The 57,239-nt window shown below is 60.4% G+C and carries 54 protein-coding genes (1 of these 54 running past the window's edge); 11 read left to right on the top strand and 43 right to left on the bottom strand.

Annotation, left to right across the window (positions count from 1 at the left end; all coding sequences use genetic code 11):
- The 4 genes from BV911_RS12025 to BV911_RS12010 all read left to right on the top strand — a co-directional run.
- Positions 1-673: the 3' portion of a Gfo/Idh/MocA family protein gene (locus BV911_RS12025; protein WP_086053861.1), read on the top strand. 479 nt of this gene lie to the left of the window's left edge; only the last 673 of its 1,152 coding nucleotides appear in the window; its start codon lies off the left edge, out of view; it ends in the stop codon at positions 671-673.
- Between the two features lie 3 nt (positions 674-676).
- The gene (locus tag BV911_RS12020) at positions 677-1,834 is read left to right on the top strand and encodes a dihydrodipicolinate synthase family protein (protein ID WP_086053860.1); all 1,158 of its coding nucleotides are present in this window, start codon (positions 677-679) and stop codon (positions 1,832-1,834) included.
- A 3-nt stretch (positions 1,835-1,837) separates the two neighbouring features.
- Positions 1,838-2,659: a sugar phosphate isomerase/epimerase gene (locus BV911_RS12015; RefSeq protein ID WP_086053859.1), complete on the top strand. Its 822-nt coding sequence runs from the start codon at positions 1,838-1,840 to the stop codon at positions 2,657-2,659.
- A gap of 96 nt (positions 2,660-2,755) precedes the next feature.
- Positions 2,756-3,928 (top strand): sialidase family protein, encoded by a 1,173-nt coding sequence (locus BV911_RS12010; RefSeq protein ID WP_086053858.1) that lies wholly within the window; start codon positions 2,756-2,758, stop codon positions 3,926-3,928.
- A 37-nt stretch (positions 3,929-3,965) separates the two neighbouring features.
- On the opposite strand, the gene BV911_RS12005 is transcribed toward BV911_RS12010, so the two are convergent.
- The 12 genes from BV911_RS12005 to BV911_RS11950 form a co-directional block, all read right to left on the bottom strand.
- On the bottom strand, positions 3,966-4,898 hold the full coding sequence (locus tag BV911_RS12005; RefSeq protein ID WP_086053857.1) for an ABC transporter permease: 933 nt from the start codon (positions 4,896-4,898) through the stop codon (positions 3,966-3,968).
- The gene (locus tag BV911_RS12000) at positions 4,895-5,836 is read right to left on the bottom strand and encodes an ABC transporter permease (RefSeq protein WP_086053856.1); all 942 of its coding nucleotides are present in this window, start codon (positions 5,834-5,836) and stop codon (positions 4,895-4,897) included. Before BV911_RS12000 ends, BV911_RS12005 begins: the two co-directional genes overlap by 4 nt.
- Positions 5,833-7,293 carry a sugar ABC transporter ATP-binding protein gene (locus tag BV911_RS11995; RefSeq protein ID WP_086053855.1) on the bottom strand — a complete coding sequence of 487 codons (1,461 nt, stop codon included), beginning with the start codon at positions 7,291-7,293 and terminating at the stop codon, positions 5,833-5,835. The genes BV911_RS12000 and BV911_RS11995 overlap by 4 nt, the downstream gene beginning before the upstream one ends.
- Positions 7,294-7,299: 6 nt before the next feature.
- Positions 7,300-8,313 carry an ABC transporter substrate-binding protein gene (locus tag BV911_RS11990; protein WP_086053854.1) on the bottom strand — a complete coding sequence of 338 codons (1,014 nt, stop codon included), beginning with the start codon at positions 8,311-8,313 and terminating at the stop codon, positions 7,300-7,302.
- Between the two features lie 141 nt (positions 8,314-8,454).
- Positions 8,455-9,216, bottom strand: a complete 762-nt coding sequence (locus BV911_RS11985; protein WP_086053853.1) for an aspartate/glutamate racemase family protein — start codon at positions 9,214-9,216, stop codon at positions 8,455-8,457.
- 77 nt (positions 9,217-9,293) lie between these two features.
- Positions 9,294-10,043 carry an aspartate/glutamate racemase family protein gene (locus BV911_RS11980; protein WP_086053852.1) on the bottom strand — a complete coding sequence of 250 codons (750 nt, stop codon included), beginning with the start codon at positions 10,041-10,043 and terminating at the stop codon, positions 9,294-9,296.
- 1 nt (position 10,044) lies between these two features.
- The gene (locus BV911_RS11975; protein ID WP_086053851.1) at positions 10,045-11,406 is read right to left on the bottom strand and encodes an amidase; all 1,362 of its coding nucleotides are present in this window, start codon (positions 11,404-11,406) and stop codon (positions 10,045-10,047) included.
- Entirely contained in the window at positions 11,403-12,290 is an 888-nt protein-coding gene (locus BV911_RS11970) for a polysaccharide deacetylase family protein (protein WP_086053850.1), read from the bottom strand. The genes BV911_RS11975 and BV911_RS11970 overlap by 4 nt, the downstream gene beginning before the upstream one ends.
- Complete coding sequence (locus BV911_RS11965; protein ID WP_086053849.1) at positions 12,287-13,084, bottom strand: ABC transporter permease; 798 nt, start codon at positions 13,082-13,084, stop codon at positions 12,287-12,289. Before BV911_RS11965 ends, BV911_RS11970 begins: the two co-directional genes overlap by 4 nt.
- Positions 13,081-13,911, bottom strand: coding sequence for an ABC transporter permease (locus BV911_RS11960; protein ID WP_086053848.1), 831 nt, complete (start codon positions 13,909-13,911; stop codon positions 13,081-13,083). The genes BV911_RS11965 and BV911_RS11960 overlap by 4 nt, the downstream gene beginning before the upstream one ends.
- Positions 13,908-15,020, bottom strand: coding sequence for an ABC transporter ATP-binding protein (locus tag BV911_RS11955; protein WP_240512228.1), 1,113 nt, complete (start codon positions 15,018-15,020; stop codon positions 13,908-13,910). Before BV911_RS11955 ends, BV911_RS11960 begins: the two co-directional genes overlap by 4 nt.
- A gap of 4 nt (positions 15,021-15,024) precedes the next feature.
- On the bottom strand, positions 15,025-16,077 hold the full coding sequence (locus BV911_RS11950; protein ID WP_086053847.1) for an extracellular solute-binding protein: 1,053 nt from the start codon (positions 16,075-16,077) through the stop codon (positions 15,025-15,027).
- 255 nt (positions 16,078-16,332) lie between these two features.
- Here BV911_RS11950 and BV911_RS11945 point away from each other — a divergent pair, with 255 nt between their 5' ends.
- The gene (locus BV911_RS11945) at positions 16,333-17,592 is read left to right on the top strand and encodes an amidohydrolase family protein (RefSeq protein ID WP_240512227.1); all 1,260 of its coding nucleotides are present in this window, start codon (positions 16,333-16,335) and stop codon (positions 17,590-17,592) included.
- 4 nt (positions 17,593-17,596) lie between these two features.
- On the opposite strand, the gene BV911_RS11940 is transcribed toward BV911_RS11945, so the two are convergent.
- From BV911_RS11940 to uraD, 5 genes are all read right to left on the bottom strand, one after another.
- Complete coding sequence (locus BV911_RS11940) at positions 17,597-18,319, bottom strand: GntR family transcriptional regulator (RefSeq protein ID WP_086053846.1); 723 nt, start codon at positions 18,317-18,319, stop codon at positions 17,597-17,599.
- 181 nt (positions 18,320-18,500) lie between these two features.
- Positions 18,501-19,781, bottom strand: a complete 1,281-nt coding sequence (locus BV911_RS11935) for a TRAP transporter large permease (RefSeq protein ID WP_086053845.1) — start codon at positions 19,779-19,781, stop codon at positions 18,501-18,503.
- Entirely contained in the window at positions 19,778-20,248 is a 471-nt protein-coding gene (locus tag BV911_RS11930; protein WP_168184055.1) for a TRAP transporter small permease, read from the bottom strand. Before BV911_RS11930 ends, BV911_RS11935 begins: the two co-directional genes overlap by 4 nt.
- A gap of 34 nt (positions 20,249-20,282) precedes the next feature.
- Positions 20,283-21,272, bottom strand: coding sequence for a TRAP transporter substrate-binding protein (locus BV911_RS11925; protein ID WP_086053843.1), 990 nt, complete (start codon positions 21,270-21,272; stop codon positions 20,283-20,285).
- Positions 21,273-21,285: 13 nt separating this feature from the next.
- Entirely contained in the window at positions 21,286-21,843 is a 558-nt protein-coding gene (uraD, locus tag BV911_RS11920; protein WP_086053842.1) for a 2-oxo-4-hydroxy-4-carboxy-5-ureidoimidazoline decarboxylase, read from the bottom strand.
- 112 nt (positions 21,844-21,955) lie between these two features.
- Here uraD and BV911_RS11915 point away from each other — a divergent pair, with 112 nt between their 5' ends.
- A complete protein-coding gene (locus BV911_RS11915; protein ID WP_086053841.1) occupies positions 21,956-22,906 on the top strand; it encodes a LysR family transcriptional regulator in 951 nt (316 codons plus the stop codon).
- Positions 22,907-23,159: 253 nt separating this feature from the next.
- Here BV911_RS11915 and fahA read toward each other — a convergent pair whose 3' ends face one another.
- From fahA to BV911_RS11875, 8 genes are all read right to left on the bottom strand, one after another.
- On the bottom strand, positions 23,160-24,401 hold the full coding sequence (gene fahA, locus BV911_RS11910) for a fumarylacetoacetase (protein WP_086053840.1): 1,242 nt from the start codon (positions 24,399-24,401) through the stop codon (positions 23,160-23,162).
- 1 nt (position 24,402) lies between these two features.
- Positions 24,403-25,044 carry a maleylacetoacetate isomerase gene (gene maiA, locus BV911_RS11905; protein WP_168184056.1) on the bottom strand — a complete coding sequence of 214 codons (642 nt, stop codon included), beginning with the start codon at positions 25,042-25,044 and terminating at the stop codon, positions 24,403-24,405.
- A 16-nt stretch (positions 25,045-25,060) separates the two neighbouring features.
- On the bottom strand, positions 25,061-25,717 hold the full coding sequence (locus BV911_RS11900; RefSeq protein ID WP_168184054.1) for a GntR family transcriptional regulator: 657 nt from the start codon (positions 25,715-25,717) through the stop codon (positions 25,061-25,063).
- Entirely contained in the window at positions 25,714-26,778 is a 1,065-nt protein-coding gene (locus BV911_RS11895) for an ABC transporter ATP-binding protein (RefSeq protein WP_086053875.1), read from the bottom strand. The genes BV911_RS11900 and BV911_RS11895 overlap by 4 nt, the downstream gene beginning before the upstream one ends.
- Entirely contained in the window at positions 26,775-27,857 is a 1,083-nt protein-coding gene (locus BV911_RS11890) for an ABC transporter ATP-binding protein (RefSeq protein ID WP_086053837.1), read from the bottom strand. Before BV911_RS11890 ends, BV911_RS11895 begins: the two co-directional genes overlap by 4 nt.
- A gap of 1 nt (position 27,858) precedes the next feature.
- Positions 27,859-28,764, bottom strand: a complete 906-nt coding sequence (locus BV911_RS11885; RefSeq protein WP_168184053.1) for an ABC transporter permease — start codon at positions 28,762-28,764, stop codon at positions 27,859-27,861.
- A 7-nt stretch (positions 28,765-28,771) separates the two neighbouring features.
- Positions 28,772-29,737, bottom strand: a complete 966-nt coding sequence (locus BV911_RS11880) for an ABC transporter permease (protein WP_086053835.1) — start codon at positions 29,735-29,737, stop codon at positions 28,772-28,774.
- A gap of 76 nt (positions 29,738-29,813) precedes the next feature.
- Entirely contained in the window at positions 29,814-31,331 is a 1,518-nt protein-coding gene (locus BV911_RS11875) for an ABC transporter substrate-binding protein (RefSeq protein WP_168184052.1), read from the bottom strand.
- A 613-nt stretch (positions 31,332-31,944) separates the two neighbouring features.
- On the opposite strand from BV911_RS11875, the gene BV911_RS11865 reads away from it, so the two are divergent.
- Complete coding sequence (locus BV911_RS11865; RefSeq protein ID WP_086053874.1) at positions 31,945-32,409, top strand: Lrp/AsnC family transcriptional regulator; 465 nt, start codon at positions 31,945-31,947, stop codon at positions 32,407-32,409.
- Between the two features lie 10 nt (positions 32,410-32,419).
- Here BV911_RS11865 and speB read toward each other — a convergent pair whose 3' ends face one another.
- The 4 genes from speB to speA all read right to left on the bottom strand — a co-directional run bounded on the left by speB (position 32,420) and on the right by speA (position 37,736).
- Positions 32,420-33,271: an agmatinase gene (gene speB, locus BV911_RS11860; protein WP_086053832.1), complete on the bottom strand. Its 852-nt coding sequence runs from the start codon at positions 33,269-33,271 to the stop codon at positions 32,420-32,422.
- Between the two features lie 12 nt (positions 33,272-33,283).
- On the bottom strand, positions 33,284-34,474 hold the full coding sequence (locus tag BV911_RS11855) for a carboxynorspermidine decarboxylase (RefSeq protein WP_240512226.1): 1,191 nt from the start codon (positions 34,472-34,474) through the stop codon (positions 33,284-33,286).
- Positions 34,475-34,563: 89 nt separating this feature from the next.
- A complete protein-coding gene (locus BV911_RS11850) occupies positions 34,564-35,775 on the bottom strand; it encodes a saccharopine dehydrogenase family protein (protein ID WP_086053830.1) in 1,212 nt (403 codons plus the stop codon).
- A 92-nt stretch (positions 35,776-35,867) separates the two neighbouring features.
- Complete coding sequence (gene speA / locus BV911_RS11845; RefSeq protein WP_086053829.1) at positions 35,868-37,736, bottom strand: biosynthetic arginine decarboxylase; 1,869 nt, start codon at positions 37,734-37,736, stop codon at positions 35,868-35,870.
- 265 nt (positions 37,737-38,001) lie between these two features.
- On the opposite strand from speA, the gene BV911_RS11840 reads away from it, so the two are divergent.
- The gene (locus BV911_RS11840; protein WP_086053828.1) at positions 38,002-40,053 is read left to right on the top strand and encodes a M10 family metallopeptidase; all 2,052 of its coding nucleotides are present in this window, start codon (positions 38,002-38,004) and stop codon (positions 40,051-40,053) included.
- Positions 40,054-40,067: 14 nt separating this feature from the next.
- Here BV911_RS11840 and BV911_RS11835 read toward each other — a convergent pair whose 3' ends face one another.
- From BV911_RS11835 to BV911_RS11795, 9 genes are all read right to left on the bottom strand, one after another.
- Positions 40,068-41,042 (bottom strand): ABC transporter ATP-binding protein, encoded by a 975-nt coding sequence (locus BV911_RS11835; protein WP_086053827.1) that lies wholly within the window; start codon positions 41,040-41,042, stop codon positions 40,068-40,070.
- Entirely contained in the window at positions 41,039-42,016 is a 978-nt protein-coding gene (locus BV911_RS11830; protein ID WP_086053826.1) for an ABC transporter ATP-binding protein, read from the bottom strand. The genes BV911_RS11835 and BV911_RS11830 overlap by 4 nt, the downstream gene beginning before the upstream one ends.
- A gap of 11 nt (positions 42,017-42,027) precedes the next feature.
- Complete coding sequence (locus BV911_RS11825) at positions 42,028-43,335, bottom strand: short-chain fatty acid transporter (protein WP_086053825.1); 1,308 nt, start codon at positions 43,333-43,335, stop codon at positions 42,028-42,030.
- 4 nt (positions 43,336-43,339) lie between these two features.
- Positions 43,340-44,284, bottom strand: coding sequence for an ABC transporter permease subunit (locus BV911_RS11820; protein WP_086053824.1), 945 nt, complete (start codon positions 44,282-44,284; stop codon positions 43,340-43,342).
- On the bottom strand, positions 44,284-45,291 hold the full coding sequence (locus BV911_RS11815; RefSeq protein ID WP_086053823.1) for an ABC transporter permease subunit: 1,008 nt from the start codon (positions 45,289-45,291) through the stop codon (positions 44,284-44,286). Before BV911_RS11815 ends, BV911_RS11820 begins: the two co-directional genes overlap by 1 nt.
- Complete coding sequence (locus BV911_RS11810; protein WP_086053822.1) at positions 45,291-46,388, bottom strand: Xaa-Pro peptidase family protein; 1,098 nt, start codon at positions 46,386-46,388, stop codon at positions 45,291-45,293. Before BV911_RS11810 ends, BV911_RS11815 begins: the two co-directional genes overlap by 1 nt.
- Positions 46,389-46,438: 50 nt before the next feature.
- On the bottom strand, positions 46,439-48,010 hold the full coding sequence (locus tag BV911_RS11805; RefSeq protein WP_371588129.1) for an ABC transporter substrate-binding protein: 1,572 nt from the start codon (positions 48,008-48,010) through the stop codon (positions 46,439-46,441).
- Between the two features lie 343 nt (positions 48,011-48,353).
- Entirely contained in the window at positions 48,354-49,241 is an 888-nt protein-coding gene (locus BV911_RS11800) for a cytochrome c (protein ID WP_086053820.1), read from the bottom strand.
- A 46-nt stretch (positions 49,242-49,287) separates the two neighbouring features.
- Positions 49,288-49,773 carry a cytochrome c gene (locus BV911_RS11795; RefSeq protein ID WP_086053819.1) on the bottom strand — a complete coding sequence of 162 codons (486 nt, stop codon included), beginning with the start codon at positions 49,771-49,773 and terminating at the stop codon, positions 49,288-49,290.
- A gap of 155 nt (positions 49,774-49,928) precedes the next feature.
- On the opposite strand from BV911_RS11795, the gene BV911_RS11790 reads away from it, so the two are divergent.
- Positions 49,929-50,702 carry an ion channel gene (locus BV911_RS11790; RefSeq protein WP_205963852.1) on the top strand — a complete coding sequence of 258 codons (774 nt, stop codon included), beginning with the start codon at positions 49,929-49,931 and terminating at the stop codon, positions 50,700-50,702.
- Between the two features lie 35 nt (positions 50,703-50,737).
- Entirely contained in the window at positions 50,738-51,712 is a 975-nt protein-coding gene (locus BV911_RS11785; RefSeq protein ID WP_086053818.1) for a DUF6635 family protein, read from the top strand.
- Positions 51,713-51,716: 4 nt separating this feature from the next.
- Here the strand turns inward: BV911_RS11785 and BV911_RS11780 are convergent, their stop codons facing one another.
- The 4 genes from BV911_RS11780 to BV911_RS11765 all read right to left on the bottom strand — a co-directional run bounded on the left by BV911_RS11780 (position 51,717) and on the right by BV911_RS11765 (position 55,746).
- Positions 51,717-53,135 (bottom strand): MFS transporter, encoded by a 1,419-nt coding sequence (locus BV911_RS11780; RefSeq protein ID WP_086053817.1) that lies wholly within the window; start codon positions 53,133-53,135, stop codon positions 51,717-51,719.
- Between the two features lie 80 nt (positions 53,136-53,215).
- Entirely contained in the window at positions 53,216-53,323 is a 108-nt protein-coding gene (locus BV911_RS11775; RefSeq protein WP_086053816.1) for a DUF2474 family protein, read from the bottom strand.
- Complete coding sequence (cydB, locus tag BV911_RS11770; protein ID WP_086053815.1) at positions 53,323-54,327, bottom strand: cytochrome d ubiquinol oxidase subunit II; 1,005 nt, start codon at positions 54,325-54,327, stop codon at positions 53,323-53,325. The genes BV911_RS11775 and cydB overlap by 1 nt, the downstream gene beginning before the upstream one ends.
- Before the next feature lie 9 nt (positions 54,328-54,336).
- Entirely contained in the window at positions 54,337-55,746 is a 1,410-nt protein-coding gene (locus BV911_RS11765) for a cytochrome ubiquinol oxidase subunit I (RefSeq protein WP_086053814.1), read from the bottom strand.
- A gap of 289 nt (positions 55,747-56,035) precedes the next feature.
- Between BV911_RS11765 and BV911_RS11760 the strand changes: the two genes are divergently transcribed.
- Positions 56,036-56,794, top strand: a complete 759-nt coding sequence (locus tag BV911_RS11760; protein ID WP_086053813.1) for a hypothetical protein — start codon at positions 56,036-56,038, stop codon at positions 56,792-56,794.
- Between the two features lie 101 nt (positions 56,795-56,895).
- Here BV911_RS11760 and BV911_RS19770 read toward each other — a convergent pair.
- Positions 56,896-57,239: hypothetical protein (locus BV911_RS19770; protein WP_205963851.1), on the bottom strand; the 344-nt coding region annotated here is incomplete at its 5' end.

Below are 57,239 nucleotides of genomic sequence, written 5' to 3'. Positions count from 1 at the left end.
CGGCAAGATCTTGTCGGTAAAGGGCGAATTTGGCTATTGGGTGTTCGAAGGCGACTGGATGCCCGCACAGCGCCCATCGTGGAACTACCGCGCCGAAGATGGCGGCGGCATGGTGTCGGATATGCTGTGCCACTGGCGTTATGTCCTCGACAATGTTGTGGCACCGGTCAAGGCCGTCAGCTGCAAGATTGCCACCCACATCCCCGAGCGTTGGGACGAGCAGGGCAAGGCCTATACCGCCACTGCCGATGACGCCGCCTATGCGACGTTTGAGTTGGAAGGCGACATCACCGCGCATATCAACTCTAGCTGGTGCACCCGGGTTCGGCGCGATGATCTGGTAACATTCCAGATCGACGGCACTCATGGCTCGGCTGTGGCCGGTCTGCACAAGTGCTATAGCCAGCACCGGGTTAACACCCCCAAGCCGGTCTGGAACCCGGATGAGCCGCAGAAGCTGGATTTCTACGCGGGCTGGGACGAAGTGCCGGACAACGCGGTTCTGGACAACGGCTTTAAGGTACAGTGGGAGCAATTCCTGCGTCACGTCGTAGAGGACGGTCCGTGGGCCTATACGCTGCTGGAAGGCGCCAAAGGCGTTCAGCTGGCACAGGCCGGATACCAGTCGGCCCGGGAACGTCGCTGGGTCGACCTGCCCGATCTGGAGGTCTGATCGATGGCGAACCTGCTTCTTCCAAACGCTGATGGCAGCATCGGCACGTTCACGCTGGCCTCTGGCCCGGCCCCGGTTAAAGGCTCGGGCTGGAACCGGACGGCCTATGCGGCGGCCCATGTGGTCGCCGACCCGCTGGCCGATATCGATCCGTGGATCGGCACCGCCGTGGATTGGGACCGGACCCTCGCGTTCCGGGAATATCTATGGAGCTTGGGCTTCGGCGTCGCCGAGGCCATGGACACCGCGCAGCGCGGCATGGGCATGGACTGGGCACTGGCGCTGGAGCTGATCCAACGCTCGACCGCACTGGCCAAGGCCGGCGGACATCTGATCGCCAGCGGGGCCGGGACCGATCATCTGGTCGCGACGCCGGAGACGACGCTGGACGACGTGATCGCGGCCTATGAAATGCAGTGCGAAGCGGTGGAAGCCACCGGCAGCCGGGTGATCCTGATGGCCTCGCGGGCGCTGTGCGCCGTGGCGAAAGGCCCCGAGGATTATGCACTGGTCTATGACCGGGTGCTGTCCGGGTTGTCGCAACCGGCGATCCTGCACTGGCTGGGCGAGATGTTCGATCCGGCGCTGGCAGGGTACTGGGGCAATGCGGACCATCTGACCGCGATGGACACCTGCCTTGAGGTGATCACGGCGAATGCGGCGAAGATCGATGGCATCAAAGTGTCGTTGCTGTCGGCCGAGAAAGAGATCGCCATGCGCCGCCGCCTTCCCGAAGGCGTGCTGATGTATACCGGCGATGACTTTAACTATCCCGATCTGATTGCGGGCGACGCCGAGGGCTATTCCCACGCGCTGCTTGGCATCTTCGATCCGATCGCCGGGGCTGCATCCCGGGCGCTGTCGGCACTGGGGCAGGGCGATGATGCCGCTTATCGCGCCGCTTTTAATCCAACGGTGCCGTTGTCGCGCCATATCTTCAAGGCGCCGACGCGGTTCTACAAAACCGGCGTGGTGTTCATGGCCTATCTCACCGGGCATCAGGACCATTTCACCATGATCGGTGGGCAGGAAAGCACCCGCTCGACCGTGCATCTGGCCGAAATCGTCCGGTTGGCCAGTGATGCTGGTCTGTTCCCAGATGCCGAGCTTGCCGCCGCGCGGGCCCGGGCGGTGTTTGCCGCGCGCGGCGTGGGGAACTAAGCCATGCTGACACCTGAACGACTGTCCCTGAATACCGCGACCGTCAAAAAGCAGTGGGGTCTGCGCGAGTGTGTTGATGGCTGCGTGCGTCACGGGCTGGGGGGCATTGCCCCTTGGCGCGATGTGTTGCACGCGGCTGGCGTGGACGAGGGCGCGAAGATGATCCGCGACAGCGGGCTGGGCGTCTCGGGTCTGTGCCGGGGCGGGTGGTACACCGCCGAGGGCGCGTTGACCGATGCGGTGCTGGACGACAACAAGCGCGCGGTGGACGAAGCTGTGGCCATCGGGGCCGCGTGCCTTGTCATGGTTGTGGGCGGCCTTGCGCCGGGATCGCGCGATATTGCCGGGGCGCGGGCCATCGTCACCGAAGGCTTGGGCCGGACGCTGGACTATGCCCGCAGCGTCGGCATGAAGATCGCGATTGAGCCGTTGCATCCGATGTATGCCGCCGACCGGGCCTGCGTGAACACGCTGGGTCAGACGCTGGATATCTGCGACCAGTTGGGTGACGGCGTCGGTGCTGCGGTTGATGTCTATCACGTCTGGTGGGATCCTGAGATCCTGCCGCAGATTGTGCGGGCCGGGCCAGAGCGGTTGATGGCGTTCCACCTGTGCGACTGGCTGGTGCCGACGCGGGATCTGCTGACCGACCGCGGCATGATGGGCGACGGGGTGATTGACCTGAAAGGCCTGCGTGCAGCTGTCGAAGCATCGGGGTTTGCCGGTTTGAACGAGGTCGAGATTTTCTCGGAACTCGATTGGTGGAAGCGCGACGCTGATGAGGTTCTCGCCACCATCGTCGAACGGGGCCGCACCGCCTGTTAACGTTTCTGGCACCGCTGAAAACACATTTTGGCGGTGCCAGCGCGCCGTGCTACGCTGACCGGACAGGAATGATCGGTCAGAGGAGCGCGGCGCATCATGACGATTTCTGCACTCACCCTTCTTGTCGGGACCACCAAAGGTGCCTTTCTGGTGGCCGGCGACGGTGACCGCAGTGGCTGGGCCGTCCGCGGCCCGTTTTGCGACGGCTGGCCGATCAATCACCTGATTGGCGATCCCGCCACCGGTACGATTTGGGCGGGCGGCGGCAGTGACTGGCATGGCGCTGGTGTCTGGCGATCCGCGGATCACGGCGACACGTGGCACCTGACGCGTCTGACCAAAGGCACCATGGATGACTGGGCCGCCAATGACGTCGATTTCGCCAAATTGATCGGCTGGACCGCAGCCGAGCTGCCCTTTACCGATACGTTCTCTCAGGTGTGGTCGCTGGGCCAATCGGCCGGAACCCTGTATGCGGGCACCAAGCCGGCCTTTTTGCTGGCCAGCACCGATGGCGGCACCCATTGGGATCGGGTAACCGGGTTGACCGACCATCCGTCAGCGGATGATTGGAACCCCGGCGCGGCTGGACTGGTGCTGCATAGCATTGTCGCCGACCCGTCCGACCCCACCAAGCTGTGGGTCGCAATATCGGCAGCGGGGGTCTTTGCCACCGAAGACGGCGGGGCCACGTGGGACCGGCGAAACCGGATGTCCAACGCCGAGGCGCAGGCACCGCATGATCACCCAGCCGCCCCGCGCGACGGCGAAACCGGCCATTGCGTGCACAATCTGGTGCGGGCACCGGGGACGGCTGATCTGCTCTATCAGCAAAACCATCACGGGGTCTGGCGGTCATCTGACGGCGGCCGCAGCTGGGATGACATCACCGCAGGCCTGCCCTCGACCTTCGGCTTTCCCATTCGGGTGCATCCGCGCGACCCCGACACGATCTGGACCCTGCCGCTGAACGGCGATAGCGCCGGGCGGTTTCCCCCCGATGCGGCGGCGGCGGTCTGGCGGTCACGCGATGGCGGGCAAACGTGGCAGGCGCTGCGAGCGGGCCTGCCGCAAGAGAGTTGCTTTTTCACCGTGCTGCGCCAAGCGATGGCCGGAGATACCCGTGATCCTGCCGGGGTGTATTTTGGCACCAATAGCGGCTCGATCTTCGCCAGTTTTGATGAGGGCGATTGCTGGCACGAAATCGCCCGACACTTGCCGACCATCCTTGGGGTTGAGGTGTTGGAACGTGCCGCGACAGGGACCTGACCCGGCGCGTTTCAACCCGGTCAGGTCACCGTCGCGGTCAAGTTCTGCCGCGACGCCCCGAAATGGCGATGACGCCGACGATGATCGCGCCGGTCAGGATCAGGCGGATGCCGGCGCTGAGGCCAAGGGTGTTCAGCATCGTCACCAGCAGGAACATGAACAAGGACGCCCCCCAGAGCCCGGGCAGATTGGCAAAGCCACCCGCGACCGAGGTGCCGCCGATCACCACCACGGCGATGGACATCAGCAAGTATTCCTCGCCCATGTTCAACGCGGCACCGCCGGAAAACCCGGCCAGAAAGAAGCCGCAGATCGCCGCCAGCACCGCGCTGGTCAGATAGGTCAGCAGCCGGGTGCGTTCGACCTTGATCCCGGCCAAGCTGGCGGCGCGTGAATTTTGACCCACCGCCAGCACCGCGCGGCCAAACAGACTGTGATGCAAGATCACGTGCATGATCACCGTCAGGACTAGGACGAGAATCGCCAGTAACGGAACTCCGGCCAGTTTGGCGGTGGCGAAGTCAGCAAGCGGCTCGGGCGGCTTTACCCGCAAGCCGCGATTGTACCAGATCGCAGTGGATTGGAACAAAAAGCTGGATGACAGGGTGGCGATGATGGGCGGAATGCGCAGCAGCCGGATCAGCCCGAAATTCAGCAATCCGATGATGGTGCCGATGGCGATGGCAATCAACAGGCCGGGCAGCAACATGGTGCTGGACCCGCCCATGACCTTCATCGCAACCGTGCTGGCAAGGGTCATACAGGCGGGGATCGACAGGTCGACATTGCCGGGCCCCAGCGTGACCACGAACATTTGGCCGATGGCGACGATCACGAAGAAGGTGCCGAACGAGAGCGCCGCTGACAGCACCTGCGTGCCCGCGCCAAGGCCGGAAATGCCGATGATGACCAAACAGACGGCGAGGGTGCCGATCCACGACCAGATCCAAGGCTTTTGAAGCAGGCTCATGATTTCGCCGCCGTTCGGTTGATGATCACCCGCAAGGCCAAAACCAATATCAAGATCGCGCCCTGTGCGCCGATCTGCCAATCGGGATTAAGCCGGAGGAACGATAGGAACGACCCGGCCAGCGCAAGGGTCACCGCCCCGATCACTGCGCCGATGGGCGAGATACGCCCGCCGGTAAATTCACCGCCGCCAAGGATCACACCCGCGATGGACAACAGGGTATAGCGTAGGGCGATATTAGCATCGGCTGAGGTGGTCAGGCCAACCAGCGCCATGCCTGCCAGCACGCCGAACAGTCCCGCCAGCCCGAACATGATCATCTTGACGCGCAGGATCGACCATCCGGCCCGGGCCACCGATTGCGGATTGCCGCCCGCGCCGCGCAGCACCACCCCGGGGGCCGAGCGCATCAGCGCGATCTGAACAATCCCGCCGAGCACGACAAGGGCGATGATCGGAAATGGGATCAGCGCCGGTTTCAGGGTCATCAGACTGCGGATCCAGTCAGGAGCCTTGCCGCCGGGGGTTGGCAGGATCAGCACCGCGATCCCCATCCAGACAAAGGACATGCCCAGCGTCACCACGATAGAGGGCAGGTTGCGCAGATGGATCAGCGCCCCGAGCCCGGCATAGGCCAAAACACAACCGGCCAGCGCCAGCGCCCCCAATAGCGGCGTGTCATGCAGCCAAGTGGCGGTGATACAGGCGGTCAGGCTGATGAACGCGCCAAGACTGAGGTCCAGATCGTTGACGCAGAGTATGAACATCTGCGCCACGGTGGCCAGCGCGATCGGCACCGCAAGGTTCAGCAGCAGGTTCAGGCCGAAATAGCTCATCGTCCGGGGTTGCAAATAAAAGATCGCCGCCAGAAGCGCGGCCAGCGACACGGCAGGCAACAGCGTGCGCAGCGAATGCGGGGTCAACAAACGTGCGATCATGCGGCAGCAGCCGCGTCAAAGGACGCCCGTAGAATGTTGGCCTCGGTGACTTGATGGCGGGGCAGGCCTGAGACGACCTGACCGCCGCGAAAGACGTAGACAAAATCACAATGCTTCAATTCATCCATTTCCGTGGTGTACCAGACAAAGCTGCGCCCCTGCGCGGCCTCGTCCTTAAGAATGGCGTAAACGTCCTGTTTGGTGCCGATATCGACGCCGCGCATGGGATCGTCCATCAGGACCACCGGCGCGGGCGATCCCAGCGCCCGGGCGAACAGAACCTTTTGCTGGTTGCCCCCCGACAGGGACAAGATCGGGTTCGACAGATCCTCGGTGCGGATGCCGATGCGGGTCTGCCAGTCTTGGGCAAGACCCAGTTCCTTGCGGGCATCAATCAGCCAATGCTGCACCATCTGCCGGATTGAGGCGATTGAGATGTTGCGCCGGATCGACCAGCCGGGAAAGACCCCGTCGGTTTGGCGGTCACCGGCGACAAAAGCGGCCTCGGTGGTGATCTCGGCGTGATTTCGGGTGCCATTGGCGGCTGCGAACAGCGTCAATAGCGCGTCGGTCTGGCCTTGGCCTCCGATCCCCGCCAAGCCGACGATCTCGCCCTTGAAGACTTCCAGCGGAATGCCGTTTTCGCCGGGCAACACGATCACCCGGTCGGTCTGGCGCCGGGCCTGAGCGGTGGGCGTGGCGGCATCCTCTGCCAGAACCGAGCCCATCTCGCGGACCAGCCGGGCGCGGTCAAACGCAGCGGTGGCGTCCTCGGCCACGACCCCGCCATCGCGCATCACGACGATCCGGTCGGCACTGTCCAAAATTTCGCCCAGCATGTGCGAGATCAGGATGACAGAGCCGCCGGTTTCGGTGAACCGTCCGACAAAGCTGAGCAGTTGATCGGCCGAGGCCTTGTCGAGCGACGATGTCGGCTCGTCCAGAATGACCAACCTGACGGGTGTCTGTGTGGCCGAGAAGGCGCGGGCGATTTCCACCATCTGCCGGCGGGCGATGCTAAGCTCGCCAACAATATCGCCCGGGCCAATACCGTGCCCGGGAAAGATCCGGTCTAGCCAAGTCGTGATCAGCGTGGCCGCCTTGCGCCGCCAACCGATCCCGCGGATGGTTGGATGGGTGATCCGGGCGTTTTCCGCGACGCTGAGATTGGGGCAAAGCGACAGTTCCTGATAGACGCAGCGCAACCCATTTTGCTTCGCCGCCGCCACACTATAACGGGCGGCCAAATCCTGATCCCCGAACAGCAGCTCGCCGGTGTCGGGCGACAGAACGCCCGACAAGATATTCATTAAGGTGGATTTGCCCGCGCCGTTATGGCCGACCAGCCCAACGCATTCGCCGGGGGCGACATGAAACGTCACATCGCGCAGGGCCTGAACGGCACCGAAAGACTTTCCGATGCCGTTCAGGCGGACAATGGCAGAGCGATCCGTCATCAGCGCTTACATCGCCTCGTTGATGACCGACTGCGCATCCTCAAGCGAGTATTCGACGTTGGCGACCCCGCCTTCTTGCGTGGTGGCAAGATTGTCTTCCAGCGTGTCTTGGGTGATCGTCAGGAACGGCACCGTCAGATCCTTGGGCACATCCTTGCCGTCGAGAACTTGCTGGGCGACCCAGAAGGCAAGGGTCGAAACCCCGGGCGCAATCGAGACCGACATGGTCTGATAATCGGTCGCGTCCTTCTGTTCTTTCCACCAGGCCAGTTCATCCTGCCGATTGCCCATGACGATAATTGGCATGTCGCGCCCTGCGGCCTTGAACGCTTGCGCCGCGCCGTAGCCATCGCCGCCTTGGGTGACCACGCCTTTGATTTCCGGCAGGCTGGGCAAGATGCCGGCGACGGCCTTCTGCGAGACATCCTGCGCCCAATTGCCGTGAACCGATCCTTTGATGGCAAATTGCGAATTCTCGCTGACCCCTTCATGGATGCCGCCGGAAATCGCGTCATCGACAAAGACCCCGGCCAAGCCGCGAATCTCCAGAAGGTCGCCGCCATCGGGCAGGCGTGTGGCCAAATACTCGACCTGCACTTTGCCCATTTCGTGGAAATCGACCGCGATCCGCCATGCGCAAGGCTCGGTCACGATGCCGTCGAAGGACACCACCACCACGCCCGCGTCGCAGGCTTCCTTGACCGCGCCATTCAGGCCCTCAGGCGAGGCGGCGTTGATCACGATGGCGTCATAGCCTTGCAGGATCAGGTTCTGGATCTGGGCGGCCTGCTCGGTCACCTGATTTTCAGCGGTGGTAAAGGCATCTGCTGCAGCGACGGTGCCGTCGGCTACGGCTTGGCCGGTCACGGTTTCCCAGCTGGTCAACATGGCTTGCCGCCAAGAATTGCCCGCATAGTTGTTCGACAGCGCGATGCGTTTGTCCGCCGTGTCGGCAATGGCCGTTGTGCCCATCAAACAGGCCAGCGCCACACCGGTCAGGGTGATTGTCTTGTTCATCATGGTCTCCTCCCAAAGCTCACCGCGCCGGTTGCCCGGCGTTGGTCATGATGCCGGGCATGGTACGCAGAATTCCGCGCTTGGAAAGTCGAACCATCACAATGCGTCTTATTATTCAGCGCACGGATCTGCCGATCGCAATGATCAATCGCCTGCAATCGGGGTTGACCCGGCAAACACATCGGTCAAGGCAGGGCTCAGGCCCGATGACGATTTGGGTGCAGGGTGCCGGAAAGAGCCCCGTTGCGGTGCCGTCCATCCCGACCGGGCGGCCGTTTCAGCTAGAGCGATGGCAAAGGGGAGGCATGAGAGCAACGGAACCGGCAATTTCGGCGCGATCTTGGCGGCCAGACCGGAAAAGGCAGATCCGCCCAGCAACAACACATCGGCGTTGTCCTGTTCGATCAGAAGCTTCGCCTGATGCATGATTTCCAGTTCTGCGCCCGCCGCATCCGCTGCGACAGAGATACCTGTCATCCGGACATAGCGGGTTGAAATGACGCGGCCCTGCATGTCGTACTCTCTGAGCAGATCGTCGGTCATGCCGCGATCCGCCTCGCCGATGCCGATGATGCCGATCCGCTGGCCGAAAATCGCGGCACTTCGCAATCCGGCTTCGGCCAAGCCAACGACCGGCACGGGCATGACCTCTTTCGCGGCCTCCGTCAGAGTTGCGCAGAACGCCCCGACCACGACCGCATCCACAGTGCCGCGATGATGTGCGAGCAGATCAAGCAGTGCATGCGTGCCGACGGCGATTTCGGCGCGGGTGGCAAGTTGAGGCAAACCGAACGAGGCAGTAGCCCCCAGCAGTTGGCTATCGGCGCGGCAGATGCCGCACGCTTCGGTCAGCATCAGGTCGGTCATATGTGTGCTGGTATTGGGATTGGCGATCAGGATGCGCATGTTTTGTCCTTACAGAAATTCGGTCTGTACCGGGTCAGTAGATTTTTCTGTGAGTGTGCCTCGTCGATGAAAACGTCTCATGCCCTGTCCGCCGCGATTGTGGCTTCCAGATGTCGGCTAAGCCCGACCGACGATTTGCTGGCTGGTTTGGCCGCCCGCGCCGCGAAAGACGATGGCATTGTGATGGAGGCCAGCGCAATCGCCTGCGCGGTTGCTGCCGCGATCGGATCGATCACAATTGCCGGCACCTCATTTGCAATTTCAGCGGCCAGTCCTGCAAGCGGCGCTCCCCCAAGAATGATCACGTCAGCGCGATCCTCAGTCGCGGCTGAGCGAGCCAGCGCAATCAACTCAGCGCGGGTGTCCTTCAGCACGCTGTCGACCAACACCGGGCGCGGGGGGGGCGTGCGAACGCCGGTGCACTTCGCGCCAAGCCCGCTTTCAGCGATGCAGTTCATATACCAAGCGGTCATCAACGGTGAGAACGTCACAATCGAGAACCGCTCGCCCAGCATTGCGGCCGAGTGCATGGCGGCTTCGGCCATTCCGACCACCGGCATGTCGAACAACTCGCGCGCACCTGCAAGGCTGGGGTCTCCGAATGCGGCGATGATCACGGCATCGACGGTGTCGCGATACTCGGCGATCATCTCTAACGCGATTGCTCCGGCAATCTGGGCCTCGGCGCGACTGGCAATATACGGAAATCCGCGCGTGGCGGTAATGGGGATGATCTCTGCACGTGCGCCTGCAACCGTGCGGGCGATACCGGCCATGGTGTCGGTCATGGCCGTGGTCATGTTGGGGTTTACGAGTAGGATGCGCATGTCAGTCTTTCCGCATTCGGGCCGTCAATCCGGCCGCAAGGAACAATTTTTCAAGGGAGAGGGCCGCGCCCAGCAGGGCGTTGTCGTGTCCTTTGGATGCAATAAGTTGCAGGCCCAACGGCAAGCCGTCGTCCGTCGTGCCACAGAGTATCGAAATCGCCGGCACGCCCGCGTGGTTGACCTGCGGCGTAAACGCGGCGTGATCCCGAGGGGACGCCGGATGGCCACCAATCATCGTCGGGCCCAGAAGTCCGACAGGCCATGCGGGGCAGGGGGTCGTGGGCGTGATCAGGATATCGCAGGTCGTCAGAAATGTACGCAGTGTTTGGCCCATAAGCCGCCCTGCATCACGCGCCTGCTGCACCTGAGCGTCGGTCTGCGCCAGCCCCTGTTCGATCTGAGTGCCGAGGTCCGGATCGAACAGGTCCGGCTCTCGCTGCCATCGCGCACCATAGAGATCGGCCAGCCCTGCCCATTGTGCTGGCATCGTCGCGGCGGGCGTGATGCCGTGGGGCCAAAGCGGAGCGGTTTCGCTGATCAGGTGGCCAGAGTCGCGTAAGAGGCGAACAATCTGCGCGAAATTATCGGCGACGCTGTTGTCGAGCGCCGCATCCATGCCAAAACTGGGTGCGCACGCGATCCGAAGCGGGCCGTGGTCGCGTGGCGCGGCACCGCCGAGAACACGGAACATCAAACCGGCATCGTCCACATCACGGGTGATGGGACAGAGGGCCGAGATCCCGTCGAACGGTTCGGCAAAGCCCGGACCATATGGCACGACGTCTTGCCCCGGCTTAAAGCCGACGACACCGACATGGGCCGGAGGCCGCCGGCTGGACCCGCCCGCATCGGTACCAAGCGCGAGCGGGGCAAGACCGCCCGCTACGGCGGCAGCAGGACCGCCAGAGGATCCCCCCGGTGTCAGCGACGGATCTGTGGGATTGCGGGTGATCCCGTGCAGTGGCGTGTTGGTCAGCCCCTTGCAGGCGAATTCCGAACAGGTCCCGATGCCGAGGATCATTGCTCCGGCCCGGCGTAGTGAGGCGACGGCGCGGGCATCTTCTGGCGCAATGAAATCGGCAAACAACCGAGAGCCTTGGGTGATGCGCAGGCCCTTCACCCAGATATTATCCTTGATGACGACCGGGACGCCTGCCAGCGGTAACTCTTCACCCGCTGCCAATCGGGCGGTGATAGTGTCGGCGTCTTCAATAAGCGCCGGATTGACAAGGCAGAGCGCGTTCAACAGCGGATTGCGCTCGGCCACACGGGCGAGGGCGGCTTCGGCCACGGCGCGGGGCGTTGTCTGGCCGCGTTGGACCGCCTCGGCAAGAGCGCGGGCGGACAGGTCCATCGGGTTCATGTTGATCCTCCGGTTTGCGCGCGCCAGCAGGCCGCGATCTCGCGGCGCGGCGCAATCCAGACGCCGGGTGCCGCTGCAATATGGTTGAGCACAGTGTCGAGGCCCGCGATCCGCCCGGCCTTGCCGATGATGCGCAAATGCAGACCGATCGACATCATCCGGGTCGCGGTCTGACCCTCCGTCAGAAGTTGGTCGAACGCGCCGGTGACATAGTCAGAAAAGTCTCGGGCCTGTACAAATCCGCCCCCGGGTGAAAAGCGCATATCATTGGTGTCGAACGCATAGGGCAGGATCACGTGCGTGCCCATCCGGCGGGGCATGTCATCGTCATAGGCATCGCTGTCATACCAAAACCCGCCATGCTCGATCAGCAAAGCGCGGGTGTTGACCGAGCTTGCCGACCTTGTGTGCCACCCCACAGGCGGGACGCCGGATGCCTTGGTGATGGCGTCATAGGTGCGGCTGATGATGGCGGCTTCTTGGCTGCGGTCCATTCCGGCATGGCGTTCCCAACGCCAGCCGTGGCACGAAATTTCGTGGCCCCGGTCCACCGCATCGCGCATCAGCCATGGCAAACGTTCTGCCGCCCGGCCGCAGGTCGAATACGTGGCCCGCACGTTGTGCCGCGCGAAGGCGTCGGCGATGCGTTGATAGCCCCGGCGCGGGCCATAGGAAAAATGACTTTCCATGCACAGATCGGGTCCGCCTTCGATCTCTTCTCGAACCTCGTAAACCGGTTCATTGCGTGGATCGCCGTCGCCGATGGACAACTCTGCGCCCTCTTCGACATTCACGACGAAGGACACGGCCAGCTTGGCGCCATTGGGCCAGACCGGTGCAGGCTCAGCCCCGAAAAGGCCTTTCAAATCGCGGCGGTCGGTCATTGGATCATCTTGTTCAGGCCGACGGTCCGCGCGCCGATCAGCAGCACGATGACGGCTAGCAAGATCAGCCCGGACGACATCGCGGCGAGGGACGGATCGGGCTGTTCTTCTAGATATTGCAGCATTTTGATTGGCAGGGTCTTGTTGCGAGCGTCGGTCAGGAAAATTGAGATCGGATAGTTGTCCATGGAAGCCAGAAAGGCGAACAGACCGCCGGTCAGATAGGCTGGCGCAAGGTTCGGGATCAGCACTTTGGCAATGGCTTTGGGATAACTCAGTCCCAGCGTGCGTGCCGCATCCACCATTGAGAAATCGAAGCTGCCCATTGCCGCCAGCAAGGTCCGCATCACGAAGGGCAAGGTAATGACAATGTGGCCCAGCAGCAGCGACCAATAGGCATCGCGTAGGCCGATTTCGCGGAAAAACTGTAACAGCGCCACGCCGACGACCAGACCGGGCATCATTAGGGGCGAAACGACAAACGTTGCGACAGCTTGCTTGCCGTGGAACCGGCCGCGCGCCACGGCAATTGCCGCCATTGTGCCAAGAACCAGACTGATCACAGTCGACACCAGCGCCAGATTGACCGAAATCATGACCGCATCCAACAGCCCCGATTTATGGGCGAGGCTTTTATACCAGCGCAACGACCAATCCGGTGGTGGCAAGGTATAAACTGGCGAGGACGTGAATGACGCTGCAACTGTGATTACGATGGGCAGCATCAGGAAGATCACACAGCCGATGCCGATAACCCAACTAATGGCACGAAATATCTCGTCGGTACGGGTCATTGGCGTGCTCCTAATCGTCCGGCCAGCCAGCTTGAGAACAGCACGACCGCTACGGCAATGGCGAGCAGGATCGCCGAAATGGTCGAGCCCAGCGTTTCATCGCGCAGATACAGGAATGAGCGTGCGATCAGCATCGACATTGTCTGTTGGCGCTCGCCGACAATCAGCGACGGGATGACATACATTGAGATTGACAGAGAAAAGACAAAGGCGGCCCCCGCAACCACGCCGGGAAGGGTCAGCGGCAATGTGACATGCGTAAACCGGAATAGCGGGGTCGCGCCCAAAGATGCGGCGGCATCAGGCAAACTGGCGTTGAGTTGACGCACCACGGCGTAGATCGGAAGAACCATGAACGGTAAAAATACATTGGCGGCACCCACCACCAACGCGGTTTCCGTGAACATCATTCGAATTGGTCCGCTGGTAAGGCCGATCCATTGCATGAATTCGTTCAAGGCCCCGTTTGCCCGAAACAGGATTGACCAGGCAAATGCCTTGACCACAACGCCCAGAGACATCGGCAGGACCAGCGCCACCAGAAACACCGTCAGCCAGATCCCGTTCGCCCGCGCCATCGCGAATGCGGTGGGGTAGGCGATGAGCAGAGCCAAAAGCGTTGTCAGCAATGCGACGCGGATCGTGCGCCATAACACGTTAAGATTATACGGGTCGGAAAAGAACTCGATATAAGCCGAGATGCCGGTGCCCTCGGGGCCCTGAAAGCTTTTGGCCAGCAACATCATCAGGGGCAGAGCATAGATCGCGGCCAGAAACACCAGCGCGGGCACCGCCAGCAGCGAGATACGGTCAAGCCGTGCGATCATCCCGCCACCTCGTAAACCAGAGTGTCTTCAATGCTCCAGCCAAGTGTTGCGGTCTGGCCGTGGCTGAAACCGGACCGGATGCCGGGCAATTCACACAGCACCCGGTCGGCGTCATTGGCGACCCCGTGCAATACGGTTTTTGAACCCAGCACCATCACATCGCGCAATGGCACCGTCACGCTGTTCATCTGCGGGTCGGGATCCGGCGCAACTAGTTCAGGGCGCACGCCCAGAAGCACAGCGGTTCCTACTGGAAAATTGGCCCTTGCGTGCAAATCGCCAATGGCGGTTTTAACCGTGATCATGCCTGCGTCATGTGACGTGACGGTGCCGTGCAACCGGGTTGAAAGCCCAACAAAATCCATCACGAAAGGTGAGTTGGGCCGTGCATAAAGCGTTGAGGGGTCAGCAAATTGTTCGATACGGCCTGCATTCATGACGGCAATGCGGTCGGATACGCCTAAAGCCTCTTCCTGATCGTGCGTGACGAAGATCGCGGTGATGCCGCGGTCGCGCAGCATGGCCTTCAGCTCGACCTGCATGGTTTCGCGCAATTTCCGGTCTAAGGCCGAGAACGGTTCGTCGAGCAGCAGCAAATCAGGATCAACCACCAATGCGCGGGCCACGGCGACGCGCTGTTGTTGCCCGCCCGACAAGGCGGCAATGGGCCGGTCGGCAAATTCTGTCATACGAACCAAGGCGAGGGCCTCGGCAACCGGTTTGGCGGTGTCGCCCTTAGCCGTGCCGCGTGCGCGCAAGCCGAATGCCACGTTCTCGGCGACAGTCAAATGGGGAAACAGGGCGTAGTTTTGGAATACGACCGAGATATTACGCTTGTGCGCCGGTAGGGTGGTGATGTTGCGGCCACCCAAGACAACTGCGCCTTCATCCGCGGCCATCAGACCAGCAATAATGCGTAACAAAGTGGTTTTTCCGCAACCCGAAGGGCCAAGTAGCGAAACGAGTTCGCCCTTGGCCATCCGAAAGTTCATGGCGTCCATCACGCGCACGCCCCGAAACGCCTTGCCGACGCCCGAAACGTCCAGATAGTTGCGCTCGATCGGGGTTTGCATGGCGGGTGGCTTGGTCGCGGTCAGGACGTTTGTCATGATTTTACACCGCCATCAGTTTGTCGAAGCGATCGATCCATGCCGCGCGGTTTTCCGCAACGAATGCCCAGTCGGGTGCGTGGATTTGAACGCCGTCGGGAACAATCGCGCCCGCTTTGACCGTGGTGTTGGCCGGAACCGAGGTGGCAAAATCGGCAATCTGGGTCTGCATTTCGGCGCCAAGCATTTCGTTGACATAGGCCTGCGCCAGTTCAGGGTTCGGACCGTCTTTGACCAAACAGATACCTGAGGGCATGGCAAATATGCCTTCTTTTGGCGCAGCGAGGTCAACCGGCACACCTTCCGCCTTGCGAGGCAGCGTATAAGAGCTGAAATTACCGGCCAGCATCGAAACCTCACCCTGTTCCATCAGGTTGAAGGCTTGGGACATTGTCGAATAGACGGTCAGAAGGTTGGGATTAAGCTCTTCGAGTTTGGCAAAGGCTGCATCGACCTCATACTGGGCTTCCGAGAATGGTTTGCCAGTCGCCAGCATCGCCGCTGCAAAAAGTGTCCACACCCCTTCGGTATTTTGCAGCGAGGGGATGATCACCTGACCTTTGTTCGCAGGTTCCCACAGCTCGCCCCATGACGCGACGCCGGATTTCATATCGGTATTATAGGCAATACCCGCCCACGGCTGGACATAGTTGCACCACATTCCGTCCAGATGGACGGCGTCTGGGCGGAGCTCGGTCATGTTGGGAACAGCATCAGGGGTGATCGGCGTCAGCAAGCCGGCCTCAACCGCTTGAATCATCACTGGGTCATCCATCTGGACAACCGACAAATACGGACGGTCCTTGTTCGATGACATTTTTTCAAGATTAACGGATGATTTGGTGCCCTCGAACAGGATGTCGGCACCGATCGCAGATTTCATGTGCGGTGCAACAATCTGCTCCATCCAAGCGGTATGCGATCCGGCGCAGCCGATCACGATCTCAGCATTGGCGGCGCGCAGAAGCGACGGTGCGGCAAGGGTGCCGAGTGCGGCAGCGGCGGAGCTTTTCAGAAGCGTACGGCGGGTCACACCATGTCTTGAAAAAACGGTCATGTCTGTCCTCGTCTGTTGTTGGTCTGCAGTGCGCGGCAGCACTTGGATAAATGGCATTCCATTTGACACCCATCGCAGCCATAGGCAGTGTTGACCATGAAAACGGCTTGTTTTCAGGTAAAGTTCTCAAAATGATCAGAAATTAGGCGCTAATTTCTCTGCATTGACGAAAGACGAAACACGATGAAAAATAAAATGGCATCCCATTTGCGGAATGTAAAGCTGCTCTGTCCTGAAGGAGGGTTGCAATCCGACATGGCTTTGGAGATTCGAGACGGCCGCATTTATGCCATTTGCGCAGATCACGCCTGTCGTCCGGGCTCAGGCGAGGCGGTTGTCGACGGCGGCGGTGCGCTATGTTTGCCCGGCCTCATTAACAGTCACAACCATTCCCCGTTGATGATCGTGCGCGGCATGGTCGAAGATCTGGGCTTCGCGCCAGCCTATACGCCCGGTGTTCCGCAGGGGCACTGGCTGTCCGAGGAAGAGACGCTAGCATTGGCCCGTCTTGGGGTTATGGAAATGCTGTGCGCCGGCGCGACCACGATTGTGGATTATTACCGTATGCCCGAGGCGCTGGCCCGCGCGGCAGAAGAGTTTGGCCTGCGGGCCATGGTTGGCGGCCGCGTCATGGATGCTGACACCGCGGCCTTGGCCAAGGGACACTTTGTGCAAGACCCGGCATTGGGTGACGCAACCCTTGGCGCAGCGATGGATCTGATCGAGCAGTGGGAGGGCAAGGCGAATGGCCGCATCACCACAATTCTTGCCCCCCATGCCCCCGACACCTGTTCGCGCGCGCTTTTGACTGAATTTGCGGATATCGCCGCAAAGACGGGCAAACAGGTCCACACTCATCTGGCGCAATCGCGCATGGAGGTGGCACAGGTCATAGCGCGTGAGGGCATGACGCCAACGCAATTGTTGCAAGATGTCGGATTGCTGAATTCAGATTTGGTGGCGGCACATTGCATTTTTCTGGACGAGGCGGATATTGCACGGCTGGGTGCCGCTCGAGCGGTTGTGGCACATGCGCCTATTGGCAATGCGTCTTTCGGTGCGGCCGCACCCATTCTTGCACTAAGGGATGCCGGCGCGCAGATCACGCTCTGCACAGATACCAAATCCGCAGACATGTTTGAGGCCATGCGTATGGCCATTGCGTCCGCCCGTTGGCGGGCGGACATGGAATTTGTGCTGGACGCGACAGAGGTCTTCAGTTGGGCCACAACCGCACCGGCGCGCGCACTGAAAGGTCATGATGCCACTGGAACCCTTGAAAAGGGGGCACCTGCGGATTTGCTGTTGCTTGACCCAAAAGCCGCGAACCTCCGGCCTGTGATCGGCGGTTTCGGCATTGTCGCCCATTCAGGATCGGCAGCAAATGTCACCGATGTCATGGTGGGTGGCGACTGGTTGGTGCGGGATCGCCTGCCAGTAAAAGCCGATGCCGCCGAGGTGATCGCAAGTGCCCAATCGGTATCAGAAAGACTTTGGGCGCGCGCCGGGGCCTGATCCGTCAGGTCTCATCGCTACTCAGAACCGCGGCCACAGTGTCGCCCGTATGGCTCAGATGCTGCCGCCAAATGGCGGCAGCAGCGGATGCGTCACGCAGGCGCAATGCGTCCATCAGCGTTTCGTGTTCAGCGACGGCCTGCTTCCACCGGACCGGCGACATGATCGCCAAATACCGACCCCGCCGGGTCCGCAGCATCACCCGCTTATGGGCATCTTTCAAAGCTGCATTGCCGCAGAGATCAATGATTGCGTCGTGGATTGCAGAGTTCGCATCAAAATAGTCCTCGACATTACCGACCTTGTAATAAGCCAGCATCGCCGCGTGCAGATCTTCGATCTGGTCCAATTCGTCAGGCGTGATCCGCTGCGCCAGACGTTCGGCGGCCAGACTTTCCATCACGGCAATCACGTCGAACAACTGGCGCGCCTCAGCGGGGGTATAGCCGGTCACTTGCGCCCCGCAATTGCGCGAGATTTCGACCAGACCGTCGGCGCGCAACAACTTTAATGCTTCGCGGACAGGGGTGCGCGACACGTTCAATTCTGCGGAGAGTTTTCGCTCGACGATCCGCGCCCCGGCCGCCAGATCGCCCTTTATGATGCGTTCGCGGATGACATCGGCCACCGATTCCGCCACGGCGGTGGCAGAAACCGGCATGCCATTTGGGGCGGTCGAACCCGCAAAATCACTGATGTCGTCAGGCACAACAAAGCTCCGTTTCATCGTCAAACCGGTTCTTTGCTAATATGGCATTCCATTTGTGGATGCGAGGGGTTTTGCTATTCTTCCAGCCCCGTACTCTATTGGCATGCGGATAGAGGATTGGCATGCGGATAGAGGCCTCGATGACACCTCCCGCGCGGGGAACAATCCAGGATCACCAAATGCAGCAATGACGGCCGCATCAATAGCCCAGCCTTTCAGGAAGCCAAGTCACCACACCTGGCACCAACATGCACAAGAGTAAGACCGCATACATGGCGGCAATGAAGGGCCAGCTTTCGCGGACCAGTTCCCCCATCTTAACGCCAGTGATGCCCGTGACCACGAACAGGACGACCCCGACCGGTGGGGTTAGCATTCCGATGACGAGGTTCAGAACGAACAGAAATCCAAAATGCAGCGGGTCAATCCCGTATTGCAAGGCGATGGGATGGAACAACGGCACCAGCATGATGTAGGCGGCGTTGGATTCCAGAAACATGCCCACGACCAGCAACATGGCGGCCACAAGGCAAAGAAACACAAACGGACTTTCTGTTACGCCTTGCAACAGGCTGGCCAGCTTGAGGGGAAGCATGTCGATCGTGAACAAAAAGGTGACGGTGGATGCAAAGGCAATCATCGCGCCAACCAGCGCTGACGTTTTGGCAGCGGTCAACAGGACGTCGGGCAGGTCGGACAGCGACAGGTTTTTGGTGACGAAAAAACCGAGGAACAGCGCGTAACAGACGCCGATTGCCGCCCCTTCTGTCGGTGTGAACGCCCCGATGACGATGCCGCCGATGACAAGAACGGGCATCAGGAAAACCAAAAAACTGCGCCGGACTTCCCGCACAATTCGGGCGATGGTCACCGGTTCGCCCACAAGCGGATAGTCGCGCTTCCAAGAGATGAACCAACATAGGCCCATAAAGCTGAAGAACACGATCAATCCCGGCACGACACCAGACATGAACAGGCCGCCCACCGACACGGATGAGCCGGCCATGAAAGCATAGACAATCATCGCACCCGAAGGCGGGATGATCGGCCCCAGATTTGCTGCGGCTGCTACAACCCCGGTCGAAAACCCCAAGCTATATTGTTTTCGCAACGACGGCACGAGGGTCGACGACAAGGCGGACGCATCCGCCACCGCCGCACCCGAAACAGAGGCCAACCCCGCGCCTGCGATGATGGTGACCTGAGCCAATCCGCCCCGGACACGTCCGATAAACGCATTGGCCAGATCCACCAGTCGATCCATGATTCCGCCTTTGAGCATCAACTCGCCCGCGATCATGAACAAAGGAATGGACATCAACGGAAAGGAATTCACCGAATTCATCAGGCGAGGCGGCAAAACCAAAAGGTCGAACCCCGCCATCCACAGACCGGCAATGGCCGAGACGCCCAACGAAAAGGCCAGCGGCATCCCGAGGAACGCCAGAACAAGGAATGAGACAATGACAAATAGACTCATGGCTTGGCCTCTCCGGACGGGAAACTCAGGGGGATGAGGGCAAGCTGAATCAGATGCAGCATTGCGTGGAACGCGCCCAGAATGAGCGGAAAGAAGAAGACTGAAGATGTCACGTTGATCGCGCCCAAGCGTTCTGACCATGTGGCGAGCGCAACGATAATGGATGTCCAGAACACAATCGCCATCATCGCGGCGGCCAGTGCGCTCATGACCCGTGCAATGAACCGCCGCAGCCCATCGGGAAACCGTGTCACCAAAAGTTCGATCCCGACATGGGTGCCGTCCTTGATCCCAAGCGGAATGGCCAGAAAGATCGTCCAGACAAAGGCAATCCGAGAGGCTTCATCGGCCCAATCAAACGACCCATTAAAGACATAGCGCATGACCACTTGCGCCGACACGATGACCACCATTGCTGCGGCACCGGTCATGACCAGTAGACGCGCGCCTTTGTCAGCGCGCGTCAAGATCAGGTCAAGGACGCGATCAACCTGTATCAAATCACATACCCAGCTTGCCGGTTTCAGCATCGAGAATGGTGACCAGTTCCGGGTCGAGCCGGGCCTTGGTGTCGGCAGCAACACCGGCTGTTTTTTCCCGCAAAGCGCTGGCCAGTTCGGGCGAGACTTCTGTGTAGATCATGCCATCTGCTTCCAGAAGGGCCAGACCCTCGGCGTCTTGCTCGGCGGCCAGGTCGCGCTGAAATGCAATCGCAGTGCCCATCGCTTCTTCGACCATGGCTTTGGTGTCGGCATCAAGTCCGTCGAACCATTTCTCATTGGCGACGACTGAGATGAAGTCAAAGAAGTGGCCGGTGTTAGAGACGTGTTCCTGCACCTCGGCATAGCCGGCAACATTGATGATCGCGAATGGATTTTCTTGTCCGTCAATGACGCCTTGTTCCAAGGCCGAATAAAGTTCTTTCACGTCCATTGCGACCGGGTTCGCCCCCAAGGCGCGGAAGGTTGCAAGGTGGGTTTCATTTGGCTGAAGGCGGATTTTCAGGCCTTCAATATCTTCAACATTGACGATTGGACGGGCGTTGTTGGTCAGTTGACGAAAACCCAGTTCCATATACCCCAAGGATGTCAGGCCTTCGTTGGCCATCTTGTCGTCCAATGCGGCACCGACGGGGCCATCGACAATCGCAAAGGCCGTTTCACGATCTGGAAACTGGAACGGAAGGCCAATGACCTCAAGCTCGGGCACCGTGCGGGTCAGATAGGCCGTGCCGACCCACATCAGTTCAATCGCGCCAATCTTGACCGCCTGCACGTTCTCGGCCGCCCCGCCAAGCTGTTGCGCCGGGAAAATGTTGACGTCAATCTCGCCGTTGGACAGGCGTTCAAGTTCTTCTTCGAATTTCAACATCGCAAGGGACGATGAATGCTCGGTCGCAAAATTGCCCGCGACGCGGATGACCTCTTTGGCCTGTGCCGAGGCCGCGGCCAAAGCAAGGAAGGACACAGAGAGAGCGGTTTTGATGATCATTGCAGCGATCCTTTTAGAGGGGGGAGGCAGAAGGGGAGGTAGAATTGTTGTGCGCCGGTGCCCCAAAACTCATCGCGGCGCGCGCCCGGATGACAGACGTAATCTCGGCCAGCGTTGCCGTGTGCTCTTCGATGGGGCTGGCGGCCAACCGTCGCTCAAATGTGGCGAACAACGTGTCCAGGTCTGGAATTCGGTGCAGAGCGATGATGAAGGGGTGATGAAAGCGGGTTAGATATCTGGCGTTCAGATCGCGCAGATGCTTGGCTTGTGCGGCGGTCAGAGACATGAGCCCAAGGCGGCCTTGTTCAAAGGTCGATTCTTGGGTCATCCGTCCTTCGGCCGCTGCGGCCCCGGCCAGTTCGGGGTGCACGTTGAACATGGCGGTGCGGCGTTGCGCATCTGCCGTCAGGATGACCTCAACCAAGGCCTGCGCCAACGCCTCATCGCTGCCAAAAGGACGCGCATCTATCGCCAATTCTGCAACCCAAGGCGAGCGTTCAACCAAAGGCGCGATCATCTCGACCGCTTGGGGCCGGGTGGCCGCGTTTAGGGATTGAAGGCTGGGCGTCATGTCGAGGCATCTTCCGAAACGGTGTCGTTAAGGAGAGGTTAGGGCATACGCATCATTGCAATCCATGACATTATAATCAATTCTCCATTCGAGAAATTAGATTGGTACATCCATGGCAATTCATCTGCTCCCCCGTGTTCTGATCTATCTTGAAGCGGTCGCCGAGCATGGTTCTATTCAGGCCGCGTCTCGGGCCATCGGTATTTCCGCATCGGCCATTGATCGGCAAATCAAGCTATTGGAAGATCGGTTGGGCGCTTTGTTGTTCGACCGAATGCCGACGGGAATGATGTTGTCACCGGCCGGTGAAGTGTTTGTCACCCTTGCCCGGCGCTGGCGGTCGGACGAAACGCGGATCCTGTCGGATGTCAAACAGATGCAGGGGATTGACCTTGGCCATCTGCGGCTTGTGACGATGGACAGTCTGGTCAATGGGATTGTGCCAATGTTCCTGTCCCACGTGGCCGCGTCCTTTCCCAAGGTGCGCATTGACGTTGATGTCTCAACGCCGGATGAGGCCGTCGGCTATCTGGAGGATGGGCGTGCGGATATCGCGCTGGCGTTCAACCTGAGCGGGCAGCGGGATATGCATGTATTATGGAGCGCCGATTTACCCCTTTATTGTATCGTAGCACCCGGTCATCCGCTGGCGTCCGAGGCTCGGGTCACCCTCAATCAGGTTCGTGACCACGCCATCGTGGTCCAAAGTCGCGCGCTGTCCATCCGCCGCATTCTTGAGGCCCGGCATTCGTGGATGTTTGCCGAAGGGGTGCCGCCCATTGTGACCAATTCCCTGCAACTGCTGAAGAAACTCGTTATTTCTGGGCAGTATGTCGCGCTCACGTCAGAGTTGGATGCGGCGCCGGAATTATTGTCGGGGCAGGTCGTTGCCATTCCGGTAACGGGGTCCGACGTTGTTCATCAGACGATCGGCATCGCCCTCAATCCCCGCCGCACATTGCCCCGCATCGCGACGATCATTGCAGCAAGCTTGAAGGAACAGGTCGAGGACCTGCTTCGGGCGATCAAAGTCAAGGCCGAGGGCAGGCGCCCTCACGACTGATGTTCGCGTCCCGGCCGTGGTGATGCCGCCAGTTTCGGGTGTTGCAAGCGGCGGTGGCAGAGTGCCAATTATGAACCGCGCCTGGTTTGCCAGAGGCTCCAACTCTTGAGTAGGATGGAGGATCATGAGCAAGACATCGACTTTCACACCGCCCGCAGCAGGCTTATCCCGCAGCGACCGAGGCCGACTTTTGCTTTGCGCCGTTCTCAATCGCCTCGGGTTTATAGACTTAGGACCGGGTCACAATCGACATTCACATTGTCCCGTTCGGGACCACTTTACCGACGCAAGCGCCGAATCCGACACGGTAGTCCTTGGCAACCGATCCGCCGCGGAGGATCACGGTGTCCCCATCCTCAAGGAATGTACGCATCGCGCCCGACGACAATTCGACCGGCTGTTGTCCGCCCCAAGTGATTTCAAGCATGCAGCCGCGTGCCGTTTTCTCGGGGCCTGAAATGGTGCCGGACCCCAGCAAATCGCCCACCCGCATTGGGCAACCCGACGAGGTGTGATGGGCAAGTTGTTGCGCCGCCGAATAATACATTGACGCATAATTGGTGCGGGAAATTGTCGTCTCAGGTCCATTCTCGGGCTTGATCGCCACGTTGAGGTCGATATCGAACAGCATGGGCCCTAGTTCGGTGAGATAGTCCAGCAGCGGGACATCGCGTTCGGGCGTATTGGTGCGGAATGGCTCTAGCGCGGCAGTCGTGACGATCCACGGACTGATCGTGGTCGCCGTCGCCTTGGATTGGAAGGGACCCAACGGCAGGTATTCCCATGCTTGAATGTCCCGGGCCGACCAATCGTTCAGCAGCACATAGCCAAAAATGTTCTCAAAGGCCTGACCGACATTGATCGGTCCCTGAGATGCTTGCCCCACGACCGCACCCAATTCCAACTCGAAATCGAAACGCTGCGACGCGCCTAAGCGGGGGGCGGTTTCGTCCATCGCCTTCAGTTGACCTGACGGACGGCGCACATCCGTTCCCGACACCACAACCGATGAGGCACGCCCGTTATACCCGATGGGAATATGTAGCCAGTTCGCGGGCAATGATCCGTCCGCGCCGCGCAGGATCATTCCCACATTGGTCGCATGGTGACGTGAGGCATAAAAATCTGTATATTCCGACACCCGGAACGGCATTAACATCTGAGCCTGCCCGAGGGAGACAAGATGCGGCTCAAGCAGGGGTTGTTCGGACGCGCCTTTGGCCAGTGTGGATTGCAGCCAACTGCGCAAGCGCGCCCATTCCGATGTGCCGCGCGCCATAAAGGGCGACCAGTCCCCCTGACATAAGGTGCCAGAAAAGTCGATCTGCCCCGCGGCTTCGACCGCGTGCAGATCAAGAATGTGCGCCCCGATCGCGACGCCGCAATGGCCTGAGCCATCCTCGGCAAGGAATACGCCGTATGGCAAATTGTTCAGCGGAAAATCGGTGGCGTCGGAATTGGCGCTGTCGATCCAGGAAATCAGAAGGTCCGTCATGTTATACTGTCTCTCTTAAGGCATCGGTTTGGTGTTCCGGGCGCGCGTTGGCGAAGTCTTGACGATCGAGACAACGGGCCTCAATCTCGGTCAGGCGCTTGAAGGCAGATAGATCGCACCCCCAACGGTGGGCGTTGAACAGTTGCGGGATCAAACACGTGTCGGCCAAGTTCGGGGCATTGCTGAAACAGAATGTTTCGTCTGTTGGCAGGAGGGCTTGAAAGGCGTGCAGGCCTTTGGTCATCCAGTGACACATCCAAAGGCGCCGTGCTTCTTCGTCTTGGCCCATGTCTCGCAGACGCCCCAGAACCGTCAGATTGTTCAGGGGGTGAATATCGCAGGCGATGACCATCGCAGCCGCCCGCACGCGGGCCGCGTCGGTGGGACATTCAGGTACCAGACACGGTTGAGGATAGGTGGTGTCCAGCCAGTCGATGATCGCCAGTGATTGCGTCAACACTGTGTCATTGTTCAAGACCAATGCCGGAACCGCAGCACCGGGGTTCAGGCGTAAAAAATCGGGTGTTGTCTGTTCGCCCGTCACCAGATTTACAGAACGAGATTCATATTCTAATCCCTTAAAATTAAGCGCTATTCTGACGCGATACGCCGCGGAAGACCGCCAGTATCCATAGAGAACCATCATTGTTCTGAACCTGTCATACCGAGGCAACTGACCCGTTGGCCGCCCGATTATAGACGGATCGCGCAGCGTAAAGATGCGCGGTCATGATGGCATCTGCCCAGTCTGGGTCGCCCTCGCGGAACGCTTGGATCAGTTCCTTGTGGTGGTTCTGACTGCGTTCAAGTTCGGCACAGGTCCAGCGATCAAATGTTGGGCTGGTCAAACCATGACGCGCCACGCCCCGCACGGCCGTACTCATGGCGCTGTTTTCAGATTGGGTTAGAATGCGCCAGTGAAAATGCTCGTTTTGGGCGCGGTACAGCCGCCGGTCGGGGTCTTTGCTTCCCGCCACCCGATCCATGGTTTCGACAAATCCCCCGAGATCGGCAAGGAATGCCTTATCGACCTTTCCGGCCGCCAAACGTGCGGCGAGCGGCTCTAGCCGTGCGCGAACCACAAAAATATCTACCACCGTCATTGGATTGACGGCAGCCAGATAAACGCGGCGGTTCTGACGGCGTTCGACGATGCCTTCGACTTCAAGCTGATGCAACGCATCGCGCACCGGCGTGCGACTGATCTTAAGCCGCTCGGCCAGCATTTCCTCGGGCATCGGGTCACCGGCGACGAAATCACCGGACAAGATTAGCTTGCGAATGCCATCATAGGCGTCTTCCTTGGCCAAACTCATGGTGCCTCCGCGCTGACGTTGGATCTGGCCGCGACCACTGCCGCAGACTCCGTGCCTGCAAGGACGCCGTAGAGATGGCATCGCGACAGAACTCCGGCCGCGGCGTCCAGCAACTCTGGTTCGGTCTTGCGGCAGGTATCGGCGACATAGGGGCAGCGGGATGCAAACCGGCACCCGGGCGGTGCGTTGATGGGGGACGGCACATCGCCTTCCAGCACGACCCGTTCGCGGCGCACCAATGGGTTGGTATTGGGGATCGCGCGCATCAAGTGCTGGGTATATGGATGTTTCGGGCGGCGCAGAATTTCATGCACGGGGCCCTGTTCCACCACCCGCCCCAGATACATCACCGCGATCCGGTCGCAAATATAACCGACCGTTGCGATATCGTGCGAAATATAGAGAACGCCCAACCCCAGTTCGCGGGACAATTCATCCAGCAGTTGCAGCACGCCCGCCTGCACCGACACGTCCAGCATCGACACCGGTTCATCGGCAACGATGAACACCGGATCCAGCACTAAGGCACGGGCGATGGCGACCCGTTGGCGCTGTCCGCCGGACAGATCCGCGGGGTAGCGGTGCGCGAACTCTTCGGGTGGCAGGCGAACGTGGCCAAGTGCCTGATGCACCTTTGCCCTGCGGGTTGCCTCGTCGCCGCGACGATGGATCCGCAGCGGTTCGGCCACGATCTCGCCGATGGTCAGGCGCGGGTTGAGCGAACTGTAAGGATCCTGAAAGATGATCTGCGACTTGGCGCGAAAGTCCTTCAGGTCAGGGCCGGTTATTTCGGTGACCGACTGGCCCTGAAACACAATATCGCCGCTTGTCGGCTCGTGCATCCGCACCAGCGTCATTCCAAGGGTGGACTTTCCGCAGCCACTTTCGCCCACGAGGCCAAGGACCTCGCCCGCGCGAATTGTCAGATCGATGCCATCCAAGGCCTTCGCCACGCGGGCAGGCTGGCCGGTCAGCGCGGCGATGATGCCGCCGCCGAGCTTGAAATGGGTCTTAAGCTGCCGCGCTTCCAGCACTGTATCGCCATAGCTGCGCTGTGTCATGATGTGCCCCTCGCCGCGGTCGCCCATGTTTCAGGATTTGTGGCTCGCCTCCGAAAGTCGACGGCCTGTCCTGCGTGGTGGCAGGCCACACTGCGGCGCGGCTGCACCTCGCGCAGCGGCGGCTCTTGAGCCGAACATCGGTCCGTCGCAAATGGGCAACGGGTATGAAACCGGCATCCACTTGGCGGATTCAACAGATTGGGCAGGCCGCCCGCAATCGAGATCAGCGGCGGGCGTTCCTCTCCTTCGGCCAACATCCGGGGAAAAGCGTTGTGCAGCCCGATCGTATAGGGATGTTCGGGTGCCACCAGAACTTGCTCCACTGGCCCCATTTCGACGATTTTGCCCGCATACATGACCGCAACGGTGTTGCAGTTTTCGGCCACCAGCCCAATGTCATGGGTCACGAGGATCATCGAGCGATGCAGCCGGTCTTGAATGGCCCGAATGCGCGACATGATCTGGTCTTGCATGATCGGGTCCAGCGCCGTCGTCGGCTCATCCGCAAGCAACAACCCGGCATTGAGGCTAAGCGCCATAGCAATCACCGCGCGCTGACGCATTCCACCGCTGAATTGGTGCGGGTATTCCCGCAATCGCGCGGTGGGCAGGCCGACCAGCGTGAACAGCGATTCCGCCCGCGCCCAAGCAACCTTGCGGCTGACGTTTTCATGCGCCTGAATGGACTCGATAATCTGGTCGCCGATGCAGATCACCGGGTCGAGCGCGTTCATGGCACTTTGGGTAATCAGTGCGATCTTATTCCACCGGGTTTTGCGCAATGCGCCATCGGTCATCGCAAGAACGTTTTGACCGTTCAGCAAAACCTCACCATCAACCTGCGTTCCGTCGGGCAGCAGCCGCATCAAAGATTTGACCACAGTGCTTTTGCCGCAACCCGATTCCCCGACCAGTCCAAGGACACTGCTGGGCTGGACGTCAAAACTAATTCCATCCACAGCCCGGAAGGGACCCCGCGACGTCGCGTAGGCAATCCGCAGATCGCGCACTGACAGCTCGACCGGTGGCTTTGCGTTTAGCTTGCGGTCGAAGTCAGTTTCATGTGTGTTTAATGTCATGTCACTTGGCCCTCAGTCGCGGGTTTGCATGTTCCTCGAACGCACGCCCCACAAGGTAGAGCGACGAAATCAACATCACGAGCGCCAGAGACGGCGGCACAACCCACCACCAAGCGCTGCGCAGATTGCCGCTGGTGAATGCGGTGTTCAGCATCTGACCCCACGAGGTCGTCGATGGATCGCCTAGGCCGATAAAACTCAGGCTGGCCTCGGTCAGCACCGCAAAGGCCACGGACATCGTCACCCATAGAAAGATCACGCGAAACACGTTGGGCAAAATGTGGCACCGGATAATGTGAACGTGCGATGCGCCTGCGGTTCGCGCCCACTTGACATACACGCGCTCACGCTCGGTCAGCACCGCTGATCGGATGATTCGTGCACCGTTCCGCCAGAACAACAGAACAATGACCAGAATGATGTTGTTGATGCTGGGTCCCAACAGGCCCACGGCGAGAATGGCAAACGGCAACGTCGGGATGGACAAGGCAATGTCGGTGATGCGCATCAGCACATCGTCCACCCAGCCGCCGAAATAGCCCGAGATCACCCCAAACAGCGTTGAGATCACGCCGACAGCAATCGCCCCGAGCACGCCAACCATCAGGGTGACACGGAAACCCAGAACAAACTGGGAAAACACATCCTGTCCAAACGTTGTCGTCCCCAGCCAATGATCCGCGGATGGTGGCTGCAACCGCATCAGCCGACCTGTGTCGCTAATCGCAGATTCAAACGGCGGATGGGTGGCGATCAGGGGCGCAAAGATCGCAATCAGGAAAAAGATCGCAAGGATAATTAGTCCGCCCAGTGCGAAGCGATCACGAATGAGTGCAGCCAGCGGGTCTGTCAGCCACGACCAGCGACGGCTTGGTGATTGTTTTGTATATTTTACCAACGTTGTCATTCGCTTATCACCTATACACGACGCGTGGATCAAGCTTGCCATAGGTCAGATCTGCGGCAAAATTCGCCACGACGATCATCACAGCCAGCAAAAAGAACGCAGCTTGGGCAAGCGGGAAATCCTGGCGGGTTACGGCCATCACCAGTTCGCGCCCGATGCCCGGCCAGCTAAAGACGATCTCGATCACGACAATTCCGGCGATGGTCTCTGCAAGCGCAGGGAAAAGCCATGTAATCAGCGGCAACAGCGAATTGCGGCCCGCATGCCATGCCACGCGCGAATTGGATACGCCTTTGGCGCGCACCAGTTCGATGTAATCTTCTGTCCGGTTCTCGGCCACGCCTGACCGCATTAGAAGAAGGTTCTCGGGCAAGAAGTAGATCGTGATTGCGAGGACTGGCAGGATCAGATGGATCAGGAAGTCGCCCTGCAAAAACCGCGCGATACCGGTTTTTCCATTCGCGTCCCCCATGCCAAATCCCGGCAGCCAGCCCAACCAACTTGAGAAAATTGCCAGCAAGGCAATGCCGATGATGAAGCTTGGGGTGCCGCGAATGATGGTGGCCACCAAGATGCCGCTGCGTTCGGTTGCGCTGCCGCGTTTGGACCAGCCGACGACCATGCCCAGTCCTGCGCCGATGGCCGCGCCCATCAACAACCCTGGCACCGCAATCCACAACGTATTGACGATCCGCGGCAAAAGAACGTCCCAAACCGGTTTTTTATAAAAGAAGGACTCCCCGAAATCGAACACCATCAGATTTTTAATGTAGCTCACGTATTGTGTGCCAAGGGACCCGGTCAGCCCCCATTCCTTGAGCAGGGCCTGCCGCGCCTCTTCGGACATGCCACGTTCGACCATCATGGCTGTAGGATCGGCCGGCACGATGCGAAATATGAAAAACATGATCGTCGTGACAGCGAACACCACTACGATAGACTGGAGTAGCCGCCGCAGAATATAGGCGCGCATAAGAGATTACCTCTGAATCAAAAATCGGGGATGGGTTGGGGCGGCCCGTCTCTTGCAGGCCGTCCCGAATGGCAGATTACTTGACGGGGAAGTGCAGCGCGCCGTCTGAACCCCAGCCGTACCCTGCGTCCTCAAGTTCCTGACGGGCGGCGTCGATATCGAACGCAATCTGCTCAAGGTCAGAATTGTACCACTGGCCAAGAACCCGGGGCACCGGGCCTTCGGACGCCGGAACGGCAAAGCCCTGCCAGCCTTCGATCATCACGCGTTGCTTGTTGCTTGCCTTGCGAATGGCCATCCGAAATGCCCGGTCGTTGAACGGTGCCTTTTCGTTGTTCATCCAAACAAAGACCGACCCATGCGACGGCACTTCGATGAACTCAAGGAAATCGTTCTGGCGCGCCAGATCGTCCATAGATGCGACGGGCAAGACGGATGTGGCGATATCGCCTGTCCCATCCAAAAGCGCCGCCCGGATCGCGTCGGCCTGACCCAGAGCAAGTCTGCGCAAACCGTCGTATTCTGGCGCTTGAAAATGATCCGCGTTGGCGTCAAGTTCGTGAACTTCGTTGGGCAGCCACGTTTTGAACTTGAATGGCCCGCTGCCGATAACCGCATCATCTGCCACGATGTCCCAAGCCAAAAGATCTTCCGGCCCGTTGGACCAGATGTGCTCGGGCAGGATGAACATATAGGTCAGCACCGTGATCTCAAACGCGGCGTCGGGACTGTTGAGTGAGATGCGGAAGGTCAAATCGTCGATTTTTTCCGCGCCGGTGATGTTCGACGTGCGGGACGACATTGCAGGTGGTTGCAGATCGACGACCGTGTTGATCGTATATACCGCATCATCGGCAGTGACCGCCTCACCATCGTGGAACAACATGCCCTCGCGCAGCGTCACTTCAAGTGTCGTGTCGTCAATCCAGGTCCAGCTTTCCGCAGCCCAAGGCACGGTTTTACCTTCGGAATTGTTCTTGGCAAAAGTATCGAAAATAAACCGCACCCAGCCCACAGCGCTTTCTTCGGCCAGCGGGTTATAGGTACTCACATCTTCGAAATAGGCCCAGTCCAGCCAGCGATCGTCGGTCAGCGGACGCGCGGCGAGCCACGGGTTCACCAACTCCTCGTGCGCGGCCACTGGTTCGGGGCTGGTCACGTTTTCCCATTTCGAACTGTTGTAGACAATTCCGTATGTCCGATTGACCACCGTGAAGAACGGCATCGCCTCGACGAATTCTTCCTGCAACGCATGGACCGCTTCGATGCGGTCGGACTGATCGATGATGGCGCGCTGATCCGAAGCGCGCTGGCTGTACGCCTCGTCACACCATTTCGATCCATTGCGCCGCAGCCCGCAGGCGGCAACGTCATAGACCCAATACGTGGGGTCGACACGGTCAGGGTCGGCCCCGACCGAAAATACCGCCAGATCTTCAAGTTGGCCGCCGACGATATACTGCGTGACGAAAGTTGAAAATTGCACCGGAACCAATTGCAGCTCCAGCCCCAATTTGCCCCAGTCATCAGCAAGCGCTCGGGCAGATTGTTCAAATTCAGGGCCCATGTCCGAGGCGTAATACTCCACGGTCATTTTTGGGATCTTCTCTCCTAGTTCCTGCGCAGTGGCTGATGTCCCTGCATATATTCCGACGACCGCGACCGCTGCCGTGAACGGGCCGCCAAGTCGCAAACCTTTACCAATCATTGCGTTTCTCCTCCCAAAGAGCCGATGTGTGGCATGAACGACCCGGACCTAGCGCGACCGGTGCCTTCCTCGCCATTTCTGTACACAATTATGCGGGCTGTCAATCGAGATTGATCGACGTCGCTGCGGGGAATTTGGGTAAATTGTTGGATTTGCGCAATATAATTATTGACCGACAGGTACATAGAATCATTAATGTACTAAATCAAAACAATAAGCGGGTTCAGATAGATGGGATCGCTAATCCGAATTTGGATTTCGGCGGTTTGTCAGTCGGGGTCTCCGGGGCATCACCCGGTCACCGTAGGCTTTCTGGCTGAGAGGGACGTGATCAATCACCAAAGCCTTAAAAGCCGCCATCAATATCTTGCGATCCGGCAGGCCGGCCTCGATTGCCGCAAGCAGACCGGCGACGAAAAGAAACATTTCTTGGCAGATTTCGGCGCAGTCAGATGAAAATGCCGGTTGCATGCCCGTTGGTGGGGCATATGATCGCCGGATGACCGAAAGCCTCGACTTCTTTGATCGCCGGATATTGGACGAACTTCAGCGTGATTGCGCCCAGTCGCAGCGGGCGCTAAGCGACCGGATCGGGTTGTCGCAAAACGCGTGCTGGCGACGGCTGCAAGCGCTGCAAGCCAAGGGCATGATCAAGGCGCGCACAGCGGTCTTGGACCGCACCAAGGTTGGCGCGGATTTGGTGGTGTTTTCGATGGTCAAAACCCGCAGCCATTCCACCGACTGGCTCGACCGGTTCCGCAGCCATATTTCCTCCATTCCAGAGGTGGTCGATTTCTACCGGATTGGCGGCGAGTACGACTATCTTCTGAAGATCATCACGGCGGATATGAAATCCTATGATCTGGTCTACAAACGGATCATCGAAAAGGTCGAGCTTGAGACCGTGACGTCGTACTTTGCCATGGAAGCGATTGAAGAACAGCGGCCCATCGTTTTGCCGTAAGTCGCTGGAGTTACGCCAGCGACATCAGCGCATAGGTGACCTGAGCCGCCGTAAAATCCGACACCCGGCTGCCCGGTTCCGGGGCCAGTTCGACCACGTCGCAGCCGACCATGCGGCGACCAGCAAGGGCGCTTTCCACCAACGACAGCGCTTGCCAAAAGCCAAGGCCGCCGGGCACGGGCGTGCCGGTGGCGGGCAAGAAGGATGGGTCCAGCCCATCCAGATCAAAGCTGACATAGACCAGTTCGGGGAAATCCGCCGGCAAGCTCACCGACAGGGTGTTGCCCGTCACCAACGCCTCGGCATCTACGAAATGAACTCCAAGCCGGGCGCGGGCGTCTGCCTCGTCCTGACACAAGGCGCGGACGCCAAATTGGGCCAGCGCGATGCCGTCCTCTTCGGCCAGCAGCCGCATCACTGAGGCATGGGAATGCCGCTCGCCCTGATAGGCCAGTCGCAGGTCGGCATGGGCGTCGATCTGGACAATCCCCACCGGCGCACCGCAGGCGGCAGCAACGCCGCGCACTGCGCCATAGCTGAGGGAATGTTCGCCGCCCAAGACCACCGGAATCTGGCCCTGCTGGGTTGCGGCGCGGGTCCGGTCTGCGATCCGGTCCATCACCTCCGGCAGCGGGCCGGTGCAATCCACCACATCTTCCGTGACGATGCCCGCCGCACAGGGTTGATCGCCGCGCCAGAGCCGCTCCAGTTCCACACTGGCTTCAAGGATCGCAGCCGGGCCATGGCCGGTACCGGACCCGTACGACACTGTCCGCTCCAGTGGGACCGGGATCACCCGGAAACGGGCGGTGCTGGGGTCAGTCTCGGCGGCGCTCAACTCACCATCAAGGAAGATCGTCATGGGCGGAACCTTTCAGGACAACCGGTTCAGGAAATCGTCATAGCCAAATTCGCGGATCACACGCAGATCATCGGTGCGCGAATCCAAAATGGCGAGGGCGGGCAGGGGGACGCCGTTGAAGGTGTTGGTCTTGACCATGGAATAATGCGCCTGATCCAGAAAGGCAAAGCGGTCACCCACCGCCCACGGCACGGCAGGGCGGAAATCGCCGATTACATCCCCGGCCAAGCACGACGGGCCGCCCAAGCGGATCGCGGGGGCGTCGCCTTCGGGCAATTCGCCCAACAGATCCGGACGATAGGGGGCTTCGATCACGTCGGGCATATGGCACGTGGCGGAAATATCGGTGATTGCCAGTGGCATGCTGTTCTCGGTCAGATCAAGGATTTCCCCGACCAGAATGCCGGCTTGCAGGGCAACGGCCTCGCCCGGTTCCAGATACACCTCGACATCATAGGTGGTGCGGATGTGTCGGATCAGGCCAATCAACCCGTCGCGGTCGTAATCGCCCTTGGTGATGTGGTGGCCGCCGCCAAGGTTGAGCCATTTCAACTTGTGCAACCACGGTCCGATGGTCGGTTCCACCGCAGCCCACGTGCGGGCGAGGGGCGCGAACCCCTGCTCGCAGAGGGTGTGCATGTGCAAACCGGATAGCCCGTCCAGATCGGCCTCGGTCACGCGCGAGACCGGGGCGCCAAGGCGGGAACAGGCGGCGGCGGGGTCGTATTTTTCGTTCCAGCCTTCAGAATGCTCTGGGTTGATCCGCAGGCCGGCCTCGACCGTCAGTCCCTCGGCTTGTGCCGCCAGCAACTGTGGCCGAAAGCGTCGGGCTTGCGAGGCCGAGTTGAAGATCACATGGTCCGAAACCCGCAGGACTTGCGCAAGTTCATCCGGCTTGAACCCGGCATTGAACGTGGCCACATGACCGCCGAACTTCTCCCGTCCCAGCCGGGCTTCATGGATGCCCGAGGCGGCGGTGCCGCTCAGATAGCGCATGATCACTGGCGCAAGGGCATGCATTGAGAACGCCTTCAGGGCCAGAAACACATGCCCACCGGATTGTGCAGCCACATCAGCCAGGATCGCGCAGTTGCGCTCGATCTGGGCCGCGTCGACCACGAAACAGGGTGACGGCACCCGGCTCAGGTCGAGCCGCGCAAATCGCTCCCGGCTGTCCGCCGAAATATCCAGATTTTGATCCAAAGCCTCATCCTCTCCTCGGGGCGCCACGACCCCCATCGGGGGGGCGTCCGGGCGGGGTGGGCTCGATGCCCGCCCCGCCCGGGGTCCGGTCAGAAGTCGACCGGCGCGTCCAGTTCCACAACCTGCCAAGGCAGGCCTTGGGTGTTCAGCATCTCCATGAACGGATCAGGGTCGAGCTGTTCCATGTTCCAGACCCCGGCTTCTTTCCACGCGCCGGTCAGCACCATCGCCGCGCCGATCATCGCCGGCACGCCGGTGGTATAGGCCACGGCTTGGCTGCCGACCTCGGCGTAACATTCTTCATGGTCGCAAATGTTGTAGATGTAGAACGTCTTCTCGCCGCTGCCGTCGATCGCCGGACCGGTGGCAATATCGCCAATGCAGGTCTTGCCCTTGGTCAGTGCGCCCAGATCGCCGGGATCGGGCAGAACCGTTTTCAGGAACTGCAACGGAATGATCTCGACCCCATTATGCATCACCGGCTGGATTGAGGTCATGCCGATGTTTTCCAACACCGTGACGTGATTGATATAAGCGTCGCCAAAGGTCATCCAGAACCGCGCCCGTTCGATCTCGGGGAAGTGGGTGCTCAGGCTCTCCAATTCCTCGTGATACATCAGGTACATGTTCTTGGTCCCGACGCCGGGGAAGTCATAGGCGACCTTATGGGTCATCGCCGGGCTTTCGACCCATTGGCCCGCTTCCCAGTGCCGGGCCGGGGCGGTGACTTCGCGGATATTGATCTCGGGGTTGAAGTTGGTCGCAAAGGCCTTGCCATTGTCGCCGCCGTTGCAGTCCAGCACATCCAACTGCCGAATGCCTGACAGTTTGTGCTTGCGTAGCCATGTGGCAAAGACACTTGTGACGCCGGGATCAAAGCCCGACCCAAGGATTGCGGTCAGACCGGCCTCTTGAAACTTGTCCTGATAGGCCCACTGCCAGTGATACTCGAACTTGGCCTCATCTTCGGGCTCATAATTCGCGGTGTCGAGATAGTTCACACCGGCCTCAAGGCAGGCATCCATCAGCACCAGATCCTGATAGGGCAGGGCCACATTCACCAACAACTCGGCCCCGGTTGCGCGCAACAGCGCAACGGTGGCAGCGACATCCATCGCATCCAGCTGATAGGTCGCCACCGTCACGCCGGTACGGTCTTTGACGCTGGCGGCGATGTCATCGCATTTCGACTTGGTGCGGCTTGCCAGCGCGATCTCCGAGAAAATCTCGGGGTTCATCGCCATCTTGTGTACAGCAACAGAGCTTACGCCGCCTGCGCCAACCACCAGAACCTTACCCATCCTGTCATCCTTTCCTGTCATTCGGTCTTGTCACAAGACCTTGGCCGGTCCCGGTTTGCGCTGTGGCATCGGGGGGCGGCCAAAGGTTCCGTTCACTCGAAATAGGTATAGCCTGCAAGGCTGTCTTTGTAGGCCGTGATCATGATCCGGCGTTCCTCGGCGGCCACATTCCCGGTTGCAACCGCCCGGTCCACCCGTTTGCGGAAGGCGGCCAGACAATCTTGCGGATCGTATTCAACATAGCTCATGACCTCGGCGATGGTGTCGCCTTCGGTCTCGTGTTCGATGCGGAAGCCGCCGTCTTGCAACGAAATCGTCACCACATTCGCATCACCGAACATGTTGTGCAGATCGCCCAGCGTCTCTTGATAGGCCCCGACGAAGAACACGCCGATATAATAATCCTCGCCTTCGATCAGGTCATGCACCGGCAGCGCCGAGTGGATGCCGTCTTCCAGCACGAAATGGTTGATCTTGCCGTCGCTGTCGCAGGTGATGTCGGTCAGGATGGCGCGGCGGTTCGGGGTTTCGTCATGGCGCTGCAGCGGGATCACCGGATGGAGCTGGTCAATCGCCCAGACATCGGGCAGCGACTGGAACAGTGAGAAATTGCAGTGATAGTAGTCGACGAATTTCTCCAGTTGATCGTCCAACTCGCCGGTGGGGCCGTGTTCGCGCTTTAGTTTGGAAATCCGCGACAAGGTGTACAGAAAGGCCCGTTCGGCCCGGGCCATCTGGCGCAAGTCCAGCTGACCGCGCCGGAACAGCGCGCGCAACTCGTCGCGGTAGAACACCGCGTCATTGAAGCATTCCTGCACCCGATGGACATTCAGATAGTCCTCGACCGTCAGAAGATCGCCGACCAAATGGTGGTCTTCGGGGTCGGCCATCGGTTTTTCCGGCACGTCATAGATCGTCGCGTCCAGTACGTCGAAGATCAGAAGCGACGACAGCGCCGTGACGTACCGCCCGGATTCGGTGACGATATTCGGATGCGGCTCGCCTGCTTCGTCCATGGCATAGGCCACGGTTTCGATGATCGCGCTGCAATATTCCTCGACCGAATAGTTCACCGAATTCTCGGTCGAGCGCTTTTCGCCGGTGTAATCGACCCCCAGACCGCCGCCGAGGTCGAGATAGGTCAGCGGCACGCCCATCGCGCGCAATTCGGAATAAAATCGGCAGGCTTCGGTCACGGTTCGGCGCACGTCGTTCACATTGGGAACCTGACTGCCCAAGTGATTGTGCTGCAGCACCAGACAATCCAGATACCCGGTTTCGGTCAGACGGTCGATCAGCTGCACAACTTGGTACGTGCCCAATCCGAAGGTGGACCGGTCACCGGAACTGGCCTCCCATTTGCCGGTCACGGTCTGGGTCAGCTTGACCCGCACTCCCAGCAGCGGCTTGACCCCAAGCTCTTCAGACACCCGGCGGACAATTTCAAATTCTTTCAAGCTTTCCAGCACGATCACTGTGCTAAAGCCCAGTTTGCGGGACAGAATGGCAAGGCGGATGAATTCATCATCCTTGACGCCGTTACAAATGATCAAGCTGTCATCGGCCAGAGGTTGCGCCAGCGCCACGATCAATTCCGGCTTGCTGCCGGCTTCTAGGCCGAACGTATATTGCTGCCCGACCTCGACGATCCGGCGCACCACTTCGGCTTGTTGGTTGACCTTGATCGGAAAGACGCCGCGATAGGCCCCCTGATAGCCGACCTGCGCAATGACACTGGCAAAAGCGGCGTTCAGACGGTGCAGGCCGTAATCCAGAAAGGATTCCACCCGCAGCAGGATCGGGGTGGTGATCCCCCGGGCTTTCAGGTCGCGCACAATCCCGGGCAAGCCGACCGGGATCGGGTCTGTCACCTGCGGGTCGGTCAGCGCAACGTCGCCATTGTCGAGAACCGTTACCAGCCCTTGTCCCCAATGGTCGATTCCGTAAACTGAAGTGGGCATATGTTTGCGCCTTCCCTTGAGGATCAGGATGATTCACCGGGTGACGTTTACCCGAACGGTCGGGCGGTACAAGGCATGCGTCCCTGAACGCCGGGTCAATTATTGGGACCATAGCGGCGACCGGCAAGAGAAGCGATCGAATGACATCGACCTTGGGGCTGAATAATATTGCCAAGAAATTGGTCGGTCGGTAAGGAAAAATGAGTACAGAGGCTGTATCAGCGCCGCAGCGGATACTGAGTGGGATGTTCACAGGGAGAGAATTTTGATCGCCGTTTCAAATACATCGGGAATCATTTCTGAATATGATTGGTCCACATCTCGGCTGACCTTCGGTTTTCCCGACTCAAAAGCAGAGTTCCCAAACGGATATGATCGTGGGTCCATCGCCGCGCTTGGCCCCCTGCCAGAGGTGGTGCGGGACGCCGCCCGCGCCGTATTTGCGTTGTATGACAGTTTCTTGAATATTCGCCTGAGAGAGGTCGATCCCGGAACGCGCTGGCCGGATCTGGCGGTGGCGGCGTCGTCTGACCCGGCGGTGGTCGGCTTGGGGTATTATCCAACCGGCGACAAATTTTATTCCGGCGACCTGTGGGTCAATACCGATGCCGCCATCCCTGATACGGTGCTGACCGGGGGCGGATCATTGATCGGGCGGTATGCGTGGCAGTTATTGCTGCATGAAACGGGGCACGCGCTTGGCCTGAAACACCCACATGAGACCCTCGGATCGGCCACGACAACCCTGCCGCGGGCGGTGGACGGGATCGAAAATACGGTGATGTCCTATCGGTCGGTCACCGGGCAGACGGGACTGGCCCTGACCAGTGAAACATGGGGCCATGTGCAATCGCCGATGGTGCTGGATATCGCGGCCTTGCAGAAGATATATGGCGCCGATTACGCCACCGCTGCGTCGGATACGATCTATTCATTCGACAGCAAAACCGGGGCCGTTCTGCGTGACGGCACCTCTATGGGCACCCCCGGGGCGGCGCGGACCTTTCTGACGCTTTGGGACGGCGGCGGCACCGACATGTTCACTTTAACCGGATATGACCGCGCCGTCCGTATTGATCTGACGCCGGGTGGCGGGGTCGATCTGGATGTTGCCGGCAACGCCTATCGCGCCCGGTTGGGAACCGGGGAATACGCCTCGCAACATATCTGGTTCAGCCTGCTATCGAACAATGATCGCCGGGGCTATTTCGAGAACGCCCAAGGCGGCAGTGGTGCGGATGTCATCATCGGCAACGCGTGGAATAATGTTCTATTGGGCGGGTCGGGCAATGACACATTGTCGGGGGGCGCCGGCAACGACAGCTTGTTTGGCGGGGCTGGCAAAGATCGCATGGATGGCGGGGCCAATTCCGACGAATACTTTGTGGATAGCTTGGATGTGGTGACCGATACCGGCACCGTCGGCTATGACAAGGCTCAGATCAGCAGTGCCGCTGGCGACCGCATCTCATTTGCGGGCTGGTCCGGGATTGAGCGGGTGAACGGCAATATTGGCGACGACGTGATCAACGGCGCCACCCAGACGGCAAAACTCCTGCTCTTTGGCAATGACGGCGCGGACGCGCTGACCGGGGGGGGCGCGGATGATGTGCTGATCGGCGGCACGGGCAATGACACCCTGCGCGGCGGTGCGGGCGATGATGTTCTGTTGGGCAGCACGGGGGCGGATACGTTTTTCGGTGGCTCTGGCAATGACATTTTCTACATCGACAACACCGGCGACCGAGTGGTCGATGGTGGCGATGGGACCGATAAAGCCATCATCAATGCCGCCGCCGGAGTCGCGCTTAAGGTCGGCGGTTGGGTCGGAGTTGAGCGGGTGGTGGGCTATCTGGGCGACGACCGCATCGACGCCACTGGTATGACCCAAAACATCGTCTTGGTCGGGGGGCTTGGCAGAGATCGCCTGACCGGCGGCAACGGCAATGACCGGATTTTCAGCGGCGAGAGCAATGATACCCTTTTGGGGGGCGGCGGCGCAGATGCGCTGATCGGCGGCGCGGGACATGACCGGATTGACGGGGGTGCTGGCAATGATTTCTATCTTGGCGGCTCAGGCGCCGATACCTTTGCATGGAGTGACGGATTCGGCCGCGATGTGGTGAAGGATTTCGTGGACGGCACTGACAAGTTGGACTTTTCCGGGCTGAGCGGCGTGTCAGGTCTGAGCGATCTGTCGATCCGGCAGTCCGGCGCGCACGCGATCCTCAGCGCGACCGGTGACGGGGCCAACAGCGTCACGCTGGCGGATTTCAACAGCGCGGCGCTGGAGGCGTCCGACTTCATCTTTGTCTGATCGCGCCGCCCAGGTCAGGCTTCAGGAAAGAAACAGGCCGCGCGGTGGGTGTCGCCCATGAGCAGGGGCAGTTCGCTGCGGCAACGGTCCTGCACTTTCCAGCACCGCGGCGCGAACGGGCATCCGGTGATCGTGGCCAAAGGCGACGGCAATTCGCCTTTCAGCTTGATCCGGGTTTTGGCGGCTTCGGGATCGGCGCGGGGCGTCGCAGACAGCAACGCTTTGGTATAGGGGTGCTTCGGCCCTGCAAACAGCGCATCCTTTGGCGCGGTTTCCACGGCGCGGCCCAAATACATGACAATGACGTCATCGGCCATGTGCCGCACCACCGACAGATCGTGACTGATGAACAGATAGGCCAGCCCAAGACGATCCTGCAAATCCACCAGCAGGTTCAGGATCTGACTCTGGATCGACAGGTCCAGCGCCGAAACCGGCTCGTCCAGAACCAGAACTTTTGGGTTCAGCATCAAGGCGCGCGCCACCGCAATGCGCTGCCGTTGACCGCCTGAGAACATATGCGGATAGCGGTCGAAATGCTCGACCCTGAGGCCAACCAGCTTCAACATCTCGCGGGCTTGGGATTGCCGGTCTGCGGCGGACAGATCGGGCCGGTTGATGATCAGCGGCTCTTCCAAGATGGCGCCCACACGCTGGCGCGGGTTCAGCGAGCCATAGGGATCCTGAAACACAATTTGCACATCGGTGCGTAGATCGGCCCAGGCTTCGGGGACGGCCTCGGTGCCGTTCAGGGTCAACCGGCCCGAGGTTGGGGGTTCGATCAGGGTGACTACCCGGGCGAGGGTGGACTTGCCGCAGCCGGATTCGCCGACCACGGCCAGCGTCTTGCCGGGGCTCAGGCTAAAATCTACCTCAGACAGGGCGCGCACAGTCTGGGGTTTGCCAAAGACGCCGTCCTTGACCTCATAGAAGCGGCTGAGTTTTTCGGCAGATGCGACCGGAGCAACCGGGGCGAGGGGGGCGGTCATGAGGCCAGCCTTTCATCGCTGTTCAGAGGATAATGGCAGCGGGCCTGACCCAAGCTGTCGGGCTGCGGCACCGGCGGCGTGCTGACGCACAGGGCATCGGCGTATTTGCATCGCGGCGCAAAGAGGCAGCCTTTCGGGCGGTCATACTGCCCCGGAACGACCCCGGGAATGGTCGGCAACAGGCGGCTGCTGGCCCGTTCGGGCAAGGCGTCCAGCAGGGCTGCGGTATAGGGGTGGTGCGGCGTGCGGAACAGGGCGCGCACCGGCTGTTCTTCGACCTTTTGCCCGGCGTAGTTGACGCTGACCCGCTCGGCGGTTTCGGCCACCACGCCCATGTCATGGGTGATCAGGATCAGCCCCATGCCGGTTTCCTCGCGCAGCCCGACCAGAAGGTCCAAAATTTGCGCCTGAATCGTGACATCAAGGGCGGTGGTCGGTTCGTCCGCGATCAAAAGCTTCGGCTTGCAGGCGATCGCCATGGCGATCATCACCCGCTGGTTCATCCCCCCCGACAACTGGTGCGGAAAGGCGTTCAGGCGCTTTTCGGGGGCGGCAATGCCGACCTGTTCAAACAGTTCCAGCGCCCGGGCATTGCGCGCGGCCCGGTCCATCCCAAGATGCAGGCGCAGGGTTTCCTTGATCTGGAAGCCGACGGTGAAGCAGGGGTTCAGCGAGGACATCGGTTCTTGAAAGATCATCGCGATATCCTTGCCGACGATGCCCCGGCGTTCTTTGGCGGTGATCTTGCGCAGGTCGCGCCCGCCAAAGGACAACTCATCAGCGGTGATGGTGGCTGTCCAAGGCAACAGCCCCATCAGTGCGAGCATCGAGACCGACTTACCCGACCCGCTTTCGCCCACCACGGCCAGAACCTCGCCGGCATCGACGGTCAGATCAATCCCGTCCACGGCGCGAAAAGCCCCTCCCGAGGTGACGAATTCGACCGAAAGATTACGAATGGTCAGCAGGGCCATGGCGGGTGCTCCTAAAGAAAGGTCAGTCCGATTGCGATGATCGCGCCGCCGATCAGCAGGTGCATCACGCAAAACCCCATGATGTCCTTGGCGCGCAATCCGGCGATCCCCAAAATGGGCAGGGCCCAGAACGGCTGGATCATGTTGGTCCAAGCGTCGCCCCATGCCACGGCCATTGCGGCGCGGGCCGGATCAACCCCCAGTTCCAGCGCGGCTGGCAGCACCACGGGGGCCTGCACCGCCCATTGTCCGCCGCCCGAGGGCACGAAGAAATTGACGATCCCGGCCGAAAGAAAGGTCCAGAACGGAAAAGTGCGTTCGGTGGCCAGAGACACCATGGCGTCCGAAATGGTGGCGGCCAAGCCTGAGGCGACCATGATCCCCATGATCCCGGCATAGAACGGAAACTGGATGACGATGCCCGCCGCGCCGCCGATGCCTTCGGCCAAACTGTCCAGCAACCGGCGGGGCGTGCCGTGCAGCAAGATTGCCAGCGTCAGGAACAGGAAGTTCACCACGTTCAGCGACAGTGATCCGCCGCCGAAGAAATAACTGGCCAGCCAGTACAGCCCGGCAACGCCGATCACCCAAGACAGATAGGGCGTGGTTTCCAGCCATTCGGCGGGGCGTTCGGGTTTGGTGTCTTTTACCGTCTCGTCGCCCAGTTTGGCCGGATCGACATAGACCGAGTCGGCCTCAGAGGGCAGCATGGCGCGGTTGACCAGTGGCACGGCGATGAACAAGGCGATCACGATGGCCATGTTGTAGAAGGAAAACGTTGAGTCGGTGGTGCTGATGACGCCAATCAGACTTTCAAACGGATGCCCCGGTGTGGCGACCGACAGCGGGATCGACCCGGCCAGACCGCCGTGCCAGACCAGAAAGCCGGAATAGGCCGAGGCAACTAGCAGGCGATAATCGACCCGGACCAGTCGGGCCAATTCCTTGGCGAACAGCGCGCCAACGACCAAGCCGAAGCCCCAGTTGATCCAACTGGCCGCCAAGGAAATCAGCGTCACCATGACGATGGCCGAGGACGGCGACTTGGCCTTGGTGGCCAGCATCGCCAACGCCCGGCGCACCACCGGGGTCGAGGCCATCATGAAGCCTGCCACCAGCACCAGCAGCATCTGCATGGAAAATTGCAGCAGCGACCAGAACCCGTCGCCCCACATCTCGATCACCGCGCCGGGGCCGTGGCCTTCGACCAGCATCGCGGCAGCCATCACCACGATGGTCAGGATCAGCACCAGCACATAGGGGTCAGGCAGATATCGGTCGACAACCCGGACAAGAGGGCGGGACAACAGGTTCAGCATGCGCTCAGCTCCGTTTCAGTTTCGGGTCGAGGGCGTCGCGCAGCCCGTCGCCCATCAGGTTGATCGCCAAGACCGTGATCAGGATCGCCAGCCCGGGGAACGTCACCACCCACCACGCGCGCAGGATGAATTCGCGCGCCTCGGCCAGCATGGTTCCCCATTCCGGGGTGGGCGGCTGTGCGCCCATGCCCAGAAAGCCAAGGGCTGCGGCATCAAGGATGGCCGTCGAAAACGACAGGGCCGCCTGCACGATAATCGGGGCAAGGCAGTTTGGCAGCACGGTGACAAACATCAGGCGGCGCAGACCAGCCCCGGCCACCCGGGCCGAGGTCACATAGTCCTTGGACCGCTCGCCCAACACCGACGCCCGGGTCAGCCGCACGTAATGCGGTTGCAGCACGATGGCGATGGCGATCATTGCGTTGGTCAAAGACGGGCCAAGGATCGCCACCAGCACCAGTGCCAGCAGCAAGGAGGGGAAGGCCAGAATGATGTCCATGATCCGCATGATGATCGTGTCGACCCATTTCGGCGCGAACCCGGCGATCAGCCCAACCAGAATACCGCCAGACGCGGCGATGGTGACCACGACAATCCCGACGAAAAAGGAATATCGGGCGCCGTTTAATAGGCGTGACAGCATATCTCGGCCCAAAGGATCCGTGCCCAATGGAAAGGACCAACTGCCGCCGTCTTGCCAAAATGGCGGTTGCAGGATGTGGTCCCGAAACTGTTCGGTCGGATCATAGGGTGCGATCAGCGGGGCAAAAGCGGCGACGAAAGCGAACACCAAAAAGGCATAGAACCCGAACACCGCGCCCCGGTTCTCGCGGAAGTAATACCAAAATTCCCGCAACCCGCCGGGCCGGGCCAAAACCGGGTCGATGCCGCCCTCGGGCAAGGGGTCTGGCAGGGGCGCGTCCCCCGATCTGGATGCAATCTCGGTCATCAGCGCTTCCTGATCTTGGGGTTGATGAAGCCGTAAAGCATGTCGACGGTCAGATTGACGATCATGACCATCACGGCAATCAGCAGCAGACCGCCTTGCACCACCGGGTAATCGCGGCGGAAAATGCTATCGATCATCCACTTGCCGATCCCCGGCCAACTGAAGATGGTTTCCGTCAGGATCGCCCCGGCCAGCAGGGTGCCGACCGACAGGCCGATCACGGTGATGACCGGGATCAGGGCGTTGCGCAGCGCGTGCAGCCCGTTGACCCGGAACGGCGACAATCCTTTGGCGCGGGCGGTGCGGATATAATCTTCGCTCAGCACTTCCAGCATGGCAGAGCGGGTCTGCCGGGCGATCACCGCCAGTGGGATGGTGCCCAGCACGATGGTGGGAAGGATCAGGTGCCGCACTGCGGAAGTGAACGCCCCTTTTTGCCCCGACAACGCGCTGTCGATCAGCATGAAGCCGGTGACATCGGGGAAGTAATACAACAAGTCGATGCGACCCGACACCGGCGTCCAGCCCAGATTGCCGGAAAATACGATGATCAGCAGCAGCGCCCACCAGAAGATCGGCATCGAATAGCCGACCAGCGCGGTGGACATCAGGGTGCGATCAAAGACCTTGCCCCGGTTGACTGCCGCGATCACTCCGGCTGGAAGACCCAGAAGCAAGGCAAAGCCCATGGCGCAGATCGACAGTTCCAACGTGGCGGGGAATAAGGTGAAAAATTCGTCCCAGACCGGGCGTTTGGTGACATAGGACACCCCAAGATCGCCCTGCACCACGCCGGTCAAATAATCCCAATACTGCGCCAGCAGCGGTTGATCGAAGCCGTATTCCTTCGTCAGGGCCTCATAGCGTTCGGTGGTCATGCCGCGCTCGCCGGCCATGACGATGATCGGATCGCCGGGCAGGACCCGGATGAAGGCGAACGAGATTAAGGTGACCCCGATAAAGGTGGGCAGAAACGTCACCAGCCGTGCCAGCATATATTTCAGCATCAGCGCCCCACAATCGTCAGGTCGCGCGGAAAGCTTGTCAGCGACCGGCACCCGGTTTCAGTGATGAGCAGGTCATCTTCGATGCGCACGCCGAAGTCCCCGATTTTGTAGAGGCCCGGCTCGTCGGTAAACACCATGCCGGGCTGCATTGCGGTGTGATTGCCGCGCATGATCTGCGGCGCCTCATGCACATCTCGGCCCAGCCCATGACCGGTTTTATGCCGAATGCGGTCAGCAAAGGGGGATCGTTCCAGCACGCCAGTGACGGCATCGTCGATCTGATGCGCGGTGACGCCGGGGGCAGCAATGGCTTGGCCTGCCAGATTGGCTTGCAGCACCGTCTCATAGACGGCTTGGCCACGGTCGCTGGCGTGGCCGATAAAAACTGTCCGGGTGATGTCGGCGGCAAACCCGCCCGCACGACCGCCAAAGTCAAAGAGCAGCGCATCGCCAGACGCCACGGCGTAATCGGCGCGGGCATGAGCATGGGGCCGTGCCGATCCATCGCCCGCCGCGACGATGGGACCAAAGGACAGATCCTCGGCCCCTTCGGCGAACAGCGCTTGGACCAGCAGCGTTTCAATATGTTTTTCCGTCTGGCCGATGCGGACCTGATCCAGCGTTCGGGCCAAGGCCCGCTCGGACAAATCGATTGCGGTTTGTAACCGGGCAATGTCGTCGGCGGTTTTGATCGTGCGCAGCCCCGAAATCGCCGCTTCGCCATCAATGACACGCAGGCCGGGCAGGGCAGAAGTTAAGGCGTGATGCACGAAAACCCGCATCACCTGACCTTCTACGGCCAAGGATTGCAGAGGAAAGTGTCGGGCCAAAGCGGTAAAGGCGGCGCTATAGCCATCCTGATCGCGCCAATCGAACACCTCGCCGTCAAACCCGATTTGCGACCACGACTGAAGTTCCAGATTGGGCACGATTGCGGCGGGGGGGCCGTCGACCGGGATCACCACCAGAAAGGGGCGTTCGTGGCTCATGAAGCTTTGCCCCATCGCGCGGGTAAAGTTTGGGCCGGGAACCAGCGCGACGGCGTCGACCCCAAGAGTGCTGGCAACCTGCCGCAGGTCGGCAAAACGGTCTGTCATCTTTTCCCTCCTGAGAGGTCCGGGGCCCCGGAAGGCCCCGGACCAAGCGATTAATCAGCCAGTGAGACACCGTCGAAGATGAAGCCACCCAGCGGATCGATCTTGAAGTTCTGGACCTTCGGGCTCATCGGGACGAACACGACCGAATGGGCGATGGTTGCCCACGGGGCCTGATCCTTGAAGACAACCTGTGCCTCTTCATAAAGTGCCGTCCGTTCAGCCGGATCGGTCACCACTTTGGCTTCTTGGATCAGGTCTTCGAACGGCTCATAGCACCACTGCGCGCGGTTGGAGTTTTCGCGCGCATCGCATCCCAGCAGCACGGCAAGGAAGTTGTCGGGATCGCCATTGTCCCCGGTCCATCCCAGCAGGATCGCCCCATCGCGGTTCATCTCGCGCGAGCGGGCCAGATATTCGCCCCATTCATACGAGACGATTTCGACATCGACCCCGATATTGGCGAAGTCGGCTTGCATCAGTTCCGCCATGCGTCGGGCATTGGGGTTGTAGGGGCGCTGTACCGGCATCGCCCAGATCTTCATCTCCAGATCGGTGACGCCTTCGGCCTCCAGCATCGCTTTGGCGGCTTCGGGATCAAACGGATCATCCTCAATGGCGTCGTTATACCCCCACATCGTCGGCGGCATCGGGTTCTTGGCGATCTCACCAGAGCCTTGGAACACCACATCGATGATCGCCTGCTTGTCGATGGCCATGTTCAGGGCTTTGCGCACCTTCGGGTTGTCGTAAGGCGCGACGGTGGTGTTGTAAGCCAGATAGCCGACGTTCAGGCCCTCTTGCTGCATCATGTTGACGTCGGGGTCGGATTTCATCGCTTCGATGTCAGCCGGGTTGGGGTAGGGCATCAGATGACATTCGCCAGCTTTCAGCTTTTGATAGCGAACCGAGGCATCAGGCGTGATCGCAAAAATCAGGTTGTCCAGCGACGACGGCTCGGCCCAATAGTCCTGATTGGTAGTGTAGCGGATCACCGCATCTTTCTGATAGGCCAAAAACTGGAACGGCCCGGTGCCAATCGGCGCTTGGTTCAGCATCTCGGGCGTGCCGGCGTCCATCATCGCCTCGGCATATTCCGCACTCAGGATCGACGCGAAATCCATCGCCATATTGGCGACGAACGGCGCTTCGGGGCGGGTCAGCACGAATTTGACGGTATGATCGTCCACTTTCTCGATCGACTCGATCAAGTCAGGCATCGACATGCCTTCGAAATATTCCCACGTGCCGCCGGACACTGCGTTATAGGGGTGATCGTCCAGACGCTGACGTTCGAAACTGAAAATCACGTCATCGGCGTTGAAGTCGCGGGTTGGCGTGAACTGGTCGTTGGAATGAAACTTGACGCCTTGACGTAGATGGAAGGTGTATTCCTTGCCGTCCTCGGACACGTCATAACTTTCGGCAAGTCCGGGCACCACATTGGTGGTGCCGGTGTCGAACTGCATCAGGCGATTGTAGACCGATTTCGACGATGCGTCGAAGGTGGTGCCGGATGTGTAAAGCGCGGGATCGAACCCCTCGGGTGATCCTTCAGAGCAATAGACAAACGTTCCTGCCGCGCTGGCCGCGCCGGCGCTTAGCGCCAAGGCGGCTGCTGCCATGGCAAAGCGTGATCTCAAATTCATTATATGTTCCCCTTTTTGGACGTCTTAATTCGTGACCGGCACCGCATTCTCGTTCGCGGGGTTGCCGCTGGCCGGATGCTGTTTTTTTGGGCTCGGGTTGTCGGCTTGGCTGACCCGCCGGTATCAGGCGGGGGCGCGTCTTGGCGGTCCTCCATTCGTTGTGTAGTCAGTCAGGTCGGCACAAACCTGCTCGGTCTTTCCTTGGGCCATCAGAGGAATCCGATGCAGGTATGCCGTTGCCAAGCCCGTGAGGCCCGGTGACAACCATTTCAATTTCTTCTGACACGTCAAGACAAAAGGCGTCTGACGCATCGTTAACTTACTGAGATTTGCCGGGAACAGATTTCAAATACGCGGCGATGGCGGCCACATCGTCCTCGGGCAGTTTTGCCAGATTTTCGATCACCTCCACCATGGACCCGCCCGCAGTATCAAAGTCAGGCGTGAAGCCGCTGGTCAGAAAATAGGCCAGATCGCTTTCGGACCAGTCGAGGGTGTCCGACGTGATGCCCGGAATATGGCCGGTCCCTGACGGGTTGGCGGCGCCGGTCAGCCATTGATCCCGCTCTAGCCCGCCCAGCAGGTTGCGCGGGGTATGACACTCACCGCAATGGCCAAGCGCTTCGACCAGATAGCGGCCCCGGGCCTCTTCGGCGGTCAGGTCAGTCTCCACCACCCATCCCGGCTGCGCGAACAGCAATTTCCATGGCCCCATCAGGGCGCGGATGTTGAACGGGAAAGCCAGATCGTGCGGCTGGCTTGGGGTCGACATCGGCGGCAGGCTGCGCAAATGCGCGATCAGGTCGACGATGTCCTGCGGTGCCGCGTTTTGATAGGCGGTATAGGGAAACGCGGGGTAATAATGCTGCCCCTCTGGCGACGTGCCATGCAATACGGCATTGGCAATGTCGGGATCGCTCCAGTTGCCGATGCCAAATTCTGGATCGGGCGAGATATTCGGGGCGCTGAAACTGCCAAATTCCGTGGCAAAAATCTTGCCACCTGGCAATTCGCCGTCCACGCCATCCTCGGGGGCCGCGTGGCACGAGGCGCAGCCCATCGCCGCAAAAACCAAGGCGCCATTGTCGGGATCTGGCTGCAACTGCCCGATCACGTCGGGGTCGATGCGGGCGGGACGGGTCAAAGCCCACCCCGCCGCGAGGCCTGTGACCGTCAGGCCAAGGCACAACAAAAGGCCACGTTTCATGTCGTCTCCGTGACCACGGTGCGGATGGGGCTGGCGATCATGAACATTACCGCGACTGGCGGAAGGTCTTGTGGCATTCGTTGCAGGTCTGTCCGACGACACCCATCTGGGCTTGCAGGGCCTCTAGGCTTTCCCCGGCGGCCGGTTGCATGGCCAGAGTCGCCTCTGCAAACTTGGCCTCGACGGCTTCGAAGGCTGCCATATCTTCCCAGATCGCCGGCAGGGCGCGGCTGCCTTCGACGCTTCCGGCGGCGCTGCCTTCGACCCAATAGGCGGACTGGTTGATCCCAGTGGCCAGCGCGACCAGATTGTCTGCGGCGGCCGAGGCCACGGCGGCGTCATAGGGCACTTCGGTCTTGGCCATAGCGCCGAGAATGCCAAGGTTGAACCCGTTCAGGTCCATATGCGCCTGCCGGGCCGCGACGGCGGAAGCAAGCTGCTTGTCGGTCAGGGCCTCTTGCGCGCTGGCGGACGCGCCAATGCAAATGATGGCCAAGGATGCGATCGTCGAGGTTAAACATGCGAATTTCATCAGAATCTCCGGTTCAAACGTTGTACCCCTGAGTCTAGAAGACTGTGGCGTTTGGTCCAAATGACTTTTCCATGATCACGCTTCTGTTATTGCGGTGTGATCTGAGGATGGCGCAGGTCTTGTAATCTGCGATGCTGCGCGAAACGAGGCAAGTGATGATTAAATCCCTGATGACGACCCTGCATGACCTGTATGAGGGCCACGGCGACCGGGCACATCGATTTCGTTATGGCTTGTTGTTCTTTGATCTGGTGACGGTGATTTTCGTGATCGTCACGTCCTTTTTGGCGCCCTCGCGGTTTACTGAAATCATTGATGCCGTGGTCGGCGCCGTGATCCTGTTGGATTTCAGCGCTCGGTTGGCGATTAGCCGGTCCCGACTGCGCTTTTTGGCCCATCCGACGACGATCGCCGATATCGTCGCCATTGCATCATTCCTGTTGCCGGTGGCCGGAGAAGGCTTTGGCTTCTTGCGCATTCTGCGGACCTTGCGCCTGTTGCGCACCTATCAGTTGCTGACCCGGTTGCGGGCAGATTTCCGCTTTTTCCGGCGCAACGAAGAGGTGCTGACGGCGGCGATCAATCTGCTGGTCTTCCTGTTCGTGATGACCGGTCTGATCTATGTCACCCAGCAAAAGGACAATCCGGATATCGGCAACTATGCCGATGCGCTGTATTTTACTGTGACGACCCTGACCACCACCGGCTTCGGCGACATTACTTTGTCGGGGACCGGCGGGCGGATGCTGTCGGTGGCAGTAATGATCGTGGGGGTGACCTTGTTTCTGCGTTTGGCACAGGTGCTGTTCCGTCCGACCAAGGTGCGGTATCGGTGCCCCGAATGTGGCCTGCTGTTGCACGATTCCGATGCGGTTCATTGCAAGCATTGCGGTGAACCCTTGGCGATCGAAACGGAAGGCACCATTTGACGAGGTGAGGGCAGGTGCCCTGAAACGGGAACCCCATGACCCTTGAGCCGACAGACCCAACCGTAGCCGAGGCCGACGCCGCGATGATTGTGGCGGCGCGCACGTATTTCGACAGCAGGCGGGCGCGGGTGGATGGCTTTGTGGCGACGCATTTCGGGCTGCGTGGCAGTCTTCGGCTGCATAGTGCCGCCTTTGGCTTTGATATCCTGCGCGCACCGCTGAATGTGCTGCTGTCGCCAGTTCTGGTGCTGAGCCGGTTGGCAGGGCTTCTGGCGGGCAAGCTGGGGCTGCGGCGGGTGGCGGCGTGGCTGGCGGGGCGGACAATCTTGTTGCCAACCGATGTGGCGCGCGCGGTCGAGGCCCTGATCGTGGTCGATCTGCTGGAATTGCCGTGGCCGGATGGCCCACAACGGACGCGGCGCAACGCCTTGGCGGAGACCGTGTTGGCGGCCCCGCAAATCCGAGCGCTGTTGAACCAATCAGAGACCGACCCGCTCTCAGAGGCAGCAGGGCAGCGCATGGCCCGGTCGGTGACCGAATATACTGGGACACGGTCGGCGGTGGCGGAGATGACCACGGCGTTGGGCACGCTCAGCACTGGTGCGGTGGTCCTGAAGACAGTGACGCCCGGGGTGGTGTCGTTCGCGCCTGCCATTGCCGCCATTTTGGCGCAGAATGCGGCGATTGCCGGATTCCCACTGGGCGCGGGGCTTGGGGCGCTATGGTACGATGCCTTTCCGGCGCATCCGCCGGTCTGGATGACCGGGGGGGCGATTGCGGTTCTGGTGCTGCTGGGGTCGGTGGTGGCGGCCTTTGCTGGCGTGCTGGCCGATCCGGTACAGGTCTGGACCGGCACCCACCGGCGGCGCTTGTTGCGTCTGATCGACGTGCTTGAGGCTGAATTCACCGGTCCGGACCGCAAAAGCTTTACCGCGCGCGAGCATTTTTTGGCCCGGTTGGTGGATCTTGCTGATGCCGGGGTCGGGGCAACGCGACTGTTCCGGGGCTGAGGCCTTAAGCGTTCGGCGCGGCCTTGACGCCATGACCGGAAACGTCCGATCCGGCGGTCAGCGACAGCCGTTGGAACGACAGTGACGCCACCAGCGCCACGACGGCCAGCACCACAAAGGTCAGATGAAAATCGGCAAGGCTAAGCTGGTTGCCGCCATGCAATAGACGGGCTGTCTCAATCACAGCAGTGCCAATGACGATGCCCATGGACATAGAGACCTGTTGCAGCAGCGCCATCCAAGTTGCGCCAGCGCTGCGGTGTTCGGGCCCGATGTCGGCGAAGGCCAGCGTGTTCAGGGCGGTGAACTGCATCGACCGGGTCAGACCAGCCAGCAACAGCACCGCCATCACCAGCGGGCTGGGCGTGACTGGTGACAGCAGGGCACAGCCCGCGATTGAGGCCGATCCAACGATGCCGTTTAGCACCAATACCGTCCGAAAGCCGAACCGGCGCAGCAGCGGCGAGGTGACGGCCTTCATGCCGAGATTGCCGAGAAAATAGACCAGAATAAGCGACCCGGCCGCGACCGGGCTTAGCCCAAACGCGATTTGGAAATACAGTGGCAGCAAAAAGGGCATTGCGGCGGTGATGGTGCGAAAAGCCAGCCCGCCATGGATCGCGGCATGGCGGAAGGTTGCGGTGGCAAACGGGCCGATCCCCAGCAGGGGCGCGGGCGTACGGTGGAAATGTCGGATGGCCAGCGCGCATAGGGCGGCACCGGTCAGGGTCACCCCGGTGGCAATCAGGGGGTCGCCATCAAGGGTCGCAAACAATTGCAGGCCAATCAGGGTGCCGCAGAGACCGCCGCCGATCAGCAGAAACCCGGGAATATCGAACCGCCGCCGCGTCGCAGGTGGGTCATTGCTCAGCAGTCGGGGCACGATGACCAGTGCGAGCAGGCCGATTGGGACATTGATAAAGAAATTCCACCGCCATGAGGCATAGGTGGTGATGGCCCCGCCCAGCACCGGGCCAATGACCGGGGCGAAGAGGGCGGGCCACGTGACCAGCGCGGTTGCATCCAGCAATTCCGATTTGCTGGCCTTGTTCAGAACGACGATCCGGCCCACCGGTGTGATCATCGCGCTGGCAATGCCTTGTAACGCGCGGGCCACCACAAAGGCGGTCAGGGATTGGGATAGGCCACAGGCAATCGATGTGGCGCAGAAAATCAATATGGCGGTGCCGAACACCCGGCGCGCGCCGATCTGATCCGCCAACCAGCCCGCAAACGGCACGAAGGTCGCCATGGCAATGGTGTAGATGGCGACCCCAAGGCTGACGTCCAGCGGCGCGACCCCGAAGGCCTCGGCGATCTGCGGCAACGAGGTCAGCACCATGGAACTGTTGAGCAGTTGCATGAAAAAGACCATCGCCACCAGCAAGGCAACATGGCGGGTATGGGGATGCAGCGTGGACATGGGTATTCTGGCCAAAGAGACGTGTCAGGCGGCCACTTTAGACCATTGCGCGGCGGTGGAAAGGGCCGTGCCGCGTGATCCTACAGCATCAGCTTGATGCCATAGGCCACAACGGCAAGGATCGCGACACTGGCCAGCCAGATGCCGACGAACCACGCGATCTGCGCCATCCGGTTGCGGGTCCGCATCAGTGATAGCCCTTGTCGGGATCGGTCTTGCCGCGAAAGACCCAATAGGCATAGGCGGTATAGGCCAAAATCAGCGGCACCAGAACCACCGTTCCCACAAGGGTGAAGGCCAGACTTTCATCCGGCGCGGCCACGTCCCAGATCGACAGCGACGGCGGCACCATCTGCGGATAGAAGCTGATGCCGATGCCAATGAAGCTGACCACGAACAGCGATTGCGCCGCCAGAAATGGGGCGATCTCGCGGTCGGACGACAGGCCGGTGAACAGCTGCCATGCCCCCAGTGCCAGCAAGGCGGGGACCAGCAGGCTGAAGCCCATGCTCGGCCACGTGAACCAGCGTTGAAAATACACCGGGTCCTGAAACGGCGTCAGCAGGCTAACCAACAGGATGAAGGCCAGCGTGACAGCGCCAAGGCGGCGGGCGTTCGCGCGCATGCGTTCCTGAAGCTCGCCCGACATCTTCATCACCAGCCATGTGGCCCCGAGCAAGGCATAGCCGATCACCACTGCAACGCCGGTGATCAGTGAGAACGGCGTCAACCAGTCCCACCAGCCGCCCGCATAGGCCCGGTCGGCGACCTCAATGCCTTGCACCAGCGCGCCAAGGGCGATGCCTTGGGTGAAGGCCGCAAGGGTGGAGCCACCGAAAAAGGCGATGTCCCAGACCGGTTTCCAGCGTTCGGTGCGCCAGCGATATTCAAAGGCCACCCCGCGAAAGACCAGCGCCAGAAGCATGACGATGATCGGAATATAGAGCGCGGACAACACCACCGAATAGGCCAGCGGAAACACGGCAAACAGACCGCCGCCGCCCAGCACCAACCAAGTTTCATTGCCGTCCCAGACCGGCGCGACGGAATTCATCATCACATCCCGTTCCCGTTCGGATTTGCCGAACGGAAACAGGATGCCGATGCCAAGGTCGAAACCGTCAAGAATGATATAGGTCAGAACCGCGAAGGCGATGATTCCGGCCCAGATGAACGCAAGATCAAAAGGCATGGCGGGCTCCTATTCGTCCGTTGTGCGGAAATCGGGGTCAAGTTGCGGGGCGGGCGTGATCCCTGCGGCCCGGATTGGCGCCTCGTGCAAGCCGTGACCACGGCGTCCGGGGGGGATGCCCATCAATTTCACGATGTAATAAGTCCCGGCCCCGAAGGCGAAGAAATACACCACGATAAAGGCGATCAACGAGGTTGCGATGGCCGGGGCTGACACCGGCCCGAGCGAGTCCGAGGTCCGCAGCAGGCCGTAGACGGTATAGGGCTGGCGGCCCACCTCGGTGGTGATCCAGCCGGCCAGAACGGCAACGAAGCCGGCCGGACCCATGACGGTGGCGGCACGGTGCAGCCAGCGGTCTGAATAGAGTGCGCCGCGATACCGCCGCCATAACCCCCATAGGCCCAGACCCAGCATCGCAAAGCCAAGCCCGACCATGACCCGGAAGGCAAAAAAGACGATGGCCACTGGTGGCTGATCTTCGCGCGGCACCGTGTCCAGCCCGGCCAGAGGCGCGTTCAGGTCATGTTTCAGGATCAGGCTCGACAGTTTCGGGATTGCGATGGAATACGCGACCCGCTGCTCGTCTTGATTGGGGATGCCGAACAGGATCAGTGGCGCGCCATGATCGTGGCTGTCAAAATGACCCTCCATGGCCATGACCTTGACGGGCTGATGCTCCAGCGTGTTCAGCCCGTGCGCATCGCCCATAAAGATCTGAATCGGGGTGACGCAGATCAGCATCCACATCGCCATCGAGAACATCCGCCGGGTCGCCCGGTTGTCCGCATCCCTCAGAAGCTGCCAGCCGCCAACGCCACCGACGACCAGCGCGGTGGTCAGATAGGCGGCCAGAACCATGTGCACCAACCGGTACGGGAAGGACGGGTTGAAGATGACCGCCCACCAGTCCACTGGCACGAACTGACCCAGATCGTTCACGCCATAACCCGCCGGGGTCTGCATCCATGAATTGACCGACAGGATCCAAGTCGCCGACATCAGGGTGCCGAAGGCGACCATGGCCGTGGCGAACATATGAAGGCCGTTGCCGACACGCTCGCGGCCAAACAGCATGATGCCCAGAAATCCCGCCTCTAAGAAGAAGGCCGACAATACCTCATAAGCCATGAGCGGCCCAAGGACCGGGCCGGTCTTGTCGGCGAACACCCCCCAGTTGGTGCCAAACTGGTAGGACATGACCACCCCGGACACCACGCCCATCCCGAAGGCCACGGCGAAGATCTTTTTCCAGTGATTGAATAGGGTGAGATAGACGTCATCCTTCGTCCAAAGCCACAGCGCGTTGAGCACCGCCAGAAAACTGGCCAGCCCAATCGAAAACGCCGGAAAGATGATATGGAAGGAGACGGTAAACGCGAATTGGAACCGTGCCAGAAGTTCAGCGGTCAGGCTGTCCATCGTTTCGGCCTTTCTCAAGAGGTGTGTCAGGACAAAAGTTTTAGGGGCCTGACGGATGATGGCAAGGCGGCACGGCGCGCAGTCCGTAGTCCATCGGTGCACTCGAAAGCACTAAAATGCTGGAAACGCATGACAACCTCTCTGGCTTCAGGGATGTGAGCGCCGTTTTTCGTTCGATATGTCGCATGGTTGCTCGCATGGCGCACCGGTTTGATGCTCCGGCGTCTTGATCTTGGCCGGGACTGCGATACCTTTGCGCGCAGCTTGGGCCGGAAGAGAGGACCTCAGAATGGCCAGAGCGACAGGGTCTGTACTGGTGATCGGCAGTGGGCCGAACGCGCCAGAGAGCCGGAACTGGGATGCCGCCCAGTTCGACGCCATCGTTGTCATCAACAACGCATGGCAGGTGCGCCCGGACTGGACGCACCTCATCCACCCCGAGGACTTCCCGGTTGACCGGCGCCCAGAGCGGCTCGGCCCCGCGCAGCAGGTCGTGACCTATCGTGACTTTGTACCGGCACAAAATGCCTTTGGCGGCTTTGTCTATGCCGGGGGAACCATGGCATTTACCGCTGGCTACTGGGCGCTTGCGACCTTGCGGCCACGGGTCTTGGCTTTCATCGGCTGTGATATGACATATGCGGCGACTGGCCCGACACATTTTTATGGCACCGGCGCCGCCGATCCGCTGCGCCCAGATGTGACCCTGCAAAGCCTAGAAGCCAAGTCTGCGCGTTTGGCCCTGCTGGCAGCCCGGCGGGGATGCCACTGTGTGAACCTGTCGCGCAGCGCCAGCCGCTTGCTGTTCCCCCGCGCCGGCGTGTCCGAGCTGAACCGGGCAGGGGACCGCGGCCTAGAGCCGGACAGCGCCGCGATGACAGCAGCCGAGGATCAAGAGCGCGGCTTGAACTATTTTGTGGCCTCGGGGCGCTATTGGGAGGCCGCAGCCGGTTTCGACGCCCGGGAATTGGCGCGGCTGGACCAGATGTGGCTGGCCGCGTACCAGCGATCAGCATTTCCGCCCGTTCCGGCGGTGCAAGCCGGATAAGCCCGGAGGGGCTTTGATCAAGCCAATTGGGGTCACCGGGCCTTCGCCACGACGGATTCGGCTTTGTTTTGCACCAGCGATTCTTGTGTTTGCGGGTTTCCCTAGGGCTTCATTGCGTTGGCTGCTATGCCTTCTATTTCTCTATCGGATTGATATTGTTTACTTTTCCATTTTATTTGGATTGATTGTGTTGAATTGCAAAAAAGGGGTTGCGGGCGTTGGTGGGTTTGCTTAGACAGCCCCTCACCGGACACGGCGCCAACGAGACTGCGGCGCTGGGGACGGGGATCGGGACCGGCGGCGAGTTGGTTCTGGTGCGATGTTGGAGACGAGTGTGAGCGGGCAGCGCTTTTATTGAGCGCCACCTGTGAATTTTTGCCTCTTGCATTGACGAGGTTTTCGGGGTTTTGCCCCACGTTGTTTGACAATTTGTAATCTGAAGAGA

The organism is Pseudoruegeria sp. SK021 (assembly GCF_002119405.1).
GTDB lineage: Bacteria > Pseudomonadota > Alphaproteobacteria > Rhodobacterales > Rhodobacteraceae > Meridianimarinicoccus.
Note: the sequence above shows the minus strand (reverse complement) of the source record. Positions and strands in the feature narration are given on the sequence as shown.

Bases quoted from the DNA above. Each gene is read 5' to 3' on its own strand.
- fahA (WP_086053840.1), bottom strand. From the start codon at position 24,401: ATGACGGACCTTCTGATTTCCTGGATCGACAGCGCCAATTCCGACGCC.
- BV911_RS11785 (WP_086053818.1), top strand. From the start codon at position 50,738: ATGACCCTTGAGCCGACAGACCCAACCGTAGCCGAGGCCGACGCCGCG.
- BV911_RS11940 (WP_086053846.1), bottom strand. From the start codon at position 18,319: ATGAAACGGAGCTTTGTTGTGCCTGACGACATCAGTGATTTTGCGGGT.
- BV911_RS11825 (WP_086053825.1), bottom strand. From the start codon at position 43,335: ATGCTGAACCTGTTGTCCCGCCCTCTTGTCCGGGTTGTCGACCGATAT.
- BV911_RS11775 (WP_086053816.1), bottom strand. From the start codon at position 53,323: ATGCGGACCCGCAACCGGATGGCGCAGATCGCGTGGTTCGTCGGCATC.
- BV911_RS12005 (WP_086053857.1), bottom strand. From the start codon at position 4,898: ATGAGCCTGCTTCAAAAGCCTTGGATCTGGTCGTGGATCGGCACCCTC.
- BV911_RS11765 (WP_086053814.1), bottom strand. From the start codon at position 55,746: ATGGACAGCCTGACCGCTGAACTTCTGGCACGGTTCCAATTCGCGTTT.
- BV911_RS11795 (WP_086053819.1), bottom strand. From the start codon at position 49,773: ATGAAATTCGCATGTTTAACCTCGACGATCGCATCCTTGGCCATCATT.
- BV911_RS11995 (WP_086053855.1), bottom strand. From the start codon at position 7,293: ATGACGGATCGCTCTGCCATTGTCCGCCTGAACGGCATCGGAAAGTCT.
- BV911_RS11815 (WP_086053823.1), bottom strand. From the start codon at position 45,291: ATGCTGAAATATATGCTGGCACGGCTGGTGACGTTTCTGCCCACCTTT.
- BV911_RS11890 (WP_086053837.1), bottom strand. From the start codon at position 27,857: ATGACATTAAACACACATGAAACTGACTTCGACCGCAAGCTAAACGCA.
- BV911_RS11950 (WP_086053847.1), bottom strand. From the start codon at position 16,077: ATGACCGTTTTTTCAAGACATGGTGTGACCCGCCGTACGCTTCTGAAA.
- BV911_RS11945 (WP_240512227.1), top strand. From the start codon at position 16,333: ATGGCTTTGGAGATTCGAGACGGCCGCATTTATGCCATTTGCGCAGAT.
- BV911_RS11865 (WP_086053874.1), top strand. From the start codon at position 31,945: ATGACCGAAAGCCTCGACTTCTTTGATCGCCGGATATTGGACGAACTT.
- speB (WP_086053832.1), bottom strand. From the start codon at position 33,271: ATGACGATCTTCCTTGATGGTGAGTTGAGCGCCGCCGAGACTGACCCC.
- BV911_RS11975 (WP_086053851.1), bottom strand. From the start codon at position 11,406: ATGAACCCGATGGACCTGTCCGCCCGCGCTCTTGCCGAGGCGGTCCAA.
- BV911_RS11820 (WP_086053824.1), bottom strand. From the start codon at position 44,284: ATGACCGAGATTGCATCCAGATCGGGGGACGCGCCCCTGCCAGACCCC.
- BV911_RS12015 (WP_086053859.1), top strand. From the start codon at position 1,838: ATGCTGACACCTGAACGACTGTCCCTGAATACCGCGACCGTCAAAAAG.
- BV911_RS11895 (WP_086053875.1), bottom strand. From the start codon at position 26,778: ATGACACAGCGCAGCTATGGCGATACAGTGCTGGAAGCGCGGCAGCTT.
- BV911_RS11985 (WP_086053853.1), bottom strand. From the start codon at position 9,216: ATGCGCATCCTGATCGCCAATCCCAATACCAGCACACATATGACCGAC.
- BV911_RS11885 (WP_168184053.1), bottom strand. From the start codon at position 28,764: ATGACAACGTTGGTAAAATATACAAAACAATCACCAAGCCGTCGCTGG.
- BV911_RS12000 (WP_086053856.1), bottom strand. From the start codon at position 5,836: ATGATCGCACGTTTGTTGACCCCGCATTCGCTGCGCACGCTGTTGCCT.
- BV911_RS11880 (WP_086053835.1), bottom strand. From the start codon at position 29,737: ATGCGCGCCTATATTCTGCGGCGGCTACTCCAGTCTATCGTAGTGGTG.
- BV911_RS11790 (WP_205963852.1), top strand. From the start codon at position 49,929: ATGATTAAATCCCTGATGACGACCCTGCATGACCTGTATGAGGGCCAC.
- BV911_RS12010 (WP_086053858.1), top strand. From the start codon at position 2,756: ATGACGATTTCTGCACTCACCCTTCTTGTCGGGACCACCAAAGGTGCC.
- BV911_RS11875 (WP_168184052.1), bottom strand. From the start codon at position 31,331: ATGACCGTGGAGTATTACGCCTCGGACATGGGCCCTGAATTTGAACAA.
- BV911_RS11805 (WP_371588129.1), bottom strand. From the start codon at position 48,010: ATGGCAGCAGCCGCCTTGGCGCTAAGCGCCGGCGCGGCCAGCGCGGCA.
- BV911_RS11850 (WP_086053830.1), bottom strand. From the start codon at position 35,775: ATGGGTAAGGTTCTGGTGGTTGGCGCAGGCGGCGTAAGCTCTGTTGCT.
- speA (WP_086053829.1), bottom strand. From the start codon at position 37,736: ATGCCCACTTCAGTTTACGGAATCGACCATTGGGGACAAGGGCTGGTA.
- BV911_RS11915 (WP_086053841.1), top strand. From the start codon at position 21,956: ATGGCAATTCATCTGCTCCCCCGTGTTCTGATCTATCTTGAAGCGGTC.
- BV911_RS11925 (WP_086053843.1), bottom strand. From the start codon at position 21,272: ATGATCATCAAAACCGCTCTCTCTGTGTCCTTCCTTGCTTTGGCCGCG.
- uraD (WP_086053842.1), bottom strand. From the start codon at position 21,843: ATGACGCCCAGCCTTCAATCCCTAAACGCGGCCACCCGGCCCCAAGCG.
- BV911_RS11965 (WP_086053849.1), bottom strand. From the start codon at position 13,084: ATGACCCGTACCGACGAGATATTTCGTGCCATTAGTTGGGTTATCGGC.
- BV911_RS11970 (WP_086053850.1), bottom strand. From the start codon at position 12,290: ATGACCGACCGCCGCGATTTGAAAGGCCTTTTCGGGGCTGAGCCTGCA.
- maiA (WP_168184056.1), bottom strand. From the start codon at position 25,044: ATGGTTCTCTATGGATACTGGCGGTCTTCCGCGGCGTATCGCGTCAGA.
- BV911_RS11935 (WP_086053845.1), bottom strand. From the start codon at position 19,781: ATGAGTCTATTTGTCATTGTCTCATTCCTTGTTCTGGCGTTCCTCGGG.
- BV911_RS11980 (WP_086053852.1), bottom strand. From the start codon at position 10,043: ATGCGCATCCTACTCGTAAACCCCAACATGACCACGGCCATGACCGAC.
- BV911_RS11960 (WP_086053848.1), bottom strand. From the start codon at position 13,911: ATGATCGCACGGCTTGACCGTATCTCGCTGCTGGCGGTGCCCGCGCTG.
- BV911_RS11810 (WP_086053822.1), bottom strand. From the start codon at position 46,388: ATGACAGACCGTTTTGCCGACCTGCGGCAGGTTGCCAGCACTCTTGGG.
- BV911_RS11800 (WP_086053820.1), bottom strand. From the start codon at position 49,241: ATGAAACGTGGCCTTTTGTTGTGCCTTGGCCTGACGGTCACAGGCCTC.
- BV911_RS11990 (WP_086053854.1), bottom strand. From the start codon at position 8,313: ATGATGAACAAGACAATCACCCTGACCGGTGTGGCGCTGGCCTGTTTG.
- BV911_RS11760 (WP_086053813.1), top strand. From the start codon at position 56,036: ATGGCCAGAGCGACAGGGTCTGTACTGGTGATCGGCAGTGGGCCGAAC.
- BV911_RS11830 (WP_086053826.1), bottom strand. From the start codon at position 42,016: ATGGCCCTGCTGACCATTCGTAATCTTTCGGTCGAATTCGTCACCTCG.
- BV911_RS11955 (WP_240512228.1), bottom strand. From the start codon at position 15,020: ATGACAAACGTCCTGACCGCGACCAAGCCACCCGCCATGCAAACCCCG.
- BV911_RS12020 (WP_086053860.1), top strand. From the start codon at position 677: ATGGCGAACCTGCTTCTTCCAAACGCTGATGGCAGCATCGGCACGTTC.
- cydB (WP_086053815.1), bottom strand. From the start codon at position 54,327: ATGCCTTTTGATCTTGCGTTCATCTGGGCCGGAATCATCGCCTTCGCG.
- BV911_RS11900 (WP_168184054.1), bottom strand. From the start codon at position 25,717: ATGAGTTTGGCCAAGGAAGACGCCTATGATGGCATTCGCAAGCTAATC.
- BV911_RS11835 (WP_086053827.1), bottom strand. From the start codon at position 41,042: ATGACCGCCCCCCTCGCCCCGGTTGCTCCGGTCGCATCTGCCGAAAAA.
- BV911_RS11780 (WP_086053817.1), bottom strand. From the start codon at position 53,135: ATGTCCACGCTGCATCCCCATACCCGCCATGTTGCCTTGCTGGTGGCG.